50 protein-coding genes and 1 tRNA gene (1 of these 51 running past the window's edge) are annotated in these 57,671 nt (G+C 38.0%); 24 read left to right on the top strand and 27 right to left on the bottom strand.

Features of this window, described 5'->3' with window-relative positions; all coding sequences use genetic code 11:
- Positions 1 to 1,984, top strand: the 3' portion of a protein-coding gene (locus ES711_RS11270; RefSeq protein WP_146893414.1) for a glycosyltransferase. Its footprint begins 341 nt before the window's first position; the window shows 1,984 of its 2,325 coding nt (coding positions 342–2,325); its start codon lies beyond the left edge, outside the window; its stop codon occupies positions 1,982 to 1,984.
- Here the strand turns inward: ES711_RS11270 and ES711_RS11265 are convergent.
- From ES711_RS11265 to ES711_RS11255, 3 genes are all read right to left on the bottom strand, one after another.
- Positions 1,976 to 3,445, bottom strand: coding sequence for a glycoside hydrolase family 130 protein (locus ES711_RS11265; protein ID WP_146893413.1), 1,470 nt, complete (start codon positions 3,443 to 3,445; stop codon positions 1,976 to 1,978). The genes ES711_RS11270 and ES711_RS11265 overlap by 9 nt on opposite strands.
- Before the next feature lie 257 nt (positions 3,446 to 3,702).
- Positions 3,703 to 3,969, bottom strand: a complete 267-nt coding sequence (locus ES711_RS11260) for a hypothetical protein (protein ID WP_146893412.1) — start codon at positions 3,967 to 3,969, stop codon at positions 3,703 to 3,705.
- 171 nt (positions 3,970 to 4,140) lie between these two features.
- Positions 4,141 to 4,518 (bottom strand): hypothetical protein, encoded by a 378-nt coding sequence (locus tag ES711_RS11255; protein WP_146893411.1) that lies wholly within the window; start codon positions 4,516 to 4,518, stop codon positions 4,141 to 4,143.
- Positions 4,519 to 6,379: 1,861 nt separating this feature from the next.
- Between ES711_RS11255 and ES711_RS11245 the strand changes: the two genes are divergently transcribed.
- The 5 genes from ES711_RS11245 (at position 6,380) to ES711_RS11225 (ending at position 10,623) form a co-directional block, all read left to right on the top strand.
- Positions 6,380 to 7,495 carry a T9SS type A sorting domain-containing protein gene (locus ES711_RS11245; RefSeq protein WP_146893410.1) on the top strand — a complete coding sequence of 372 codons (1,116 nt, stop codon included), beginning with the start codon at positions 6,380 to 6,382 and terminating at the stop codon, positions 7,493 to 7,495.
- 333 nt (positions 7,496 to 7,828) lie between these two features.
- Positions 7,829 to 8,590: a hypothetical protein gene (locus tag ES711_RS11240; protein ID WP_146893409.1), complete on the top strand. Its 762-nt coding sequence runs from the start codon at positions 7,829 to 7,831 to the stop codon at positions 8,588 to 8,590.
- Positions 8,591 to 8,978: 388 nt separating this feature from the next.
- Positions 8,979 to 9,173, top strand: a complete 195-nt coding sequence (locus tag ES711_RS11235) for a hypothetical protein (RefSeq protein WP_146893408.1) — start codon at positions 8,979 to 8,981, stop codon at positions 9,171 to 9,173.
- A 123-nt stretch (positions 9,174 to 9,296) separates the two neighbouring features.
- Positions 9,297 to 9,650 (top strand): ISAon1 family transposase N-terminal region protein, encoded by a 354-nt coding sequence (locus tag ES711_RS16645; protein WP_146893407.1) that lies wholly within the window; start codon positions 9,297 to 9,299, stop codon positions 9,648 to 9,650.
- Positions 9,651 to 9,669: 19 nt separating this feature from the next.
- The gene (locus ES711_RS11225; protein WP_146893406.1) at positions 9,670 to 10,623 is read left to right on the top strand and encodes an ISAon1 family transposase; all 954 of its coding nucleotides are present in this window, start codon (positions 9,670 to 9,672) and stop codon (positions 10,621 to 10,623) included.
- 135 nt (positions 10,624 to 10,758) lie between these two features.
- Here ES711_RS11225 and ES711_RS11220 read toward each other — a convergent pair.
- The 7 genes from ES711_RS11220 to ES711_RS11195 all read right to left on the bottom strand — a co-directional run bounded on the left by ES711_RS11220 (position 10,759) and on the right by ES711_RS11195 (position 16,492).
- Positions 10,759 to 10,831: transfer RNA gene (locus ES711_RS11220), tRNA-Met, on the bottom strand.
- A 1,190-nt stretch (positions 10,832 to 12,021) separates the two neighbouring features.
- Complete coding sequence (locus ES711_RS11215; RefSeq protein ID WP_146893405.1) at positions 12,022 to 12,564, bottom strand: DUF4136 domain-containing protein; 543 nt, start codon at positions 12,562 to 12,564, stop codon at positions 12,022 to 12,024.
- 71 nt (positions 12,565 to 12,635) lie between these two features.
- On the bottom strand, positions 12,636 to 13,361 hold the full coding sequence (locus ES711_RS11210; RefSeq protein WP_146893404.1) for an SDR family oxidoreductase: 726 nt from the start codon (positions 13,359 to 13,361) through the stop codon (positions 12,636 to 12,638).
- A gap of 92 nt (positions 13,362 to 13,453) precedes the next feature.
- A complete protein-coding gene (locus ES711_RS16585) occupies positions 13,454 to 13,720 on the bottom strand; it encodes a potassium channel family protein (RefSeq protein WP_262713425.1) in 267 nt (88 codons plus the stop codon).
- Entirely contained in the window at positions 13,644 to 13,901 is a 258-nt protein-coding gene (locus ES711_RS16580) for a hypothetical protein (RefSeq protein ID WP_262713426.1), read from the bottom strand. The genes ES711_RS16585 and ES711_RS16580 overlap by 77 nt, the downstream gene beginning before the upstream one ends.
- Before the next feature lie 356 nt (positions 13,902 to 14,257).
- A complete protein-coding gene (gene obgE / locus ES711_RS11200; protein WP_146893403.1) occupies positions 14,258 to 15,256 on the bottom strand; it encodes a GTPase ObgE in 999 nt (332 codons plus the stop codon).
- A 126-nt stretch (positions 15,257 to 15,382) separates the two neighbouring features.
- Positions 15,383 to 16,492, bottom strand: coding sequence for an adenylate kinase (locus tag ES711_RS11195; protein WP_146893402.1), 1,110 nt, complete (start codon positions 16,490 to 16,492; stop codon positions 15,383 to 15,385).
- A gap of 156 nt (positions 16,493 to 16,648) precedes the next feature.
- Between ES711_RS11195 and ES711_RS11190 the strand changes: the two genes are divergently transcribed.
- From ES711_RS11190 to ES711_RS11175, 4 genes are all read left to right on the top strand, one after another.
- Positions 16,649 to 17,803 (top strand): 5-(carboxyamino)imidazole ribonucleotide synthase, encoded by a 1,155-nt coding sequence (locus ES711_RS11190; RefSeq protein ID WP_146893401.1) that lies wholly within the window; start codon positions 16,649 to 16,651, stop codon positions 17,801 to 17,803.
- Positions 17,804 to 17,856: 53 nt separating this feature from the next.
- Complete coding sequence (purE, locus tag ES711_RS11185; protein ID WP_146893400.1) at positions 17,857 to 18,339, top strand: 5-(carboxyamino)imidazole ribonucleotide mutase; 483 nt, start codon at positions 17,857 to 17,859, stop codon at positions 18,337 to 18,339.
- Between the two features lie 191 nt (positions 18,340 to 18,530).
- Positions 18,531 to 20,564, top strand: coding sequence for a M3 family metallopeptidase (locus tag ES711_RS11180; protein ID WP_146893399.1), 2,034 nt, complete (start codon positions 18,531 to 18,533; stop codon positions 20,562 to 20,564).
- Between the two features lie 133 nt (positions 20,565 to 20,697).
- Positions 20,698 to 21,252, top strand: coding sequence for a sigma-70 family RNA polymerase sigma factor (locus ES711_RS11175; protein ID WP_146893398.1), 555 nt, complete (start codon positions 20,698 to 20,700; stop codon positions 21,250 to 21,252).
- Positions 21,253 to 21,496: 244 nt separating this feature from the next.
- On the opposite strand, the gene ES711_RS11165 is transcribed toward ES711_RS11175, so the two are convergent.
- Positions 21,497 to 22,327 (bottom strand): UbiA prenyltransferase family protein, encoded by an 831-nt coding sequence (locus ES711_RS11165; RefSeq protein ID WP_146893396.1) that lies wholly within the window; start codon positions 22,325 to 22,327, stop codon positions 21,497 to 21,499.
- A gap of 119 nt (positions 22,328 to 22,446) precedes the next feature.
- On the opposite strand from ES711_RS11165, the gene gcvP reads away from it, so the two are divergent.
- The 3 genes from gcvP (at position 22,447) to ES711_RS11150 (ending at position 27,720) form a co-directional block, all read left to right on the top strand.
- A complete protein-coding gene (gcvP, locus tag ES711_RS11160) occupies positions 22,447 to 25,296 on the top strand; it encodes an aminomethyl-transferring glycine dehydrogenase (RefSeq protein WP_146893395.1) in 2,850 nt (949 codons plus the stop codon).
- Positions 25,297 to 25,478: 182 nt separating this feature from the next.
- Positions 25,479 to 26,537, top strand: a complete 1,059-nt coding sequence (locus ES711_RS11155; protein ID WP_146893394.1) for a 3-oxoacyl-ACP synthase III family protein — start codon at positions 25,479 to 25,481, stop codon at positions 26,535 to 26,537.
- A gap of 1 nt (position 26,538) precedes the next feature.
- Complete coding sequence (locus tag ES711_RS11150) at positions 26,539 to 27,720, top strand: glycosyltransferase family 4 protein (protein WP_146893393.1); 1,182 nt, start codon at positions 26,539 to 26,541, stop codon at positions 27,718 to 27,720.
- 4 nt (positions 27,721 to 27,724) lie between these two features.
- Here the strand turns inward: ES711_RS11150 and ES711_RS11145 are convergent, their stop codons facing one another.
- Both ES711_RS11145 and pafA read right to left on the bottom strand, forming a co-directional pair.
- Positions 27,725 to 28,525, bottom strand: a complete 801-nt coding sequence (locus ES711_RS11145) for a DNA/RNA non-specific endonuclease (RefSeq protein WP_146893392.1) — start codon at positions 28,523 to 28,525, stop codon at positions 27,725 to 27,727.
- Positions 28,526 to 28,527: 2 nt separating this feature from the next.
- Positions 28,528 to 30,195 (bottom strand): alkaline phosphatase PafA, encoded by a 1,668-nt coding sequence (pafA, locus tag ES711_RS11140; protein WP_146893391.1) that lies wholly within the window; start codon positions 30,193 to 30,195, stop codon positions 28,528 to 28,530.
- A 113-nt stretch (positions 30,196 to 30,308) separates the two neighbouring features.
- Between pafA and ES711_RS11135 the strand changes: the two genes are divergently transcribed.
- A complete protein-coding gene (locus tag ES711_RS11135) occupies positions 30,309 to 31,046 on the top strand; it encodes an MlaE family ABC transporter permease (protein WP_146893390.1) in 738 nt (245 codons plus the stop codon).
- Positions 31,046 to 31,813 carry an ABC transporter ATP-binding protein gene (locus ES711_RS11130; RefSeq protein WP_146893389.1) on the top strand — a complete coding sequence of 256 codons (768 nt, stop codon included), beginning with the start codon at positions 31,046 to 31,048 and terminating at the stop codon, positions 31,811 to 31,813. Before ES711_RS11135 ends, ES711_RS11130 begins: the two co-directional genes overlap by 1 nt.
- Positions 31,814 to 31,871: 58 nt before the next feature.
- On the opposite strand, the gene ES711_RS11125 is transcribed toward ES711_RS11130, so the two are convergent.
- From ES711_RS11125 to ES711_RS11115, 3 genes are all read right to left on the bottom strand, one after another.
- A complete protein-coding gene (locus ES711_RS11125; protein ID WP_146893388.1) occupies positions 31,872 to 33,344 on the bottom strand; it encodes a DUF389 domain-containing protein in 1,473 nt (490 codons plus the stop codon).
- A 90-nt stretch (positions 33,345 to 33,434) separates the two neighbouring features.
- Complete coding sequence (locus ES711_RS11120) at positions 33,435 to 34,514, bottom strand: mannose-1-phosphate guanylyltransferase (RefSeq protein ID WP_146893387.1); 1,080 nt, start codon at positions 34,512 to 34,514, stop codon at positions 33,435 to 33,437.
- A 106-nt stretch (positions 34,515 to 34,620) separates the two neighbouring features.
- Positions 34,621 to 35,232 (bottom strand): SprT-like domain-containing protein, encoded by a 612-nt coding sequence (locus ES711_RS11115; RefSeq protein WP_146893386.1) that lies wholly within the window; start codon positions 35,230 to 35,232, stop codon positions 34,621 to 34,623.
- 179 nt (positions 35,233 to 35,411) lie between these two features.
- Between ES711_RS11115 and ES711_RS11110 the strand changes: the two genes are divergently transcribed.
- From ES711_RS11110 to ES711_RS11090, 5 genes are all read left to right on the top strand, one after another.
- Entirely contained in the window at positions 35,412 to 36,317 is a 906-nt protein-coding gene (locus ES711_RS11110) for a DnaJ C-terminal domain-containing protein (protein ID WP_146893385.1), read from the top strand.
- The gene (locus ES711_RS11105) at positions 36,314 to 36,607 is read left to right on the top strand and encodes a chaperone modulator CbpM (RefSeq protein WP_146893384.1); all 294 of its coding nucleotides are present in this window, start codon (positions 36,314 to 36,316) and stop codon (positions 36,605 to 36,607) included. Before ES711_RS11110 ends, ES711_RS11105 begins: the two co-directional genes overlap by 4 nt.
- A 381-nt stretch (positions 36,608 to 36,988) precedes the next feature.
- Entirely contained in the window at positions 36,989 to 37,576 is a 588-nt protein-coding gene (locus ES711_RS11100) for a YceI family protein (protein WP_146893383.1), read from the top strand.
- A 30-nt stretch (positions 37,577 to 37,606) separates the two neighbouring features.
- Positions 37,607 to 38,914, top strand: coding sequence for a hypothetical protein (locus ES711_RS11095; RefSeq protein WP_146893382.1), 1,308 nt, complete (start codon positions 37,607 to 37,609; stop codon positions 38,912 to 38,914).
- A 107-nt stretch (positions 38,915 to 39,021) separates the two neighbouring features.
- Positions 39,022 to 39,606 carry a hypothetical protein gene (locus tag ES711_RS11090; protein ID WP_146893381.1) on the top strand — a complete coding sequence of 195 codons (585 nt, stop codon included), beginning with the start codon at positions 39,022 to 39,024 and terminating at the stop codon, positions 39,604 to 39,606.
- A 24-nt stretch (positions 39,607 to 39,630) separates the two neighbouring features.
- Here ES711_RS11090 and ES711_RS11085 read toward each other — a convergent pair whose 3' ends face one another.
- Complete coding sequence (locus ES711_RS11085; RefSeq protein ID WP_146893380.1) at positions 39,631 to 39,999, bottom strand: DoxX family membrane protein; 369 nt, start codon at positions 39,997 to 39,999, stop codon at positions 39,631 to 39,633.
- 111 nt (positions 40,000 to 40,110) lie between these two features.
- On the opposite strand from ES711_RS11085, the gene ES711_RS11080 reads away from it, so the two are divergent.
- Positions 40,111 to 40,788, top strand: coding sequence for an RNA polymerase sigma factor (locus ES711_RS11080; protein ID WP_146893379.1), 678 nt, complete (start codon positions 40,111 to 40,113; stop codon positions 40,786 to 40,788).
- Between the two features lie 31 nt (positions 40,789 to 40,819).
- Here the strand turns inward: ES711_RS11080 and ES711_RS11075 are convergent, their stop codons facing one another.
- The 8 genes from ES711_RS11075 to porU form a co-directional block, all read right to left on the bottom strand.
- Positions 40,820 to 41,458, bottom strand: a complete 639-nt coding sequence (locus tag ES711_RS11075) for an HAD family hydrolase (protein WP_146893378.1) — start codon at positions 41,456 to 41,458, stop codon at positions 40,820 to 40,822.
- Positions 41,459 to 41,460: 2 nt separating this feature from the next.
- Positions 41,461 to 42,144 carry an SDR family NAD(P)-dependent oxidoreductase gene (locus ES711_RS11070; RefSeq protein WP_146893377.1) on the bottom strand — a complete coding sequence of 228 codons (684 nt, stop codon included), beginning with the start codon at positions 42,142 to 42,144 and terminating at the stop codon, positions 41,461 to 41,463.
- The gene (locus ES711_RS11065) at positions 42,137 to 43,135 is read right to left on the bottom strand and encodes a M28 family metallopeptidase (protein ID WP_146893376.1); all 999 of its coding nucleotides are present in this window, start codon (positions 43,133 to 43,135) and stop codon (positions 42,137 to 42,139) included. Before ES711_RS11065 ends, ES711_RS11070 begins: the two co-directional genes overlap by 8 nt.
- Before the next feature lie 115 nt (positions 43,136 to 43,250).
- Positions 43,251 to 44,939, bottom strand: a complete 1,689-nt coding sequence (locus ES711_RS11060; RefSeq protein WP_146893375.1) for a pyruvate dehydrogenase complex dihydrolipoamide acetyltransferase — start codon at positions 44,937 to 44,939, stop codon at positions 43,251 to 43,253.
- 3 nt (positions 44,940 to 44,942) lie between these two features.
- Positions 44,943 to 45,941 carry a pyruvate dehydrogenase (acetyl-transferring) E1 component subunit alpha gene (pdhA, locus tag ES711_RS11055; protein ID WP_146893374.1) on the bottom strand — a complete coding sequence of 333 codons (999 nt, stop codon included), beginning with the start codon at positions 45,939 to 45,941 and terminating at the stop codon, positions 44,943 to 44,945.
- A gap of 198 nt (positions 45,942 to 46,139) precedes the next feature.
- The gene (cdd, locus tag ES711_RS11050; protein WP_146893373.1) at positions 46,140 to 46,622 is read right to left on the bottom strand and encodes a cytidine deaminase; all 483 of its coding nucleotides are present in this window, start codon (positions 46,620 to 46,622) and stop codon (positions 46,140 to 46,142) included.
- Positions 46,623 to 46,724: 102 nt separating this feature from the next.
- Complete coding sequence (gene porV, locus ES711_RS11045) at positions 46,725 to 47,927, bottom strand: type IX secretion system outer membrane channel protein PorV (protein ID WP_146893372.1); 1,203 nt, start codon at positions 47,925 to 47,927, stop codon at positions 46,725 to 46,727.
- Between the two features lie 62 nt (positions 47,928 to 47,989).
- The gene (porU, locus tag ES711_RS11040; RefSeq protein ID WP_146893371.1) at positions 47,990 to 51,841 is read right to left on the bottom strand and encodes a type IX secretion system sortase PorU; all 3,852 of its coding nucleotides are present in this window, start codon (positions 51,839 to 51,841) and stop codon (positions 47,990 to 47,992) included.
- A 324-nt stretch (positions 51,842 to 52,165) separates the two neighbouring features.
- On the opposite strand from porU, the gene gldJ reads away from it, so the two are divergent.
- The 3 genes from gldJ to ES711_RS11025 all read left to right on the top strand — a co-directional run bounded on the left by gldJ (position 52,166) and on the right by ES711_RS11025 (position 56,731).
- Positions 52,166 to 53,833, top strand: coding sequence for a gliding motility lipoprotein GldJ (gene gldJ, locus ES711_RS11035; RefSeq protein ID WP_211363072.1), 1,668 nt, complete (start codon positions 52,166 to 52,168; stop codon positions 53,831 to 53,833).
- A gap of 64 nt (positions 53,834 to 53,897) precedes the next feature.
- On the top strand, positions 53,898 to 55,181 hold the full coding sequence (locus ES711_RS11030; RefSeq protein WP_146893369.1) for a UDP-N-acetylmuramoyl-tripeptide--D-alanyl-D-alanine ligase: 1,284 nt from the start codon (positions 53,898 to 53,900) through the stop codon (positions 55,179 to 55,181).
- A gap of 272 nt (positions 55,182 to 55,453) precedes the next feature.
- Positions 55,454 to 56,731 carry a phenylacetate--CoA ligase family protein gene (locus ES711_RS11025; RefSeq protein WP_146893368.1) on the top strand — a complete coding sequence of 426 codons (1,278 nt, stop codon included), beginning with the start codon at positions 55,454 to 55,456 and terminating at the stop codon, positions 56,729 to 56,731.
- Between the two features lie 65 nt (positions 56,732 to 56,796).
- Here the strand turns inward: ES711_RS11025 and ES711_RS16280 are convergent, their stop codons facing one another.
- Positions 56,797 to 56,946, bottom strand: coding sequence for a hypothetical protein (locus tag ES711_RS16280; RefSeq protein ID WP_170245267.1), 150 nt, complete (start codon positions 56,944 to 56,946; stop codon positions 56,797 to 56,799).
- Positions 56,947 to 57,025: 79 nt separating this feature from the next.
- A partial coding sequence (locus ES711_RS16275; protein ID WP_170245266.1) for a hypothetical protein occupies positions 57,026 to 57,671 on the bottom strand: 646 nt, incomplete at its 5' end.

The following is a 57,671-nucleotide window of genomic DNA, read 5'->3' as shown; positions in this document are numbered from 1 at the left end:
AAAATTGGTGTATATTCAGCATGAATTCGGGCTCTATAATGGCTGTTCCGACGTCTTCATAGCGTTTTTAGAAGCTATTAAAAAACCGATACTCGTTGCGTTCCATACCGTAATTCCCAATCCTGCCCCAGAATTTAAAACACATGTTTCGGCCATTTCATCTGCCGCCACTGGTTTGACCGTGATGACCGCCACATCCAAACAGATTTTAATCGACAGTTACGGCATTCAGCCCTCAAAAATTGAGGTCATTCCCCACGGCACTCATTTGATCCGGCATAAAAACAAATCCAAACTAAAATCTAAATATGGTTTGCAGGGCAAAACAGTGCTATCCACCTTCGGGCTTTTAGGTCCCGGAAAAAGTATAGAAACCACCTTGGAAGCGCTCCCAGAGATTGTTGCTGATTTTCCAAACGTTCGATTTTTAGTATTAGGTAAAACGCATCCCACCTTAATCAAAAATGAAGGCGAAGTATACCGCGAATTTCTGCAGGATAAAATACAGCAGCTTAACTTGAGCAAACAGGTTATTTTTGTAAACGAATTCCTTCCTTTGGACACCTTATTGGAATATTTACAACTAACAGATATTTACCTCTTTACCTCTAAAGACCCCAATCAGGCGGTGAGTGGCACTTTCTCCTACGCCATGAGTTGTGGGTGTCCCATACTTTCTACCCCTATTCCTCATGCCAAAGAGTTTTTGTCAGAGAACAAAGGTTTGTTGTTCGATTTTGAAAACAGCGCCATGCTGGCCAAGCATTTACGAACGCTGTTAAACGATAAGCAGTATCGAAAAAATTTAGGGCTAAACGGTTTACATGCCTCTGCCTCTACTTCGTGGCAGAATTCAGCTTTGAGCCACGGTCAGTTATTTAAAACTTATGCTAAAGACTTGATTTTGGGCTATAAAAAACCTGATTTACAATTTGATCATCTTTTTAGAATGACCACTGATATGGGCGTCATCCAATTTGCACAATTAAATCAGCCCGATCTCGAATCTGGCTATACTTTAGATGATAATGCAAGAGCATTAATTGTGATGTGCGAACAGTATAAATTAACGCAAGATGAAGCCTTGTTGCCACCACTGATCAACTATTTGAGTTTCATTATCAATTGCCAACGCTATAATGGGCGGTTTTATAATTACGTAAATATAAATGCCGCATTTACAGCCCAAAATGATACTGTAAACCTAGAAGATTCCAATGGAAGAGGCATTTGGGCGTTGGGACACCTCTTACAGATAGCCACCTTAATCCCTCCGTCCTATGCCTATATCATTAATAGAGCAAAAGAGTGTTTGGATGAGTTTTTGCCAAACGTGCGACGCTTCAATTCGCCAAGAGCGATGGCCTTTATAATTAAAGGTTTGGCAGCATCCAATTTAGCCACCACTGATACTGTATATGCAGAAACTGTATATGAATTGGGCGTTAAACTCATCAAAATGTATAAGCACGAATCGCGAAAAGATTGGAAATGGTTTGAACCGTATCTCACCTATGGCAACAGTGTTTTACCAGAAGCCATATTTGAAATCTATAAATTGACGGAAATTGAAGAATTTAAAATCGTGGCCTACGAATCCTTCAATTTTTTGTTGGAACATTTATTCATAAACGGGGAATTTAGAGTGATCTCTAATCAAACCTGGTTTTTACGAGGCGATTCCCTGAAAAACGCTTCTTACGGAGGGCAACAACCTATTGATGTAGCCTACACCATTCTCGCCCTGAAAAACTTTCACCAAATATTTTCTAATGAAGGCTATGAGGAGAAAATGGAATTAGCGTTTAGCTGGTTTTTGGGAAATAACCATCTTAAGCGAATCATTTACAATCCGTGCACCACAGGATGTTTTGATGGGTTAGAACTTAATAACGTCAACCTCAACCAAGGCGCAGAATCGACCATAAGCTATTTAATGGCACGACAAGCTTTTGAAAAAACTACCGAAAACCAATTAATCTAGCGAAGTTTTTAGGGCTTCTAACAACTCGGACAATTTTACGGTAGCATAGGAAGATGAATAGTCAGAAACCGCATATGGAATGATTAAATGGTCATTATGGATGAGCCCGCCGCAGGAATAGACCACGTTGGGCACGTAACCTTCGCGCTCTTCTTCGCTAGGCGAAATCAAGGGCTCCCTTAACCGTCCAATTACTCGGGTAGGATCGTTCAAATCTAAAAGTGAGGCACCAATACAATACCGTCGCATTGGACCTACGCCGTGGGTTAAAATAAGCCAACCCTCGTCTGTATAAATTGGAGATCCGCAATTCCCTATCTGGGTCAAATCCCAAGCAAATTTTGGCTCCTGTAATTTTATGGGATCATTCCACAAGGTGATGCGGTCAGAAAACATGATATAATTGTTATACCCGTCTATACGCGCAAGCATGGCGTATTTCCCATTAATTTTACGTGGGAACAAGGCGAAATTTTTGTTCTGCGCGGCATTCCCATGAATTGGCATAATGCGAAAGTTTAAAAAATCGTGGGTACTGAGTAATTTGGGAATAATGGTATGGCCATTATAGGCCGTATAAGTGGCATAAATGGTTTCCTCACCAGTATCCTCTTGAAACCTTACAAATCGTGCATCTTCTATACCCCTACTCTCAGAGGGAGAGTTAGGAAATATCACGCGTTCACTAATATCACTTTGTTCGTGAAACTTTAAATCATAATAGGAGTCCACCAACCAAGTCATTTCTTGCAGGGCCAGGGTTTTGGAAGCCTCCATATGGTTATCTTTCAAAAGCTTATTCACAGCATCTTTGAGATCATAATATTCAAACCGATCGGGCAGCGGATCCATAATCTCAGCAATATAGTGCTCAGGAATATGAATTTCCTGCATCTTATTGACAAATCGTTCTTTATCATAAGACATCTTGTAGCCAATTTCCGGTAGGTCTATATGATTTCTAACCTTAATCACGTATAGATTATTGTCTTTATCTAAAATAGCTTTTCTAAATACGATGGAGGAAAGATGACCTTCTCCGGTAGCTCGAAAGGAAATGATGACCCGCTTTTCTCCCTTCTTTAAGAACGATTGGTTAAAATCTTCAATCATTGACGGATTAAAAAGCGCAGTCGATTCTACTGAATATTCCATGGTGCAGTAAGAACCGATGAGCATTTTACGGTCTTCAGAAAGTTCCTCAAAAGCAATCCCCATGTTGTTGATTAAGCCTTCAAAATGCCCGCAATGTGTCTTAAATATTTTTTTTAAGTTGCGATGTCGTCCCTTAAATTCCTTTAAGGTTTTGGCAAGCTCATCAGCAACTTTAGCGTCTGAAAACTCTTGAATCCTTAGTATTAATTGCCGTGTCCGGTCATCGCCATTGTTAAAGAACCGTGTCACCACGCGTTTAGAATCGGGAACAAATTTTAATTGTTTACGCTGAATTTTTAATTCCATGTAAGTAAGTTATAAAAAAATAATAACACAATATCTAGTTCACCTAAAAATTTGATATCCGACAATCATATTCTGTTGTTGTGCATCAACACTCGATAGCTTTAGGAATGAGAAAAATGGAACTATTCAGATGGACTGACACTATCAAAAACCTTACGGAGTATCTGCCTTATAAAGAAACCCCATCAATAGGATAGGGTTAGTTATTGAGTAATTTACGGTTTTAAGAAATCATATGCTTTCCTAAAGTTTTAGTCCTATAATGGATTATCTTTCCGCCATTGCTGATACAATTCGAATTGTGCTGGTTTGAGAAGTGATTTCATGTTTTTGGCCTCTTGGCGCAACCATTCTTGGGCATACATTTTGGCGTTGGCATTAGTGGCCTTCCAATTTTCTCGTTTCTCACGGGCAATGATTCTATATTGATCAATTTGCTCATCAGTATAATTGAGATTTGCGAACATTTTGCTCGTACGCAGGTCATTGTCTACAGCATCTACCACATTGCCAGTGTTATCCACACTGTCTTTGGCATAGGGATAGTCTTAGTAATGGGAGCGCTTGCGGGAGCTTCATCAAGGTAAGCCGAATTTGTTTTCTTTTCATTGCCACAGCTTAACAGCAGACTAATAAAAAGTTAGGTTGAAATTTTTTGGGATTTTTTCATATAATTCTCATTAATTGAGGTGAGTTTATGAGCGATTTGAGGCCTCATTAGGGTCGAAATAATCCGAATCCCACTCCCAAATTTCGTCGTTGACTTCTTGTACACTTTTATTGGTGCGCTTGGCAATGCGGGCCATAACCGTATCAAACGTCCCTTCATGGTACTCTAGGTCTTCATCCGTCAGATTCGGGTAATAGTTTCTATAGCTACTTTCTATTTCTTGCCATCGCAGTTCAACATCGCGCAGAGATGCATGGTTGAAGTTTAAGGATTGGTCGTCATTGGCCCCTTCAGTCCGCTGTCCTTTTTGAGATACATTGGCGCTGGAATCTTTTGAGTCGCGTTCAGAATTTTGCTGAGGCTGATTGCGCTTATCATTTTTATGGTCAGGTGTTGTACTCATAACTTTAATGCTTATTGATTTATGAATCTTAAAATTAATAGTCCAACAGTTCTTAACTATGCCCTATTCGTAAAATAGTTATCTCAACTCAACTTTTCTTGATATTTCTTTTTGCCTTACATATCAACAAATTATAAAATTATTAACTGATATCGCAATATTCTTTTAACTTTATCAACAGAGTTGTGCAACAGGAACTATGGATATAAGTAATGGTATCTTCTCGCACACACATTATCGCATTAGTCTAAGGAACGGATGTTCTAAAGGGAAGAATCTGGTTGCAATTGTCCGTAAAGTTCTACGCCACAGCTCTTGAATTTAAAGTTTATTGCCATTGAAGAAACCTTAGTATATAATTAAAGGCCATAAAAAATAACCAAATTATCTTCTTATGAAAACAATGCTTGTTGCAATAGTCTTGTCGGGAATTATATTATCATGTTCGAAGGAGAATGATAATACGTAAGAGTAGACCCCGAATTAATTGGCAAATGGAAGCTTGTAGAAATATTGCAAGATCCTGGGTATGTAAACGGTGTCTATGAAAGTATAATTAGTACTAAAACCATTGAGTTTTTTCATAATGGTTCTTTCACTTTAAATAGACCATTATGTGGTTTATCTACAACGACCGGACAAAATATTACGGGTACAATTAATTATTCCCCTAAAATCTTATTAAAGGACAATAGTTTAGAATCAAATGAAGAATGTGAACTCAATAACAATTCGGAATATGGCTTTCGTATTGAAAATTCTGATTTAATAATTTTCTGGTCAGCATGCATTGAAGGGTGTGCTCTAAAGTATCAAAAAATTAACAGTTGAATAAAATTGCATTCAAGAACATGTTAAAGTAATGACTTTGTTCTAGACTACTTGGAAAATCCTGCGGATTTACCTCAGGTTGGACTCATTTTCACTAAGTTAGTTAGGTAACCAGCCAACTATCCTTATATATAAACATGCATATAACTATACCGAATTGAAATACGCTGAATTTAATACTGCAAATCATAAAATTGAGTTTTTAAAATCCGTGTTTTGATTTAAAAATGTTCTATTAAATGGAAAAATTGTTTCTAAAAAGTTCTCTATCTCTGGTATGAGACACAAACTAAAACTGAATTCTGAATATATATCCTTAAATCTCAATACAAACAATTTGTTGAACGTGAAACAGAACCGAAATAATCAAAATCGGGGATACAATTGAAAAACAGAATGTTCAAGCGGACTAAAAGCAAAACACTTACTGGAGGTTAATTGGAATCAGAGCATTTGAACTCTTGAATTTTATAATTGTGAATCTAAACTAATAAATAGAACAAAAAAACACTGTGTACAACAAAATAAATAAGCGATCGCTTATGCTCGCCTACCTGGAATCGTGATAATTATTGGGAGCGGAGTGTACTTGGACAAGCAAAAAACAATCAGATGATAAAGCCGGAAAAAATGACCCTGTATCTCACGAATTGCAATGCTCTGGGTGTATAAATAGAATTAAAAGTTGATTAAAAGCACAAAAACTTGTGTGTGTGTGTGTGTTTGCAAAGTCTACTCTCCAGCAGGCAACATAAATTCTAAAAAATCGAATTTTATCTGGATCAGTTTCTATCTGTTAAGAACCTGCAAAATGACCGTCAAAAAGGACAAAAATTATACAGGTAAATTGAACGGCGTTACAGACGGGTAAATTACTTGGGAAAATATAGTTTTAACCCTAGCCACAATTCAGGATAATTAATCGGTACTATCTCAAAAAAATTGAGATAGAGATAATCCAACTCAAATAAACCTATTATATTGCTTCCAGCCTATTTACAAACCAAATCTATCTTAATTATAAACCTGAATGAAAAAGCTAATTATAATCACTGCATTTATATTATGTACATTCCATGGCGTCGCCCAAATAGTGAACGTTGAAAAAAAGTTTGATCTCCCATTAGTATTGAATGAATCATCCGGAGCTCTATTTTTTAATGACAAACTCATTATACATAATGACTCGGGTAATGAAAATAAACTTTATGAATTAGATACAATTTCCGGAACAGTCACAAGAACAGTCACGGTTACGAACGCCACCAATGTAGATTGGGAAGATATAGCACAAGATGACCAATCCATCTTTATTGGCGATATAGGCAATAACAGTGGAGCTAGAACCGATTTAAAAATCTATACAATAAAAAAGAGTGACTATTTAAACGCCACCGAGGTAACAGCAGAAATCATTAATTTTAGCTATTCCGATCAAGAAGATTTTACAGCTCATCTCAATAATACCGAATGGGATGCGGAAGCTTTAATTTCATACGACTCTGAAAATTTAATTTTATTTACTAAAAACTGGATTAATGGCATAACCAAAGCTTACACCATCCCTAAAAGCACCGGCACATATACCGTCTCCCCCTTACCACAAACTTTAAACAGCGGAGGGTTGATTACTGGGGCCACCTACAATCCTTCAACAGGAAAGATATATTCTATAGGATATACTTCGGTTTTACAACCATTTATTTGGGTTAGTGAAAATTTTACAGAAAATGATGTTTATTCAGGTACTAACACGCAAACATTACTTACCAGTTTAGGCTTTGAACAAGCGGAAGCTATAACGCATATTGATGCTAACAGGTATTTTATGACCTCTGAATCTTTTAAGATTGGACCCATCTCCGTAAAGGGAAAATTAGTGTCATTTTCAACAAATGATGAGGCCTTGTCAATTATAGAACCTGACGTTAACTTCGTTGGATTTTATCCAAATCCGGTTAAAGACGTGTTTTTTATTGATGGTATTGAATTTACCTCCATCGAAATTTTTGATACCAAATCTGCACTGATTTATCGCGGATACAACGATAGAATAAATGTTTCAGCACTTAATAAAGGGCTCTATTTTGTTAAAATTAATTTAAAAGACAACTCCTATATTATCAAGAAATTAATTAAAGGATAAATCACTTTTATGTATAATATAAATATCCACCAAGATCCATCGCATTCCTGAGGTCAAACCAGCTACAGTAGCAGATGGACTCGTATCCCCGAAAAGGAGTTAAATATTAACAATCTTGACCATCTCAAAAGGTAACGTTAAGCCTTCCAATGGAAAATTAAACGAAAAAGATGCGGTTTAAACACATGACACTCCTTGTAAACTAATATTTGATGTATTGGATACAAGAAATAAGAACGAATCACGACACATTCCATTAGTGATGCTGTAATAATAGCATATAATGTTCCTGATTTTAAGGAACCTTTTTCTGATGTGTGCTAACTTAATACTATGTTTATAGACACACCAATTCTACACAAGTTGCTGATTAAAAATATCATGAAACTTTCGCTTTTTGCAATGGTTTTAATTAACACGTCTTCTTTTTCGCAGAAACGCTATGAATTTGATTACATGTTAGAATATGAAAAGACGTGGTATAAAGACAGTATGAAAACTAAACACTGCCCATGTAGAGAAAAAGATAGTATTACAAAGAAGTACTATCTGACAAATTCTCTGAAAAACAGTTACACGGCAGTCATAACGGAAGTAGATAGTTCAACCTACAAAATGATTTTCAAGGACGAAAAGGGTTTCTATTCTAATGTTACCATGATGAAATCAGATTTTTATAAAGCGGAATCCATCAGGATTGGGTGCGAATCGGTCAGGGTATATGAAAATCGGTTTAAATATAAAACGAAGAATTACAGTTTTTTTAAATTGCCGGATACTGTTATCCATGGGGCGTCTTTAAAGACCTATAAATTAGAGTCCCTATTAAGACCAAATAGGATTAAAAAAAGGCATATAGCAACACTTTACTTAATTATCGAGAATGACACTGAGTTCCATTTACCTGTGTTCGAATTTTCGATAGCCTATGAAGAATGGAAAAAAGAAAGCCATTTGCCCAACGGAATTTTTCGAGAAAAGTATCTGATTGATCACCGGGGCCAAATGGAATACAAGGAGCGCTTATTAAACTATAAACCCTTCAGTACAACCATTGTGATAGATGGTGGTTGTGATTTTAGCGAAAAATACTAATACTCTTTTAGAGATGGATGATTGCCTTGTCAGGAACTTACAATAGAATTCCGAACCCAATTAAAATTTTATTTAAGTGTTAAGATCAGTGCCTTCATTTCAGTATGGCATCATGTGCAAGCATCTCTATAAAGAACCTAGCAAACACTAAAAACTCATGCAGTGTGTTAGCCAATGACCTTCCAAAATTCATTAAAGGATGTTTCGTATTGAAGGTGTTTTCATAATTTAAAAAATGCTAAATAAAATTAGTGCAGAGTGTCAATGTCATTTAAATTTGTTAAATTAGACACGTTTACCAACATCTTCTCATTCTATAAACAAATATAGTATAGACCTTTAGTCGATGAACAGGCACGAATAACAGTAACACTTCATATTTTTTGAAATGAAAAAGTTTCATCCATTTTACAGTATCGGAACGTTAGGGATTGTGGTCATAGCTTGCTTGCATATGTTTTTGGCTTTAGGATTGGCGCTAAGGTCAATTCACTCCACATTTTATGCGCTCTATGCCGTATTCCTTACTTTTCTAATTTTGGGTGTAATATTTACGGTTAAAAATGTAAACACATCCTTTTAAAAATTTCAATCGCTCAAAGTGATTCAAAAATACATAGGTTCAGAAACCAGAAAAACGGATCAATCTCAAAAGTTGTGTGTGAATTGAAATAGAATTCTGATTTTTGCAAAAAAAATACCGACCTTGGAAAATTATCTGGACCTACTGAAACTCATCCTTCCTGAATTTTTAATCAACCATTTCGAGTTAGTAAAAAACACCAGGAATGGCGAAGTAATGCATCTTTATTTTGAAGAGCAAAATACACCTCCAAAGGAAGAAACCACACGAATATTAATAGCCCACGGTTTTCATAAGGAAGTAACTATCCAAGATTTTCCGTTGCGAGGAAATACGGTCTATCTTCACGTAAAACGGCGCAGGTGGTTGGACAGAACTTCGAAGGAAGTTGTCCAGAGAGATTGGAACTTGGTAGCACAGGGAACACGGATGACCACCGAGTTCGCTGCTTTTTTAAAAGAGATTAGTCGATACTAAGGCTTCCGATTGCCATACCATAGGAGCTTTTTATGGTGTCAATGGCAAAAGACTACAACGCCAATATAAAGACTACCTAAGCGATTTCAAAAGCTGGGAGCAAAAGAAACATGCTAAACAATGGCTTGTTTTTCCTCAGAATATTGGATCCTATTTATCCATTGACGAAACAGCATTATCCAAGGGAGAACTCTATACTATAATAACAAACAAGAAGGCAAAAGGGAAGAAAGGAGCTCTAGTGGCCATATTTTCAGGAACCAAAGTGGAGCCTATTGTAGAACAACTACTTAAGATATCGGCCAAGAAAAGAGCTAAGGTCAGGGAAATCACTCTAGATATGGCTAATTCCATGAAAACCATTGCCAAAAAATGCTTCCCAAAAGCAATACAAGTAACTGACAGGTTCCATGTACAAAAACTTGCGTTGGAAGCTCTTCAGGACATCAGGATCAAGCACAGATGGGACGCCATAGATTTAGAGAATGAACAGATAAAACAAGCAAGATCAGGAAATAAAACATACGTTCCCCAAGAATTCAGCAACGGTGACTCAAGAAAACAACTATTGGCAAGAAGTAGATACCTGCTCTACAAGGACCCCTCGAATTGGACGGAGAATCAATACAGCAGAAGCAAAATATTATTCGATCAATATCCAGATTTAAAGATTGCATTTGATCTGACGCAAGGACTCAGAAATATATTCAACACGGCCAAAACAATAGAGGTAGCATATACCAGACTGGCACAATGGTACAAAAATGCAGAAAACACTGGTTTTAGAGCGTTCAACACCATAGCAAACACCATAACACTCAATTACAGATCGATCCTAAACTATTTTACAAACAGAAGTACTAATGCGTCAGCAGAATCATTCAATGCAAAAATAAAAGCATTTAGGGCACAGTTTAGAGGTGTCAAAAATGTAGAATTCTTCCTCTATAGATTAATCACAATTTATGCATAAACACAACAATTGTTCTTGATCCCAATTGTTCCTGATCCAAAATTACCATTTGAAAATCTAATTATTCTGTACCTATTCTGTACCCATTAGAAACAAGAAAGGCTCCACATTTCTGTGAAGCCTTGTCTTTGCTAGTAGCGGGAACTGGACTCGAACCAGTGACCTTCGGGTTATGAGCCCGACGAGCTACCTACTGCTCTATCCCGCGATGTGTAATCAAAAAATGATGCGCTTAGCTTTTAACTTTCGGTTCATAATGCCGACTGTATCATTTTAGGACTGCAAATATATGAGCTTTTTTCGAATTTAAAAACTTTTTTTCATAAAAATCATTCTAATCAAACGAATAGGAGTTCAGGAGATTATAGTTACCTGGCTAATCTTCTACTGCTCAGACTAAAAGCAGGTCCCTTAAACTCGTGTTGTCGCAATTATTAGTTACGTTATTAGGAAATGTGATAACCTACTCTGCAAAAATGGCTTTAAAATTATCGTTTTCGATCAATAATGTGATCAATTTAGAGAGATTAAACGCAATTTGAAATCAATTCATGATCAAATGCGGCTTTAGAAATAATAAACTCATTTACTTTTACCAAATTATTTATGCAACTAGCAAGGGTGCCCAGCGAAAGATGATCAACATCGCTTTGTACGTTTAGCGGTAAGCTTATAAAACCTGAATCGAATTCCAAAAGAAGTGCATTGCTGCTTAACGCAAGGACCTCAAATACCTTTAAATTTTCACCTTCCAGTATATTAAAATCCAAGTGAAGCGACCTAAGCATTTTTTATAGACGCCTCCCTAGCGAATTTATGAATAGCCCCAAGGCCCCAAAACACACCAGACCTCCCTAATTCATCAGGTAATTATTCCGCAATTTAGTTTGATGTAACTTAAACGCGACTCTTTTGTCCCCCTCTAGTATTACGCCTTACTTTAGTCTTCATCTGATCCACAGAAATCTTGATTAATGCTTCGAAATCATTGTTATCCGATAAAGAATCAAGACCGCTGCGCTGTTAGAATAAGGAATTAAGACTTGTTTGCAACTCACTGACAAACATCGATCATTTAAATTAAAATCGCACATTCCCTCTCGGTAGAAACAGTTTCTAAAATGCAAGGTCTCATTTCGGAAATCTTTTAATGTCCCTTGCTTTAAATGAGTTTGTTAATTTATTATTTATTTTTACCGGACACTAATGCTACGAAATATAATTCAACTTTTAAATTTTTAAAAAAATAATCTAATTGATGGAAATTAAAGAAACCTAAACATTTTTTCCGATACCATCTGAATTCGTAACATCTCACTAGCCAATTCTTTCTTATTTTAAGTCAGTGAATACTTTAAAATGCACTTCTATACAACCTCTAAAACCTTAATAATCACCTTAATTCATCTCCTTTTTATTTTTTGACGCCGGAGGATATTCAGATAATATTTTGGCCACGATCGCTTCAAACTTAGTGGCCCTAGCTTCTGGTTTTGCGTTAGGTTGATATTTGCTAGCACTCACCGCTTGCCAAAACAATCCTGTTTTACGATCATCTATAAATTCGACAATCAGTTCGCGATTCATGGACGCCTGACCCATTGGAATTCCTATAGAAATCCCTCCGCCTACGCTCCTGCCACTGCCGCCAACACCTACACCGACATTACTTCTTTGATGCTCTTGAAACTGATTGCTCTTAATATTGATAAGAAAATCTGGCGTATCAGATAAATGCATGCCTTTGGCTTGTAAACCGGCATCCAAAGCATCTAGAAAACGTTTGGCATCCAATTCACTTAAACCTATAGTCATGGGTTCATAATAATTGTAAGTTTTATAGGCACTAAAATCTGTGCCTCTTTCATAATCATAATTAACCTGCACACTCGCACAGGAAAAAATGAATATTGAAAGCACTATAAGGAGTCCTTTTTTCATATATTTTATTTTAAAGATACTAAAAGTGATCCAGTAAAATGTTGCTAATCGCATTATAGCCCTCCGCATTATTACTTGCTAGGTGGCATGGTCGGCCTCACTTCAATCTTACTTGGTAAGGTGCGTTCGTTCATCTTTACAAGATCTACCACCAATTCGCCAATATCTTCAATTTGAATCTTCCAAGCATCACTGCTGTCAGGTTCATTACCATTAAAATTTGTAGATACGGATCCTGGCATAATGGTACTCACTTTAATATTGTGCGCTCTTAAGTCCAACATTACCGCTTGCGTAAACCCTGTTACCCCAAATTTACTGGCATTGTAAGCAGACCCACCCGCAAAAAAGTTGGTGCCCGCCAAACTGGAAATACTGATAAAATACCCTTCCGATTTTTTTAAAGCCTCTAAACTTGATTTGATGGTGTAGAACACTCCAGATAAATTGGTATCGATAGTTTCTTGCCACTGTTCTGGCGTCAGCTCTTCAATAGAGCCAAAATGCCCCAACCCAGCATTAGCCACCACAATGTCTAATTGCCCAAATTCTGATAACACTTGCTTAACTGCAGCCTGCTGACTGTCGTACTTACGCACATCGGCCTTCACTCCTAAGGCTTTCGCAGAGGATTTGGCGGCCTTCTCAAGGTCTTTTGCCGCTTCCTTAGCACGTGCTTCATCTCTACTGGTAATTGCTACATTCACGCCCTGTTTCATCAAACTTAAGGCGACGCCATATCCAATTCCTTTACTCCCGCCTGTAATTAAGGCCACTTTATTTTTTAAATCTTTCATGATGTTTCGTTTTACCCAAAGTTACGAAACCTAAAAATGAAGGCTAGCTTTGAATTCCTAAAATTGTACTAAACTTTGTTGAAAATAAAAGATTATTCCTCCTCCTTGCTGGAATTATCAACAGAATTGGTCAAGGCAGAAGAAACGATGCCTGTAGGAATGGCCACAATCCCCAAGCCAATCATTAAAATGAAGAAGGTAAACACTTTACCACCTACCGTAATAGGATAGACATCTACATAACCCACAGTAGTCAAGGTTATTATGGCCCACCACAAGCTATCAAAAATAGAAGAAAAATGCTCGGGTTGGGCGGCATTTTCGAAGTAAAAAATGCCCACTGCAGCAAAATAAATCAAAATAAGGGTGATGAAAAAGAAACAGGAAAATTTGCTCTTTAGCACTCTTAATCGCTCTAGAAAATTGGTTCATCGCCCGATTGTAGAGCAATTTCAAAATCCGGAACAAACGTAAAAAACGCAGCGCTCTTAACGAACGTAAGTCGATCCCAATAATCAGATAAAAGGGAAGAATGGCCAAAAAGTCAATAATCCCAAAAAAGCTGAAGACCAATATTCAGCTTCCACTCGAAAATATAAATCCGGGTAAAACATTCAAGGGTAAAGATAAGCACGCTAAACAGCTCTATTTTAAGAAGAATTGCACGTGCTCTAGTTCAAGGTAAGGTTTCCATTGAAAAGGTCTCACGACGGAGACTAATATTAAGGCCTGTATCTTTAGAAAAACAATACCATCTGTTCTATTTTCCGTGTTGTCAATAACATGTTTTAAGGTTACTTTTATGGTGTGGTTTCTTATTTAAAAACTAAGCAATGACAGAAAAAAATTTTAATTACTCAAAGTGCTGATACAAATTGATCACAAGCCTGCGGCACTTAATCATTTAGCATCTTCCATAGTTTGTCTTTCAAATCTACAATGCCTTTTTGGGCTACAGACGAAATAAACATATAGTCGATTGGTAAGGTTTTATCGAGTTCTTCTTTAAGTTCAGCTTCCAATTCGGCATCGAGCATATCACTTTTAGAAATGACTACAAAACGTTCTTTGTCTAGCATTTCTGGATTGTAACGTCGCAGTTCGTCCAATAAAATCTCGTATTGTTTATGAATGTCCGGAGCATCTGCAGGCACAAGAAATAACAAAATGGAATTGCGCTCTATATGTCTTAGAAAATAATGGCCAAGACCTTTTCCTTCAGCTGCACCTTCAATAATTCCAGGAATATCCGCCATCACAAACGACTGAAAATCACGGTACTCAACAATTCCTAAATTAGGTTTGAGGGTGGTAAATTCATAATCGGCAATTTTTGGTTTTGCAGAGGTAATTACCGACAATAGCGTCGATTTTCCTGCATTAGGAAAACCTACCAAACCTACATCAGCCAAAAGTTTTAGCTCCAACAAGATGTCTCGTTCGCTTAACGGAATTCCCGGTTGCGAATAGCGCGGCGTTTGGTTTGTAGAGGTTTTAAAATGCCAGTTGCCTAGGCCACCTTTCCCACCTTCAACAATTATGCGCTCTTGTCCGTGTTCAGTGATCTCAAAAATGACTTCATTTGTTTCAAAATCGCGTACGACAGTTCCCAATGGCACATCTACATAAACATCCTCTCCGTCAGCACCAGAGCTTCTAGAAGAACTACCATGGCCACCATGCCCTGCTCTGACGTGTTTTTTGAATTTCAAATGGTATAAAGTCCATTGGTTTTCATTACCTCTGAGAATCACATGGCCACCACGACCACCATCTCCACCATCAGGACCACCTTTGGTTATAAATTTCTCTCTGTGCAAGTGCATAGAGCCTTTACCTCCGTTTCCGGATTGCACGTTCATTTTTACGTAATCAACAAAATTTCCTTCAGTCATGTTCACTTCCCACTATTGTGGCATTTTTATTTAATGTCTTGTACCGCTATTAACGACGATAGGACAAGTCACTATTCAACAAAAGATTATAATTCCAAATACAAGGGTGACCAGTTCAGGAGCTTACTATAGTTTATCAATCACCTTGATTAAACGTTCGGTAATTTCTGAGATATTACCAACGCCGTCAACCCCACAGTATTTATCTTGAGCCATATAATACTCTTTTAAAACAGCCGTCTTTTTGTAGTATTCGGTAATTCTATTTCTGATAATCCGTTCATCAGCATCATCCGGTCTGCCACTTGTTTTTCCGCGGCCCAATAATCGCTGCACCAACACCTCATCATCTACTTCAAGTGCAATCATAGCATCAATTTGTGAATCTTTTTCGTCCATCAATTGATCTAATGCTTTTGCTTGCGCATTTGTTCTTGGGAAACCATCAAAGATAAACCCATTCGCCCCTGCATTTTTTTCTACTTCAGCATTCAGCATATCAATCGTTACCTGATCCGGAACCAACTCACCTTTGTCCATAAAAGACTTAGCAAGCATTCCTAATGCGGATTTATTTTTAATATTTGATCTAAACACATCACCAGTGGAAATATGTACGAGATTATAGGTCTCCTTTAAAAAATTTGCCTGGGTACCTTTTCCAGCCCCTGGAGGTCCAAAGAGGACAAAATTAGTCATGTGTTGCGTGGTTTTTAGTTGATATACTTCAGGCAAATCCCTTCCCAGTCCGTCGTAGTCCAATCCGTAACCCACGATGAATTTATTGGGAATATCAATACCAATATAATGTAGTTTAAAGTCTTTTTTGTACGCTTCAGGCTTATGGAAGAGCGTAGCAATCAGTAATTCTTTTACATTTTCATTTTCAAAAATGCGATGGATTTCCGCCAAGGTATTTCCAGAATCAATAATGTCTTCAAGAATCACGACCGTCCTTCCTGTCAAATCTTGCGTTAAACCAATCAGCCGCTCAATATCTTCAGTAGATTTTACGCCTTCATAAGACGCCAATTTTATGAACGTCACCTCGCAAGGTTTAGGGTATTTCTTTACAAAATCGCTTACAAACATGAACGATCCATTCAGAACCCCAACAAATACGGGAATTTCGTCTTTTAATTGTGCTGCAACCTCATCAACCATTCTCTGTATTGTAGCGTCAATTTCCTTTTCGGAAATAAAGGGCTTAAAGTGTAAATCGTGAAGTTTGATCAATGGTTTAGGTTTTTAAAAGATGCAAAGATACGCTTTTTGAATTAAAATTTGCGGCCGAAATTTTGTGATTTGATTTACGGTTTTCAGAGTTTAAACGTACTTTTGCGTTATTAACGACCTAAATTTAACTGATTTTTCTCTGTAAGAACCTTAAACATGAATTATTTTTCTTCTCAATTTAAACTTGGTATTCTTGGTGGAGGCCAATTGGGCAAAATGCTGCTTACAGAAACTCGGAAATTTGATATTTACACCTGTGTTTTAGACCCAAGCGACGAAGCGCCATCAAAAATTGCCTGTAATGAATTTACCAAAGGCGATTTAATGGATTATGACACGGTATTCAAATTTGGAAAAGAAGTGGACGTCCTGACCATAGAAATTGAGAATGTAAACGTAAATGCTTTAGAGGCTTTAGAGAAAGAAGGTGTAAAGGTTTTTCCATCTTCTGATACTTTAAGAACTATTCAAAATAAAGCGACTCAAAAACTATTTTATATAGATCATAACATTCCTACGGCTGATTTTGTCCGTTTCGCCTATGTTTCAGAAATTGAAGATGCGATAGATAATGGTGGCATTCAATTACCATTTGTGTGGAAGGCTGCTCAATTTGGTTATGATGGAAACGGTGTAAAGGTGGTACGTAGCAAAGCCGACTTAAAAGATTTGCAGGATGGCGAATGTATTGCGGAAACCATGATTCCTTTTAAAAACGAACTAGCGGTTATTGTAAGCCGGAATGCTAAGGGAGAGGTAAAGACCTACCCAGTCGTAGAAATGGAATTTCATCCCGAAGCCAACCAGGTGGAATATGTGATCTGTCCGGCAAGAATCCCATTTAAAGTTGCTAATAAAGCGCGCGAAACGGCATTAAAAGTTTCAGAAGCATTTAATCATGTTGGATTGTTGGCGGTTGAAATGTTTCAAACAGAAAACGATGAGATTTTGGTGAACGAAGTGGCCCCAAGACCACACAATTCCGGTCATCATACCATTGAATCTGGATACACATCACAATTTGAACAACATTTAAGAGCCATTTTAAATTTACCACTAGGTAAAACAGATTATAAAGTTGCTGGCGTTATGGTCAATTTGGTAGGTGCTGAAGGTTATTCTGGAGACGTACACTATGAACATATTGAAGACATCATGGCCATGGAAGGCGTAACGCCACATATTTATGGTAAAAAACAAACACGACCGTTCCGTAAAATGGGTCACGTGACTATTGTTAATGAAGACTTGAATACGGCACGAAAAATCGCTGAAGACGTGAAGAATTTAATTAAGGTAATCAGTCAGTAGCGGTAACTAAAGATATTTAAACTCCGATTTCGGACTTTACATTTATACATTATATGAGCAAAATAGGAATTATTATGGGCAGCAAAAGCGACTTGCCAGTCATGCAGGACGCTATTGATATTTTAAAAGAATTCAACATTGAGGTAGAGGTCGATATTGTATCCGCCCACCGAACACCTGAAAAATTATTCGATTATGGAAAACATGCACACACCCGCGGATTTTCAGTAATTATTGCAGGTGCGGGAGGTGCCGCCCATTTACCAGGCATGATTGCTTCACTGTCACCTTTGCCTGTTATTGGCGTTCCTGTTAAAAGCAGCAACTCAATTGATGGTTGGGATTCTGTACTCTCAATTCTACAAATGCCCGGCGGTGTACCTGTAGCTACGGTAGCTTTAAACGGCGCTAAAAATGCAGGTATTTTAGCGGCACAAATCATCGGAAGTACTGATGCTCAAGTGCAAGAGAGAATTATTGCTTACAAAGAAGATTTAAAAGCCAAAGTTTTAGAATCTGCTAAAGATTTAAAATAGAAAACCCCGACACTGTCAGGGTTCTCTTGCTATTAATCAATTCTTGGAGGCTTTACTTATAAAACTTCTTTAAAACTGAACGGCAAAGATAACCGATTTTCTAGTTAAAAATCAAAAAGAAGATCTAATTATCAGATTACCAACATTTTGATACATTTAAAAATCACATACCATACAATCCATACGGCGTTATGAATATTCTTAATACTCCTTTTACCACCCCATATACGACTGCACCCTTTTCTCAGATAAAGGACGCTCATTTTTTACCAGCCTTCCAAATTGCTATTGAAGATGCCCGAGCAGAAATTGATGCCATCATCGCTACGGACGCTGACCCCACTTTTGAAAACACAGTGGAAGCTTTAGAATTTTCAGGGCAACAATTGGATCGGATTTCAAGTATTTTTTTCAATTTAAATTCAGCTGAAACGAGTGATGCTATACAGAAAATCGCTCAAGAAGTATCGCCATTATTGTCTGAGTTTAGCAACGACATCACTCTGAATGAGGCATTGTTTAAAAGAGTCAAATCAGTCTATGATACCAAAGATACTTTAGACCTCACGGTAGAACAGCAAACTTTATTAGATAAACAATACAAGAGTTTTTCACGAAATGGGGCCAATCTTCCCGAAGCTAAGAAACAACGCTTAAGAGCTATTGACAAAGAATTGAGCCAACTGCAATTAAAATTTGGCGAAAATGTATTGGCGGAGACCAATAACTTTGAGATGCTCATCACCAATGAAGAGGACCTTTCAGGATTGCCAGAAGGTGTTTTGGAAGCCGCAAAGCAATTAGCAGAAAGTAAGGAAATAGAAGGCTGGATGTTTACTTTGGACTACCCGAGTTACATTCCGTTTATGACCTATGCTGACCATAGAGAACTTCGGAAAAAGCTCGCCATTGCCTCTGGCAGAAAAGCTTTTAAAGGCGATGCATTGGACAATCAAAAAAACGTGCTACAGATTGCCAAATTACGTTTTGAACGCGCAAAGTTGTTAGGTTATAAAACCCACGCCCATTTTGTGTTGGAAGAGCGCATGGCAAAAACGCCTCAAAAGGTGGAAGCATTTTTAGAAGAATTAGCGGTTAAGGCGAAACCAGCTGCTATAGCAGAATTTAATGAACTTCAAGAATTTGCACAGGAATTAGATGGCATCGACGGATTGCAAAAATGGGATTCGGCGTATTACGCTGAGAAATTAAAGCAAAAGCGTTTTGATTTGGATGACGAAAAATTGAAACCTTATTTTAAACTGGAAAATGTCATTGACGGTGCCTTTAAAGTTGCCCAAAAACTATTCGGGTTAGAATTTGAAGAAATTCACACTATTGACAAATATCACGAAGATGTACTTACCTATAAAGTAATAGATGCCAACGGCGAATTGGTAGCGATTTATTACGCTGATTTTTTCCCAAGACCGGGCAAACGCAATGGCGCCTGGATGACGGTATATAAGTCTCAATTTGTTAAAGGCAACACTAATGAGCGCCCACACATTTCTATCGTCTGCAACTTTACTAAGCCCACCAAAACCAAACCTTCACTGTTAACATTTAATGAAGTAACCACCTTATTTCATGAATTTGGACATGCATTACACGGGATGTTGGCCAACACCACCTATCCAAGTTTATCAGGTACCAGTGTTTTTTGGGATTTTGTTGAATTGCCAAGTCAAGTATTTGAAAATTGGTGTTACGAAAAAGAAGCGTTGGAATTATTTGCGATCCACTATCAAACAGGAGAACTGATCCCGATGGATTTGGTACAAAAAATTAAAGATTCCTCAGCATTTCATGAAGGGATGCAAACCTTGCGTCAATTAAGCTTTGGACTTTTGGACATGAGTTGGCACGGGACTGACCCGACTCTAATTTCAGATGTTAAGATGCACGAATTAGAAGCTTTTGAGGGCACTCAATTATTCCCAGACGTTAAAGAGAATTGCATGAGCACGTCCTTTTCGCATATTTTTCAAGGCGGTTATTCCTCAGGGTATTACAGTTATAAATGGGCAGAAGTTTTGGATGCCGATGCGTTCGAATTCTTTAAAGAAAAAGGGATTTTTAATCAGGAAGTCGCTACCAAGTTTAAAGACCATGTCCTTTCACAAGGCGGCATTGAAGATCCAATGGTACTTTATAAACGCTTTAGAGGAAAAGAACCACAGCCAGAAGCCTTGTTAAGACGCGCTGGGCTGCTTGAAAAATAAGCCAGCAACTATGGTCAAAATATTTCGTTAAACTCACGACACTTAATTTTTTACCTCCTGAAATGCCAAGAGGGTTTTGATCAATAATTAGGAAATATTTACCTACTTTTGATACAAACTGCTATAAAAATAGATGCAAAACCATCAAATTAACCCTAATAAGTGGATTGATCTTTACTCGGATTACCTCTTTAACTACACTATAACGAGAGTTAATGATCGGGAAATTGCCAAAGATCTGATCCAGGACACCTTTTTTGCAGGCTTGAAGTCGATGAAAAATTTCAAGGGTGAAGCTAGCGAACGCACTTGGCTCATCTCTATTTTAAAGCGGAAAATTATTGATTATTATCGCAAAATAAACTCTAATAAAGGTCAGGCCGAAGTCCGGATGAGCTACAGCAACTCTGAAGACAATGAAGGCGACTGGTTGGAAGAACGTGTGGAAGATGAAGGGTATTTGAACGCTCAGGAAACTCTTGAAAACACAGAACTTGGAGACGCCATTTATGAATGCCTGGACAAATTACCAGAAAAGCAAGCTACGGTGTTTAAGATGAAGACCATCTTAAATTATGAAACCGAGGCGATCTGTAATGAATTAAAAATCACTCCGTCTAACTTATGGGTTATCATACACCGTGCGCGAACTGCAATGGCAGCCTGCATGGAAAAAAACTGGTTATAATTTGAGCATGTCTAAATCATTTTTTATTTCAAAAGAAGACGCCTTCCACATTTGTGACAAATCACAATACAAGGAATCCACCTTATGGGAAAAGGTAAAATTAATGTGTCGCTGCATCTATTGCCGTTCTACCCGTCATTATGTAAGCCGCAACACCAAATTGACTAAGGTTATAAAAACCTCTAAGCTCGACTGTTTGCAGAAACATGAGCGGCAACATTTGGAGGCCCAATTGAATAAACAACTAAAAAACAAAGTGCAATAATAGCCAAAGGATTGGCACGCTTTCCACCCAAAAAGAACTGTAATAATCAGTTCTTTTTTTGTTAGAAAACAGAATAAAAAGCACCGTAATAAGGGTTATGGCTAAGGTCAGAATAATCAGTTTAGTGGTCAATTCTTCTTTCAAAAACTCCAGCATCAAAAAAACCACTGCCAGCACGACTCCAATAATTTTAGTGTTTTTAATTCCTATTTTCTGCGGAATTGTAGCCAATCTCAAACTATCATACTGGAGGTCTCTAATTTCAAAAGGCAACATCAACAGCATCACCAATAAAAAACGTTGAAACGCCGTAAGCCACACATCCATACTAAAAGCTGCGCCATCATTCAAGACTGGCAATAATACGGTTACGCCAGCCCATACAACGCCAATAACATACACTTTGATGCCGCCAATATTTCTGAGATTCCGTTCGTGATCCATAAATAAATGTCGGGGTAAAAAGGGCACCGCATAAAGGAAAGTCACCAGCGCAAATACGCCAATCCACAGAAGGGTTTCAAACGTCAATTTAAAAGCAAACCAAAGCATCAAAAGGAAACAAAACAAAGAAAAAACCTGAATAATTTTTAGCCAGTTTGCCAAGCTGCGGTGGTGAAATCGCGCCAGTCCAAAATATTTTACAAAATTATACCCGGTAATTGTTGAGAAAAAGACAAAGTAAAGCAAGTTCCAATCCGGCCCCAAATGGAGTTCCAAAAGGGTGACATAGGTCATGGCGAGCACGGCTAAAGCCACATGCATACTGCTATGGATATAGAAATTAAGCAACAGCCTTAAATGCTTCATATTGCAAAAATAAGCATTGTGTTAATAAGAGTTTCAATTGGTTAAAAACTTTAGTTTTACTTAACTAAAAATGGTCTTTAATTGCGTAAATTTGCGCTTCAAAACACAACTATATTTTAATGAACACAAACGCTTTTGCTCTTCGACATATTGGTCCTGATGACAACGACCAAAATCAGATGCTCAAAACCATTGGAGTTGACAGTTTAGATCAACTTATCTCTGAAACCATTCCTGACGATATCCGTTTGAAAAACGGGTTAAATCTTGATGAACCAATGACGGAATATGAGTATTTAAACCACGTTCTTGAACTTTCAAAAAAGAACAAAATCTTTAAATCATATATCGGTTTAGGCTACCACCCTACGATAGTACCCGCTGTGATACAGCGTAACGTACTCGAAAATCCGGGATGGTATACGGCTTACACTCCTTACCAAGCTGAAATTGCCCAAGGCCGCTTGGAAGCCTTGTTAAATTTTCAAACCGTCATTACTGATTTGACCGGGATGGAAATTGCAAACGCGTCCTTACTTGATGAAAGTACTGCCGCTGCTGAAGCGATGAGTTTATTGTTTGCCGTTCGTGAGCGCGACCAGAAAAAAAATGAGGTTAACAAATTTTTCGTTTCTGACGCCATTTTACCACAAACATTATCCCTATTACAAACCCGTTCAGAACCTATTGGTGTTGAATTGGTTGTGGGCAGTGAAGAGGAGTTTAGTTATTCGTCAGAATTTTTTGGGGCTATCTTACAATATCCTGGAAAAGACGGCTTAGTAAGTGACATCAAATCGTTCATTGAAAAAGCAAACGACAATCAGATTAAAGTAGCTGTTGCTGCTGATATTTTAAGTTTGATAAAATTAGAAGCCCCAGGTAAATTTGGCGCTGACGTTGTTGTGGGAACCACGCAACGTTTCGGAATCCCTATGGGTTACGGTGGGCCTCATGCCGCTTATTTTGCCACAAAAGATGCTTATAAACGCGATTTACCAGGGCGTATTATTGGCGTTACAAAAGACATGAATGGTAACCGAGCGTTGCGTATGGCTTTACAAACACGCGAGCAACACATTAAACGTGACCGCGCGACCTCAAATATTTGTACGGCACAAGTGCTTTTAGCAGTAATGGCAAGTATGTACGCCGTATACCACGGACCAAAAGGTTTGACGTTTATCGCTAACAAAATTCACAATACTGCTACAAGTGTCGCTAAAGCGCTTACCCAATTAGGCTACAAGCAAAAGAATGCTGCATTTTTTGACACCATCAAAATTGAAGCTAATGCGGAAGCTATCAAAACGATTGCAGAACGCAATGAAGTGAATTTCTTCTATCCAAATGCGGACACTGTAACCATTTCAATCAATGAGACCACATCGTTAAAAGATGCCAATCAGATCATTGCTATTTTTGCAGAAAACCGCCAGAAAGACACCATCACTTTAAACGCCATTGAAGAGGCTAACAGCATCACTGAAGATTTACAACGTCAGTCTGAATTCATGACTTTGGATGTGTTTAACAAGCACCATTCAGAAACTGAATTGATGCGTTATATCAAAATGTTGGAGCGTAAAGATTTATCTTTAAACCACTCGATGATTGCTTTGGGTTCTTGTACAATGAAACTAAACGCTGCCGCAGAAATGTTACCGTTAAGCTGGCCAAACTGGGGGAGTATTCACCCATTTTGCCCAATTGAACAAGCTGAAGGCTATCAAATAGTATTAAAGGCGTTAGAAAAGCAATTGACAGAAATCACAGGATTTGCTGGTACATCCTTACAACCAAATTCTGGTGCGCAAGGTGAGTTTGCCGGATTGATGGTGATTAAAGCATATCACGAATCGCGCAACGAAGGCCATCGTAACATTTGTTTAATTCCGTCGTCTGCCCACGGTACCAACCCTGCAACTGCAGTAATGGCTGGCATGAAAGTAGTGGTGACAAAATCTACGGAAGAAGGAAATATTGACGTTGATGATTTGCGCGAAAAAGCACTTAAACATAAAGATAACTTATCCTGTTTGATGGTGACCTACCCATCAACGCATGGTGTTTACGAATCTGCCATTAAAGAAATTACCCAAATTATTCATGACAATGGTGGCCAAGTCTATATGGACGGCGCTAACATGAACGCTCAGGTTGGTTTAACCAATCCAGGTAATATTGGGGCAGATGTATGCCATCTTAATTTACATAAAACCTTTGCCATACCTCATGGTGGAGGCGGACCAGGAGTTGGCCCAATCTGTGTAGCAGAACAATTGGTTCCATTTTTACCGGGTAATCCAATTATTAAAACAGGTGGAGAAAAAGCTATTACGGCTATTTCTGGGGCGCCATTTGGATCTTCTTTAGTTTGTTTAATCTCTTACGGATATATCAAAATGTTAGGTGCTGAAGGCTTGACCAAAGCGACCACAACAGCCATTTTAAATGCAAATTATATCAAGCAGCGTTTACAAGGTCAGTTTGATACGTTATATTCTGGGGAACGCGGCCGTGCGGCGCACGAGATGATTGTAGACTGTCGTCCGTTTAAAGAGAATGGTATTGAAGTAACGGATATTGCAAAACGTTTGATGGATTACGGCTTCCACGCCCCAACGGTGTCATTTCCAGTTGCTGGAACCTTGATGATTGAACCTACGGAGAGTGAAAGCAAAGAAGAAATGGATCGTTTTTGCGATGCCATGATTTCCATTAAAAAAGAAATTGATAACGCGTCTAAAGACGATGAGCAGAATGTGCTTAAAAATGCACCGCACACATTGGCTATGCTTACCGCTGATCAATGGGATTTTCCATACTCAAGAGAAACGGCGGCATACCCGTTAGACTACATTCAAGACAACAAGTTTTGGCCAACCGTTAGACGGGTTGACGATGCTTATGGTGATAGGAACTTAATTTGTACCTGTGCGCCTATAGAAGATTATATGGAGGCTTAACCCTGTATTTCACACAACGGTAGAGCGCTCTTTAATTTATTAAATGAGCGCTTTGTTGTTGATTTATATTTGAAAAATGAAATTTTTTTATAATTTGGCAAAAATCACCAAAAAATCTAACGATTACCGACTTCCAAAACGATTATTAAGTACATTAGTAAATTGAACAAATTTATAAAACAATGGCAATAAAGATCACGGGCACAGGGAGCTATATCCCTGAGAGTATTGAAAAAAACGAAGATTTTCATCACCATCAATTTTTAAATGTTGACGGCTCAACCTTAACCCATCCCAATTCTGTAATCATTGAGAAGTTTAAGGCCATTACAGGAATTAATGAGCGCCGTTATGCTTTTGACCATTTAACATCTTCCGATTTAGCGTTTTTTGCAGCAGAAAAAGCCATCGCAAGTGCCAATATCGATCCTGAAGAATTGGATTATATCATCATGGCCCATAATTTTGGAGATGTGAAACACAACACCATCCAAAGTGATGTGTTGCCGTGTTTAGCCTCGAGAGTAAAACACAGTTTACGCATTAAAAACCCTAAATGTGTGGCCTACGATATTCTATTTGGATGTCCTGGTTGGATAGAAGGCGTCATTCAAGCCAATGCTTTTATTAAGGCTGGAATAGCTAAAAAATGTTTGGTTATTGGCTCTGAAACCTTATCCCGTGTGGTGGATAAGCATGATCGTGATTCTATGATTTATAGTGATGGTGCAGGCGCTACAGTTATTGAAGCTACTGACGATGAAGGTGGCATTTTAGCCCATGAAACCGGAAGTTACACTTATGACGAGGCTTATTACTTATTTTTTGGAAACTCTAACAATAAAGAACTCTGTGCTGATACGCGCTATCTAAAAATGGATGGCCGTAAAATTTATGAATTTGCCCTGAAGCACGTGCCTTTAGCCATGAAAACCTGTTTGGAGAAAGCCAATTTAGATATTACGGATGTTAAAAAAATATTTATACATCAGGCCAACGAGAAGATGGACGAAGCCATTTTAAAGCGTTTTTATAAACTTTATAATGCTGAAATTCCAGAGAGTATTATGCCTATGACCATCCAAGAATTAGGCAACAGTTCCGTTGCAACTATTCCTACGCTTTTCGACTTGGTCAGAAATAACAAATTGGAAAACCAAAAGCTTAATAAAGGCGACATTATCATGTTTGCCAGTGTTGGCGGTGGTATGCACATCAATACCATAGTTTATCAATATTAAAATGAAAATTGGCGTTGTTGTAGATAATGAATTTGATCATGATCATCGTGTTCAAAAGGAAATACGGTTATTACAACAGGAAGGCCACACGGTTTTTGTACTCTGTTTTGACTTTCATAACACTTACAAGTCCTACGCTGATTTAACGGTTGATAGGGTAAAGATTCCTAAAAAATTCCGCGATTTGTTGGTGCTTTTAAGTACAAATTTCAGTTTTTATGAGTTCTTGTGGCAACAGGCCATCACTAAATTCATCAGGAAGTATAATGTTGATGCGCTACACGTACACGACTTGTATATGGCCAAGGCGGGTAAAACAGGCATTAAAAAGTCAAAACACAACATTCCTCTTATTTTAGATCTACATGAAAACTACCCCGCCGCCATTAACTCTTACGAATGGGCCATTAAGGGCTGGCGCAAACATGTGGTACAACCTCAAAAATGGTTTCAAAAGGAGGCTGCGTACTTAAAACTTGCGGATCAAATAATTGTGTTGAGCGATTCTTTTAAACAGGATCTTACAAAACGCTTCCCGTTTTTGAATCCGGATCTTATCTATGTCCATCCAAACATGCCAGATTCTGAAAGTTATCAAGCTTTTGAGAATACCGATTATTCTGTAGACTTTTCATCAGATTTGCCAACGCTTTTTTATTTTGGAGTGGTTGCCAAACGACGCGGAATCATCGATGTTTTACCTTGGCTTATTGAACTTTTAGAAGAAGGTCATTCTTTTCATACCCTCATTATCGGGCCCACTGACAAAGCGGATAAGACCACGTTTCAAAACTTTATAGAACATCCTCTTCTGAAAAACTACATCACTTATATTCCTTGGGCTGATGTCAAATACCTTCCTACTTACTTAAAGAAAATCACGATTGGTTTGGCGCCTTTTCAAGTAAATGCGCAACACGATTCAGGCGTAGCCAATAAACTCTTTCAGTACATGTACGGCGAAATTCCCATCTTGGCCACCAAATGTAAAGCACAGCAGCAACTCATTGAAGATTCTAATTCAGGGTTGTTATATGATACTAAAGCGGAGTTTAAGGAAGCTGTCAAACAACTGATAGAGAATGAAGCCTTACGCAAAGAATTGGGTGCTAATGGGAAGAAAAAACTACTTGACCTTTATCAGCAAAACGCTGACCAGCGATTTTTGGACATCTATAAATAGACCTTTAAAAATGCCAACCCGTTGGGCTGTTGGACGCTTCCAATCTGTCCTCGAGTGCATCTTCCAATTCAGGAAAGAAATCAATACCCGTCAAAACCTCAATAGCATCTATAGGTACTACAAAATTAGCTAACGGCGCATTGGAATTTTTGTGGGGCATTAAAAATCCGATCATTTTTTCATGCTTGGCATCGTATATTACTTTATAGAATTGGTTGGGTACGGCGACTCTTTCGTTTCCAATTGTTTTCATATTTCCCTTTAAAACACCACCAGTCACTACAAATACACCGTCGTATTTACGCGCCCAAGAACGCGTCTTCTGTTCTAAAGTGTTCCAAATTCCTGAATTAAAGTCGTGATTTTGAGGCGTAATGTTGCTGGTTAGAAAGGTTTCATCGTGAGCCTCCTTACTGTAATTTTTGTCGCCAGCAGGACACAAATGGCCACGGTCATACCCAGAGTTTTTGTAATTCCTCCAGCTTGCCGCTCCTGTTTTTACCGCTTGATCTACTTCAAAATACGGACGTTCGAATGTTGAGCGAGATAAATGCGATTTCTTAAGCTCATAAGCCACCCATTCCGCTTGTTCGTGCGGCTCACTATAGGATAAGGAATACCCATTGTGATGGATGACTTGACCCGTTGTGCTAGTGGGCAAATAAAATATTCTGCCTTCCGACTTTACCCGAGCACCTTCCTGAACGTTTTCAGCAAGGTCTTGTTCATTTATGTAATACTCATAGCCATACACTCCAAATACGAGAAGGATAGCGAAAATTCCATAAAATTTTCTTTTTTTCAAAACTATTCCAAGACAAAATCTAGAGGTTGACCTGAAGAGGCATTAGGAAAACTGATTCCTAAAATCGCCGACATGGTAGGTGCGATATCTGTAATGTTAGTTCGTTTATAAGTGCTCCCCTGACTAATACCATTACCGAAAAACAGCAGTGGCACATGGGTATCATAATTAAAGGATGAGCCGTGGGTTGAGCCAGTCAGGCTATAAGAAATTACCGCAGGATCTAAAATATAGATCACATCTCCCGAACGTTTTTGATTGTAGCCGTTCTGTATCAATTGTTCAATTCCCGTGGTAAATGAGGTTTGAGACATGCTCATACCTGCGTATGCTTTATCAATATGCTCATACGCTATAATTTCATTTACGATAGCCTTTTGCACAGCATCCAAGTCTAGATCCATTTCTGAAAGCTTGGTACGGTTTAAAAATATTTGATTGTTACTCACGTTTTCAATCAAATCCTCAGCATCATACTTCGTTTTCATAAATGCATTTAACTGATCCTTAAAAGTTCTTCCATTAAAATAGCCAGCAGGAATATTTACACTTTGCAAATATGCGGGCACCTCAATCGCTGCGTGATCTGCCGTCAGGAATACGGTATAATTACCTTTCCCAACTTTCGCATCTAAGCCATTAAATAAGCGTTCCAAATCTTTATCAAGTCGTAAATACGTATCTTGGACTTCTTTAGAATTGACTCCAAAATTGTGGCCTACATAATCTGGGCTCGAATAACTAATGGCCAAAACATCGGTAAACTCATCTGTTCCTAAAGCTTCGCCATCAATTGCGGCTAATGCAAAATCAGTGGTGATACTGTTTCCGTAAGGCGTCGCTTTTATAATATCGAAACCTCCATTTTTATCCTTTATCGCTTTTAAATCATAAGGAAACGTAGCGCCATCCTTCCCATTAAATCCGCCTTCAAAGACATTGGCATCAGGACCACTTTCGGTATAGGTAGCGATATCGTATAAGGTGTTCCATTCTTTTATATAAGATTGTGCTTGATTGGATACGTTGAACTTTTGCACCCACTGCGGCATTTCTGTCATATAATAAGTACTGGTAATCCAACGGCCCTCATTAGCACCATGGAACCAATACGCAGCGTTAGCCGTGTGTCCGGCAGGCAAAATTGCACCTCTATCTTTAAGTGCAATACCTATAGTTTTACCTTGCATTTGGGTAAACAATCTATTTTCATCACCAAATGTGGTAGTTTTCATTCTGCGTGGCGACATTTTACCTGCGGCGTCAGTTGTGCCAATAGAAGCGACTGTATCATCTCCTGCACAATACACTGTTTTTTTGAGGTCTTTATCATACCAATTATTCCCAATAATGCCATGGTATTTTGGAGTTGTTCCTGTGTACACGGAGGCATGTCCTGGGCCTGTGTAAGTTGGCACATAATTAAAGTGATTGTTTTTACAGTTAAAACCTTCATTCATCATGCGTTTAAAGCCACCATCGCCATATTTAGTGTAGAAACGGGTCAGGTAATCGTAGCGCATTTGGTCTACAACAATGCCCACAATTAATTTTGGTTGCGCGTTATAAGTATTACCTTTGTTGGGCTTATTTTTAGAAATATCTTGTTGGGCGTGAAACGTTGACACCAAGAATAAAGTGAGGATAATGCTGGAAAAAATAGTTTTCATTGTAATTAGGTTGCGTTAGAATATCAAAAATACAGCTTTTTAAAACATCAAAAATCTAATTTAAGGTTAAATACAACACAGTTTTTTTTACTTTAGCAGTAATAAAATTTAATATGAGCTACCTACATAGTATTGGTCAATATTTTTTAATGATAAAGGAGATATTTCGCAAACCGACCAAATGGTCTGTTATGCGACGACTTGTTTTTAAGGATATTGATGATTTGATCATCAATTCGATAGGTATTGTTTCGTTTATCGCCTTCTTTGTTGGAGGGGTGGTGACCATTCAAACCGCTCTGAACATGACCAATCCACTTATTCCAAAAACCTTGGTGGGTTTCGCCACGCGACAGTCCGTAATTTTAGAGTTTGCACCTACTTTTATTTCTATCATTATGGCAGGAAAGGTGGGCTCTTTTATCACCTCTAGTATAGGAACAATGCGGGTTACGGAACAGATTGATGCTTTGGAAGTGATGGGAATCAATGCCATCAATTATTTGGTGTTTCCAAAATTTGTGGCGTTGATGTTGTATCCGTTCTTAATCTCTATTGCTATGTTTTTAGGAATATTAGGTGGGATGGCTGCGTGTGTGTTTGGAGGGTTCGCTTCTTTGGATGATTACATCGCGGGGATTCAAATGGATTTCATTCCGTTTCATATGCTATACGCTTTCATTAAAACTTTTGTATTTGCATTCTTATTGGCAACTATTCCTTCCTACCATGGTTTTTACATGACCGGAGGCGCTCTTGAAGTTGGTAAAGCCAGCACCACCTCTTTTGTGTGGACCAGTGTGGCAATTATCCTTCTCAACTATATTTTAACCCAAATGATGTTAAGCTAATGATTGAAGTCAACGATATCCACAAATCTTTTGGTGATTCAGAAATATTGAAAGGAATTAGCACCACCTTTGAGAAAGGTAAAACCAATCTTGTCATTGGGCAAAGTGGTTCAGGTAAAACAGTCTTTTTGAAAACCTTACTCGGTTTATTCATACCTGAACAAGGCTCAATTTCCTACGATGGTAGAAAGTATTCTGATTTATCAACTGATGAAAAGAGCGAATTACGTGCAGAAATGGGCATGGTTTTTCAGGGCAGTGCGCTTTTTGACTCGATGACCATTGCGGAAAACGTAAAGTTTCCGCTACGCATGTTTACAAAACAGAGCAAAAGCGAGATGGAAGATCGCGTCAACTTGGTTTTAAAAAGGGTCAATCTGGATGATGACCATAAAAAACTGCCTAGTGAAGCTTCCGGAGGGATGCAAAAGCGTGTGGCCATTGCCAGAGCAATTGTGAACAAGCCCAAATATTTATTTTGTGATGAACCCAATTCCGGATTGGATCCGAGAACAGCGACGGTCATTGATAACCTGATCCAGGAAATTACTCAAGAATATGATATTACGACCATCATCAATACACATGATATGAATTCTGTCATGGAAATTGGAGAGAAAATTGTGTTTTTAAAAGATGGTCTTAAAGAATGGGAAGGCTCCAATAAAAACATTTTTAAAACAGATAACGAGGCCGTAACTGGCTTTGTATATTCATCTGATTTATTCAAAAGAGTTCAAAAAATGTATTTAGAGGAAGATTTATAAACACGAACAACACCGGTCTTTATCAACCTGATCACCTTCATTTACCATAGTAACGCCGCTAACTCTGGCGTCTCACTACCAAAGAATCCATTTTATACTTTTGCTTTAACCAACGCTTCAATTTCTCCTGCTCCTTCGCAATAACCTCTTCCTTAACATTCTTACCCCATCTTACAGTAAACTCTGAAATGGTATCCAATTTTTTGAAATTGGAAGAAATCACACTAGAATAGGAAAGCTGATCAATATTTTCGTAATTGATTTTCACCTCTTTGGTCAATTCTTCAAAAGGAATTTGAAGCGCTTCATACTTCGATAATTTACGAACTTTGTCTTCCAAAAATATAATCTTTTCCTTTTGTGACAATAAATCCAATGAATCACGGAAACGCAATTGGGACATGTATCTTAAGTTGTCTACATTTTTGGATCGGTTTTGATTAAACTCGAGCTTTGTATTGACAAGTGACGGATATTCTTTTAAACGACTTCTAAGTAAAGAGATCGTACTTTCAGGGATTTGGTCCAATCCGAAACTGTTAAACTCCAATTCAGATTGTTTTCCTTTAACACCCAAATATTTGTAAACCGCGTTCGATTTTATAAAATCGGCATGCGGCAATCCTTCTAATTCTTTATGGATAAACGCGCGCGCCTCATTTTCAAATTTGCTTTGACGCCACACATCAATAAAAGTTATCATGGCTGGAATCATCACGATAATAGCAACAATAGTGGCAATTCTAGAAGTTCGTTTTCGCTTAGCAGAGTTGGCGTATTTCAGCATGGGGAACCCTAAAATTTTAACCACAATAAAGGTGGCTAGGGCTATAAAAATAGTATTTATGGTAAAAAGGTACATTGCACCAAAAAAGTAAGGGAAATTCCCTTTGGCCAAGCCGTAACCCGCCGTACATAGGGGCGGCATTAAAGCTGTAGCAATAGCCACACCAAAAATAACCGAGGCAATAGTCCCTTTCTTGGTTCGGGCAATAATCAAGGCCAAACCACCGAAAAAGGCAATCATCACATCTCGAATATCAGGTTTTACACGCCCTAATAATTCGGAGGTATCTTCACTTAGAGGAAAAAATTTGAAGAACAGAAATGCCGTGGTCAAACTCAGCACAATCATGATGACCAAATTGACTAAAGACCGCTTTAAAGTATCAATATCATTGATGGCGATGGAGAGTCCCACTCCTAAAATTGGGCCCATTAAAGGAGAAATTAACATGGCACCAATTACAACCGCTGATGAATTGGCATTCAACCCAATGGAAGCCACAAAAATAGAACAGATTAAAATCCATGCGGTAGCGCCTTTAAAAGGGATATCCCCTTTAATGGCCGCCAAGGTCGCATCTCGATCTGTATCCTCACGAAAATCTAGCAGTTCACTAAAAAACTTTTTGAGGCTGACCCACAGGCCTTGAGCGTCCTTTTTCACAGCTTCTTTAGTTGTTTCAACTGCGTTATCCTGTTCTTTAGATTTTTCTTCCTCGGAAAAGTTGAACTTATTTTCTTCCATTAATCCAATTATTGGGTTCTTTTCGCACCTATCAAGAATACACCATAGTTTTAGGTTACGCTTAATAAATCTCGACTTGTTGAATGCCTATTATCCGTAATTTTCGCCGTAGGCATCCTTTACTTTTTGAAGCACCTGTTTGATATCCTGTTCTTTCGATTTAGGAAATATAAGCAAAACTTCATCTTTGTCAACAATGATATAATCTTTTAACCCATCAACAACAACAATCTTATCGGCTTTCGTTCTGATCATATTTCCTGAAGCATCTTCAGTTAAGGTTCTGGCATTAACCACCGCATTCTTATTGGTGTCTTTATCGAGCTTGTCGTATAAACTGCCCCAAGTCCCTAAATCATTCCAATCAAACTCCGCAGGTAAGACATAGACGTTTACGGACGATTCCATAATAGCGTAATCCACCGAAATGTTTTCAGATTTATCATAGTTTTCCGCGATAAACAATGCTTCGTCTTCCGTATTATATATATTGATTCCTTTTTCAAACAACTGAAATAATTCCGGTTGATGAAATTGGAAAGCTTTGATCACACTAGTAGCGCTCCACATGAAAATCCCTGCATTCCATAAGAAATTCCCTTGACTGATAAAGCTTTTAGCTGTATCATAATCTGGTTTCTCCCTGAATTGACGCACCTGTTTGATATCGTTTGTAGCCGATTTATCGTATTCAATATAACCGTAACCAGTATTTGGGAAGGTTGGTTGAATCCCCAAGGTCATTAACGCATCATTTTTTTCGCAGAACTCAAACGCCTGCTGCACATTCTCGGTAAACTTAGATTCATCTTCAATCCAATGGTCGCTAGGGGCCACAATCATCACCGCATCCGGATTTTCCTTTTGGATCTTCAATGAAGCATATAAAATACATGGTGCGGTATTACGCATTGCAGGTTCCAACAACACCTGACGTTCTGTAACACCTGGCAATTGCTGAAACACCAAATCTCTGTATTGCGCATTGGTGAGGATAAAAATATTTTCTTTAGGAATTAACTTGGAAAGTCGCTGAAAGGTTTTTTGTATCAGGGTATCTCCCGTGCCCAACATATCGTGGAACTGTTTTGGAAAATCCTGTGTGCTCATCGGCCAAAATCGTGATCCTACTCCGCCTGCCATCAAAATGGCGTAATAATTACTATTCATTCTATATGATTTTTATTCCTTTCGGAACTTTATGTTATTCTTATATTTTGATTCCCCAATAGATTGAAATGTGATGTCAACCAAATTCAATCATCTAGTCCACTGCTTAGTCCTCTTGTAAAACTTTCAGCAATTCTACCTCCGCATTCGGGTTGAAAAGATACAACTTTCCTGACGTTACTTCAACGCCTTCATATCGCGTTCTTCTTTTTACGCCTTTTTTAAATACCCTTCCGTTATACAATCTAAATTCATGGCCTAAAGGAACCTCAAAAATATAGGTTTTATCGTTAGGTGGATCAAATTGTTTCAAAGCCAAGGCCAATTTAACATCGCTATCACTGCTGGCCTTCGGGTTTTTAAAATGCCGTGCCAATAGCGGCAGCAATTCCGTTGGAAACACATTCGGATTTAAAAACGGCAACATTAATTTTTGAAAGGTATGCTTCCATTCTTTCCCATGTGGTTTTATATAACGCCCGTAAGAATTAAATGCTTCAAAATGAGCAATTTCATGAATGAGTGTAATCAAAAACCGATAGTGATTCAAATTTGAATTGATGGTAATTACATGCTTATTATTGGGTAATTTTCTATAATCGCCGTGTCTGGTTTTACGTTCACTTTTAATTTTTACCACCAAATTATCATGCCTTAAAAGCTCTATAACAGCAGGAATCGCCTGATGCGGAATATATTCTTGAAGCGTATTATGCATAGTGGCAAAAATAAGGGATTTAGGCTGAATGTGTAAAGATTTTTGTAATTTTAGATGGCAAAAGTCTGACCTGCAATAAAAGCTGTGGTCTTCATCTCTAAATTGCTTAAATACGGTCGAAGAAGATGCACTACATTTGGTTTGCATAATTCATATCATATAATAACAACTGATTTTACATGGCATTTATAGATTATTACAAAATACTCGGTATTGACAAGTCGGCCACCACAGCCGAGATTAAGAAGGCCTACCGAAAATTGGCCCGTAAACACCATCCGGATGTCAATCCGAATGACAAAGCTGCCGAAAAGAAGTTTAAGGAAATCAATGAGGCGAATGAAGTATTAAGTGATAAGGAGAAACGCGAAAAATACGATAAATACGGTAAAGATTGGCAACATGGTGAGGCCCAAGAGCAAGCCCAGCGTCAATACCAGTCGCAGCGCCAGTACCAACAACAAGGTTCAGGCAACTTTGGTGGTGGCGATTTTGGTGGCGGAGATTTCTCTGATTTCTTTGAGTCGATGTTTGGCGGCGCTGCTGGCCGAGCTAGCGGAAGATCTGCCGGTTTTAGAGGACAGGATTTTAATGCCGAATTGCAGCTCGATTTAAAAGATGTGTATGAAACCCATAAAAGAGTGCTTACCGTAAATGGAAAAAATATCCGGTTGACCATTCCGGCCGGGGTTGAAAATGGGCAGGTCATAAAAATCAGCGGTAAAGGCGGGCCAGGAAGTAATGGTGGGCCTCACGGCGATTTACTTATTCAGTTTAACATTGTTAACAATACAAAATTCAAGAGAGACGGCTCGCATTTATATGCTACGGAAACCATTGATCTCTACACCGCTATCTTAGGAGGCGAGGTAACCGTAGATACGTTTGATGGCAAGGTGAAATTAAAAGTAAAACCAGAAACGCAAAGTGGCACCAAAGTAAAACTAAAAGGAAAAGGCTTCCCTGTTTATAAAAAGGCCGATCAATTTGGTGATCTCTTTATCACCTACGAGATTGCCATGCCTACAGCTCTCTCTGTCAAAGAAAAAGAACTGTTTACAGAACTTAAAAATTTGAAATCATGAGAACAGCACCCTATATTCCATTACATACTTTATGCACGCTTTATAAAGTAGAAAGGTCGTTTTTTAAAGGATTGAATGATAATGGTCTTATTGAAATCATTACCATTGAACAAGCACCCTGCATCCATCATGATCAAATTAAAAACCTTGATGCTATCGTACGATTGCACCAAGACTTACACATTAACTTTGAGGGCATCGATACAGTGTTGAATCTACTGGATAAAATCACCCAATTGCAGGAAGAACTTAGGATAACTAAAAATAGATTACGGATTTTTGAAGACTAATTAATACCACATACTTTACTAGTTTTCTGTACTACTAAATATACAAGCTTCTATCCATTTAGTAGCTCAATAGTTTATACAATTAGGTGATATGGTGGACAAATAAATCGTCCTCATATTCTTCTTAACCAATTCCTCTGCATCAATTTTTTAAATACTTCTACTCTATTTCATAGGTTAAAAATTTCCACATTACTGATTTCCACCTCTCCGCTCCTACCCAACTCGCAGTCTATCAATTGAATTAAATTTCTATTAAAGTTATTTGCATTTTATCATTTCAAATTAATGAATGAAAGGAAATTATAGGATATGATATTTATCATTATTTAACCTTTAGTTATTGCTGAACTTTGCAGTATAATATTAAAACATACTGTTATGACTACTACAAAATCTATCCTAAAACCATTATGGAGCCTATTCATTTTACTCCTTTTGGCAATCCCTCAAATTAATGCTCAAACATATAATCTTGATAACGGAGCATCAAAATTAACCGTTTCTGGAACTTCTAGTTTACATGATTGGGATCTTGATGCCGAACAACAAAAAGGCCAAATTATACTCAACAGTACTGACGAAATGACCATTGAAAAACTGACATTACAAGTGACGGCAGAAAGCCTTACAAGTGGCAAAGGCGCAATGGATAAAAACACCTATAAAGCTTTAGATACTAAAAAACATAAATCTATCAATTTCCAGCTTACTGAAGTTAAAAAAATGACGGCTTCAGGATCTGACAACTATAAAGTGGATGTGGTGGGCAACCTTACCATTGCTGGCGTAACAAAAAAACAAACCATTAGTATGGATGTGCAAGTAGCCGGTAATAAAGTAACCTTAAAAGGTAAAAAAGCCTTCAAAATGAGTGATTTTGGAATCGATCCTCCCAAAGCACTTTTAGGAACGATTACTACCGGAGATGAAGTAACCATTACTTTCCATAGCATTTTAAACAAATAAACAACCAAAACACTTAATAGACCATTTAATATGAGAACACTACTTAAAAACTCAGCAATTGCATTAGTACTTCTTGCAGGAGTTACTACATATGCTCAAAAAGACAATAGAAGTATCGACAATTTTAGAGAGCCAGACAAAAGAGGCATCAATGTATTTGAAGCGCCTAAAGACACCTTAACTACTTTTGAAAATGTCAGAGTAAGAATTGGAGGTTCGTCAACCATACAGTTTCAAGCTTTGGATCACAGCAATTTAAACCCGTCCATTACTGTAGATGGTGTAACGTCAAACCCTTATCAACTGAAGGAAATTGGTTCTAACTTTAACCTAGCAACCGCCAATTTAGATTTAGACGTCGCGTTATACGATGGTGTTAGAATGCACTTGCGTACCTATTTATCATCTCGTCACCATCCAGAGCCTTATGTTAAAGGTGGCTATTTTCAAATTGACAAATTAGAATTCATCAAACCAGGATTCTTAGAAGATGTCATGAAATATACTACAATTAAAATTGGGCATATGGAAAACAACTATGGTGATGCCCACTTCAGAAGAAGTGATAATGCGCAAGCAATCTACAACCCATTCGTAGGAAACCTTATCATGGATGCTTTCACTACAGAAGTTGGAGCTGAATTATTGGTCAGAAAAAATGGATTTATCGGAATGGTCGGAATGGCCAATGGTAAACTGAATCAATCGATCAACAAAACAGGTGATGGTAGTACAGGTGGCGCTTCATTATTAGCAAAACTTGGATATGACAAACAGATTAATTCTGATTTAAGATTCCGTTTAACTGGATCTCTTTACAACACTGGATATGTGCAAAATTCATACCTCTATTCTGCTGACAGAGCTGGTTCACGCTATTATGGTGTCATGATTCCTGCAACAGCAGCAGCTGACAACTTTAGATCAGGACGCTATGACCCAGGATTTAAAAACCAAATTACTGCTTTCATGATCAATCCATTTGTAAAATATAAAGGATTGGAGTTCTTCGGAACAATTGAAACAACTAGCGGTAAAAGCAATGTTGAGTTGGAAGACAGAAAGGCAAACCAATTTTCTGGAGAGCTTGTTTACAGATTTGGTAATGACGAAAACTTTTACATCGGAAGTCGCTATAACAAAGTAGATTCTGAAGACTTAAGTGGAAGTGATGTAGAGATTTCAAGATTCCAAATTGCTGGAGGATGGTTTATGACAAAAAACATTCTAATGAAAGTTGAATATGTTAACCAAAAGTATGATGGTTACAAAGCTAACAGCAACTTTGCCGATGGCAAATTCAACGGACTAATGGCTGAGGCTGTAATTAGTTTCTAATTTCACGAGCATAATTACAATTGACAAACCTCAATTTTTTAGTAGTCCACTAAATCATTGAGGTTTGTTTTTTTATAAATATATTGCCAACGCAAAATTCGAGAACCATGAAAAGATTACTTTATTTGTTACCCCTACTGCTATTGGCTTCCTTTACTAAGTTAGATACAGTAAAGAAAAGCACCAATGTACGCATCACACCTCAAAGTACATTGCACATAAAAGGCACGAGCAATGTAACTGACTTTACCTGTCTTTACAATATTAAAAACCTCAACGAACCCATTCGGATCCATTATGAAAGCGGTGCGGATGTGATCAAATTTGAAAAATCAGTACTTGTTTTAGAAAATAGTGGTTTTGACTGCGGTGGAAAAGGCATCAATAGAGATTTTCACGGGCTCCTAAAATCAGATACGTATCCAGAAATTAAACTCAGTTTAAAACAGGTTAAACTCAATCCTCATAAGTCAAATACTGCTGATGCCTCTATAGAGATTGAAATAGCGGGACAAAAACACCTTTATCACATGGAAACAAAATACCATCAGGATAATGGGTGGCATATTTCTGGCTTACTAAAACTGAACATCAAAGACTTTAGTCTGGTTGCCCCTAAAAAAATGCTGGGTCTTATCGTAGTTTCAGAAGAGATCGAAATTAACTTCAAGTTAGTGGTAAAAGAAGCATAGTCAAAACATTTTACAAGATGATATCTAGGACTTTTTCTCGGTGAGTTTAGCTAGAGAGAAGGCACCTATAGCCATCACAATATCCCTTACTGCAACATCCAAATAATCGCCACTTAGCACTAAGGTTATCGCGATTAGCACTAACCACACAGACACGAGATAGGCACCAAAATGTGTTTTAGTAAACACTAAGATTCCTGCTACAACTTCAATAGCACCCACAATCATCATAAAGACAGACGGCTCAAACGGCAGCATTGCTGTAAGGTTTTCTGAAAGATATTGCGACCAATTAGTCAATATATTGGTGAATTTATCCATTCCTGCCACTATAGGCACGAGTCCAAAAGTGTATTTTAAAAGATTTTTGACGAACTGTACATTTGATTCCATGATAGTGTTGTTTTAAGATTTCTATAATCTTTTGATGCCAATTCGTTAAAAAGGATACAAAAATTTGTAACTTTTAAATGATTTAGCAATCTAAAACAAAATGACGACTCTATGGAAGCGCTACACAACGCCACTAACACCCGTATTCAACTCACTGAAGTTGAGATTATCAAGCGAATTCTTGCCGGTGAAAAAGAACTTTACGAAATCTTGGTGAGACGGAATAATCAAAAGTTGTTTAGGGTGATTAGGAGCTATCTAAAAGATGAAGCGGAAATTGCCGATCTTATGCAGAACAGCTACCTTAAAGCGTTCACAAAATTGTATCAATTTAAATTGGAAGCGACCTTCTCTACCTGGCTGATTCGCATCGGCATAAATGAAGCATTAGCACGGTTAAAGGAAAAAGGGAAAGTGTATCATATAAATGACATTAATGAGTCATTGCATAAGAACAGCATTTTAGAACTGCCAGATTACAAACAATTGAATCCACTGCAAAAAATGATACATTATGAAGCTAAACAACTGTTGGAAAATGCGATTGACCAGTTAGAGACCAAATACAAAGTGGTCTATATCATGCGCGAAATAGAGGGGCTAAGTCTGCAAGAGATTGCAACGGTTTTAGATTTGACCTTGGCGAATGTAAAAGTGCGTTTACACCGTTCTAAAAACATGTTAAAGGACAAACTGTTTGAATTATCCAATGCTACCGAAATCTTTGAATTTGGAAATAGCAAATGTGACCGCATCACTGAATTTGTGATGAAAACAATTTCACTATAGCTTTTATTCAAAAAGGGCATTAAAGTAAGTACTAGTTAATCATATTTAAAAGTTGGGACATGTCATTAAAAGTGGCTGTCGCTCGGCCTTCCAATTCATTATGAACATCAAGCGCCGTATATCCAAAGACATCAAAACCGCCATTAATCGCAGCAGTCACACCGATTAAGCTATCTTCAATGATTAAACAGTCTTCCGGTTGAAATCCCATAGTGTCAGCGGCCCAAAGAAATACTCCCGGATCTGGTTTCCATCGTTTAATGGTAAAGCAACTAAAGATGTTATTATCAAAATGCGGTAGCAAACCTGTCAATTCTAAGTTGAGCCGGATTTTATTCTCAGGGCCACTGGAGGCTACGCAAAAAGGAAGCTGTAACTGTTCTAAAACCTTAGTAATGCCATCTACCGGTTTGATGTTGTTTTTAAACGCTTCAAAACTGCGCACTCTAAAATTAGGTATAAAATTGTCCGGCAGGCGCTCTGCAACCAATTCGGCGATTTGTTCTTGACAGCGTTGTATTGAGGCGCCCTTGAAATTTTTGAGCGCATAGTCTAAGTCAATTTTTGCACCTAACATATTGGCCATCTCGACCATCACCTGGTTGGCAATGGCCTCACTATCCACCAATACCCCATCACAATCAAAAATAACACATTTGTATTTAGACATGCTTACGGCGTAGAATTGGACACTTGTAACAATTTTCCGTTAAAGAACTTTTGCCCTTTTAAGGAGAAATCCACAATGTAATCGGCAATTTCTTCCGGTGTAATCGGTGCTTGATAACCTGGAAAAGCTTCTTCCAACATTTCAGTTTGAACCGCTCCTAAAGCTAGGACGTTAAATGAGATGTCTGACTCCTTATATTCTTCTGCAAGTAGTTCAGTTAAGGTAATTACAGCAGCTTTACTAGAGCTATACGCAGATAGTCCAGGGAACTTCATACTGCCTTGCACGCCACCCATAGAACTCATGGTCACGACATGACTATTTTTAATCATGTAGGGGATTAAAAGTCGCGTCAATTCCGCCATTCCGAACACATTAGTACGGTAGACTTCTTCAAAATCGCTTACCGTCGTTTTTGCAAAAGGCTTATTTAGCACTAATCCGGCATTATTGATGAGCACATCCACATGTTTCCAGTGTTCAGTAATATGTTCTTCCACTCTTAGATAGGCTTCAGCATCGCCCAAATCAAAGCAAAACGCAGTGACGTTTTTTAATTTTAATGCTTTTACCGGACCATCATTTCTGGACAATGCCAAAACTTGGTGGCCTTGCTTGGCAAAAAGTTTGACCAACTCATAACCTATACCTCTACTTGTACCTGTAATAACGATATGCTTACTCATTCATTTTAATTTCTGGGGTTGTTGTATTACTCATGGTTTCTAAGGCAGGAATCAACCTGTTTACCAACTTGGCCATAAACTCATAATCCATTTTATCAGCTTCATCGCCTACTTTATGGTAATGGTCAAAATTAGTGAAATCGAAGGTAGAAATGGCATGCGCAGGCTTGTTAAACGCTTTAAAAAATGAATAATTGTCCGAGCGGTAGAATAATTGAAACTCTTTAGCTTTAGGTAATAATCCTAATAATTTATAACCGACATATGCATTCAGTTTTGGGGCCATGTTAGAAAGATCATATCCAGTAAAATAGGCCAGATAATCTTTATCAACTATGGGGATGCCAATCATTTCAAAATTAATCATGCTATATAAATTAACATCTGCTTCTTTTAAACGTGCGGCCAAATGCTGCGATCCCAACAAACCCATTTCCTCACCAGAATACAGAGTAAAGAGAATGCTACGCTTGTTATTCTTTTTAGTGGCAAAATAACGTGCCATGGCCAAAACTGCGGCTACTCCAGTAGCATCGTCATTGGCACCATTGGCAATCGAATCGCCGTCCACCACTTTCCCTATACCAATATGGTCATAATGGGCACCAAGAATGATCAACTCATCTTTTAAAACAGGGTCACTCCCTTCAATATAGCCTACTACATTGTAAGCGTCCAAGCCTTTGGCTTTGTAAGCATCTCGATAGGACTCAAAATAAGGTTTCACATTATAGGATTTAAAAGCATTTTCAATGTACACCGCCGCTTTCTCAATGCCTTCAGAACCCGTGGCACGCCCTTGTAAGTCATCAGAGGCCAAGTAATAGACCGTTTCCTTGAGTTCTGCGCTGGTAACGAAACTTAAAGTTTCTGAAGTAGAGGATTGCTCCACCACGGCTAAATCTTTCTCTCCCGATTCAGAAGGTTCTTGAAGTTTGCTTTTACAGGAAACACTGATTAAAAGAAGGGTAATTAGGAGACTGTTTTTCATGGGTGTATTTTTATTTTGAATTGAAAGATAAAAAAAATCCTGCTTCTTAAACAGAAACAGGATTTTACTTTTATTATTGTAACGCCCATGGTTACCCTTGGGAGTTTATTTATAATTATACCAACATAGTCACTGGATTTTCAATAAACCCTTTTAAGGTTTGAAGAAACTCAGCTCCAGTCGCACCATCCACTGTTCTATGGTCACATGCCAAAGAAAGTTTCATGGTATGTCCGGCAACCACTTGTCCGTTCTTTACGACCGGTTTTTCAAGTATTGCGCCTACAGATAATATGGCTGAATTAGGTTGGTTGATGATGGAAGTAAAACTTTCAATACCAAACATTCCTAAGTTAGACACGGTAAACGTGCTACCTTCCATTTCTTGGGGCGTCAATTTTTTATTTCTTGAGCGTTTTGCAAAATCTCTGACTGCTGCGCCAATTTGAGGTAAGCTTTGCTCATTAGCAAATTTAACCACTGGCACTACCAATCCGTCTTCAACAGCCACTGCAACACCAATGTGTACATGATTATTTAAACGCATTTTATCCGCAAACCACTGCGAATTCACTTGTGGATGCAATTTGAGTGCTAAGGCACATGCCTTAACAATCATATCATTATAAGATATTTTAGTGTCAGGAATTGTGTTGAATTGCTCTCTAAAGGCTATGGCATTAGCCATATCAAACTCTACATTTAAATAGTAATGAGGCGCTGTAAATTTAGACTCAGCCAGACGCTTCGCAATAATTTTACGCATTTGCGAATTTGGTTTTTCCTCAAAATCTTCCTGACCCGCTGGCACAAACTTGGCAGCACTTGCAGGTGAGCTAGCTCCAGGTGAATAATTTTCGATATCGCGCTTAACCACACGACCATTCTCTCCCGAACCTTTAACTTCCGATAAATTGATGCCTTTCTCTTCCGCCATTCTTCTTGCTAGAGGAGACACAAAAACACGGCTCGAATCTGATGTTGTCGTAGACGCTGCAACAGGTGCGTCTTTCTTTTCTTCCTTTACTGGTGCTTTTGGAGCTTCTTTTTTCTCAGCTTCCGAAGATTCTTTTTTAGGAGCCTCTTCTTTCTTCTCTGATCCTGTCGCACTGTAATTTTTAGCAATGGCTTTACCATCTGTTCCTTCTGGGCCAATGATCGCTAATAAAGAATCCACTTTGGCAGTTTCGCCTTCTTGTAAGCCTATATAAAGTAGAGTTCCAGATTGGAACGATTCAAACTCCATAGTAGCTTTGTCTGTTTCAATCTCAGCAAGAATATCACCTTCTTCAACAGTATCACCTTCTTTTTTAAGCCAAGTTGCTACTGTACCTTCTTCCATGGTATCACTCAAACGAGGCATGGTTACGACTGTAACACCTTCAGGTAATTCACCTGAAGCCGCTTTGGTTTCGGAAGCATCAGCATCTTCTTTTTTAGAGTCATCGTTAGAATCCTCTTCTGTCTCTGAATCCCTCGTTTCGGCGTCGTCAGTTGTTTTATCTTCCGTAGCTGATTCTTTTGCATCAGAAGCGCCTCCATCAATTAAGGCTGAAATATCTTCGCCGTCTTCGCCAATAATAGCTAGCAGCTCATCAACTTTTGTGGTTTCACCTTCCTTAATGCCAATATATAATAATGTCCCTTCGTGAAAAGATTCAAACTCCATGGTGGCCTTATCGGTTTCTATTTCAGCCAATATATCACCTTCTTCAATCTTGTCTCCCACTTTCTTTAACCACGTTGCCACAGTTCCTTCTTCCATGGTATCACTCAAACGGGGCATATTTATTACTGTTGCCATAGCTTATATTTTGTGTTGTATAAATGGATAATCTTCTTGCTCGTAAACCGCATCGTACATAACGCTCTTTTCAGGATAAGGAGATTCGTCAGCAAACTTTTCACATTCTGCAACGCGTTCTTTGACACGTTTGTCAATTTTTTTAAGGTCTTCTGTCGTAGCGTACTCTTCTTCAAGAATAATTTCCTTTACTTGGGTAATTGGATCTATTTTTTGGTATTCCGCCACCTCATCTTTGGTTCTGTAATGTTGGGCATCACTCATAGAGTGTCCTCTGTAGCGGTACGTTTTTAGTTCTAAAAATGTAGGACCGTCGCCACGTCTTGCGCGTTGAATAGCCTCATCAAAAGCTTCTGCAACTTTTACAGGATTCATACCGTCTACTGGTCCACAGGGCATTTCATATCCTAAACCAAGTTTCCAAATATCAGTGTGGTTGGCGGAACGGGCTACCGAAGTTCCCATGGCGTAACCATTGTTTTCACAAACGAAGACCACTGGTAATTTCCATAACATAGCTAAGTTAAAAGCTTCATGTAAGGAACCTTGACGCGCTGCACCATCACCAAAACAGCAAAGGGTAACCGCATCAATCCCGTGATATTTATCGCCAAAAGCTATCCCAGCACCTAAAGGAATTTGACCTCCTACAATCCCATGACCCCCGTAAAAACGGTGTTCTTTAGAAAAAATATGCATTGAACCACCCAAACCTTGAGATGTTCCCGTAGCCTTACCGAATAACTCGGCCATTACCCGCTTAGGATCTACGCCCATACCAATTGGTTGCACGTGGTTGCGGTAGGCCGTAATCATTTTATCTTTGGTCAGGTCCATTGCGTGTAAAGCGCCCGCTAAAATAGCTTCCTGTCCGTTGTACAAGTGAAGAAAACCTCTTACTTTTTGTTGAATATACACTGCAGCAAGTTTGTCTTCAAACTTTCTCCAGAACAACATGTCTTCATACCATTTAAGGTAAACTTCTTTTGTTATTTTTTGCATTCGAAATAATTTCTAAAAAATTAAATACATTCTTAAGTTTAGATATCTGAAAGTCCCACGATATGCGAGATTCATTCAATGCACAGTTTTCAGATCGTTCTTAAACGTCTAAATTTTGTTCATCACTAAACGATTAACAAAAGTAACACTTTAAGCAGTAATGAAAAAACTGAAAATCGTAAAATTTATACGAAAACGTTATAGAAAGGATTTATCAAACACTAAAGGTAAAAGATTTGCTAAGGAATGTGATTTTACAACCTTGCCGGTCTCTCCCATAAAATATAATTCGATGGGCGTTTCTTGTTTTACCTCGTATTCGGCAATCGATTGACGACAGGCGCCACACGGTGGAATTGGTACATCGGTAACTTTAGTTTTTGACCCAGCAATAATGGCCATTTTGAGCATTTTTGCCTTTGGATATTTGGCACCCGCATAAAAGATTGCGGTGCGTTCAGCACACAATCCTGATGGATAGGAGGCGTTCTCCTGATTACTTCCCGGTACAATTTCATTATTGTCGAGTAAAATGGCTGCTCCCACGCTAAAATTGGAGTAGGGTGAATAGGAATTATCACGCGCATCCATGGCGTGTTTCATCAGTGATTTAATTTCTGCTGGAAGCTCATCTAAACTATCGTAAACATGGAGTAGGGATTCAATCTTAATTTCCTTCATAGGGCATATATCTATTCTTAAAAATACGTCACTTTTTTAGACAAAAAAACTATTGCTTTCAATAACAATAGTTTTTATATAATCGCAAGGCAATGGTCGGTCTTAATATTCTTTATAGGCACCGTCTCCAAAGTTGAAGGTCAACGAAAAACGCAAGGTGTTTTCCAAAGGACTTTGAACCTTGGAAGTGGAGAATAAATAAGACATATCAATATTAATTGTAGTGTATTTAAAACCAGCGCCCAAAGCAAAAAACTTACGCGCCCCTTTATCATCACTTTCATTAAAATAACCAGTTCTAAAAGCAAAAGAGTCCTGATATTTATATTCAGCACCTAAAGCCCAAGTAAATTCTTTCATTTCTTCACTAAAGCCGTTTGGAGCATCTCCAAAGGACTGGAATACGCCCGATAAGAAACCGACATCTTGGGATTTTCCTTTTACAATATAGGTTGGCTCCTGGTCAACTTGCTGACCTGGTTCTCCATTGGTCTCATCATAGCCATAAAGTGGTGGCGTAGGCACCAATAATTTAGTAACCTCAGCAGTCAAGGCCAGTGTGTTGTATTGATCAAATATAAAATCGAAACCTCCACCAAGTCTTAAGTTAGTTGGCAGGAAATTATCACGACCACCGTCATCATATTTAATTTTAGGACCTAAGTTTTGAATGGAAAACCCTAAGCGGGTTCTCCCGTTAAAATCGCCATACGCCTCTTCTTCCCCTTGATAGTATCCTGAAATATCCACAGCGACTGAACTGCCGGGATTTGCAGAATTATCTAAAGCCTGAATTTTTAAATCAGATCGCAAATAGCGTAAGCCTACAGCCATGGAGTATTTATTGGATAATCTTAAGGCATAGGATGCATCAATGGTCATTTCATTTGGTTTCGCAATCAGAGCTTCAGAAAATTCGTCTTGAACCAGTTCAATTTCACCTAAGCTAAAATATTTAAAACTCACGGCAAAGGCACTTCGTTCATTAATACGATTAAAATAGGTCACATTCCCCAAGAAAATATCGTTTACCAATTTGCTTAAGTAAGGTGTATAACTCACACCAATTCCTGATTTTGATTCAGAAAACGCATATTTGGATTGGTTCCACTGCTGAGAAAATGCATCTACTGAGGTAGCCACTCCAATATCTCCCATACCGGCAGCTCTTGCATCTGCAGCAATCAATAAAAAGGGGACCGCCGTGGTAATTACTGACGATTGATTTTCAAATATGACCGTTTCTTGAGCGGAAGCAAAATTAAAAACAGACAAAGTAATGAGGGAAAGTACGATTTTTTTCATATGATCTTGAGTCTCAAAACAAGCACTCGCGTACCTGCGTATTTAACAAATATAAATTATTATTATAATATCACAAGTTTTTCAATTTTCTCTACTTGCTTATTCAATTGACTAGAGCGCACTTTAAGTTTATAAATATAAACGCCTTTACCTATTTTGTCTCCAAAATCATCGCGCCCATCCCAAACTATATCTCGAGATAAAGAGGAAACCCCTTCATTACAACATCCATCGGAATTTGTTTGACTGTTCAGGGTTTTAACCAACTTACCTGAAACAGTGAATATTTGTATAGAAACGTCTAAAGGTTGTGAACTATTGTGGTTAAACCAAAATTCTGTGTAATTAATGAACGGATTAGGATAATTTAATACGTTTTCAATCTTTAACTCTTGATCTTTATCATGAACAACGAACTGAATTTCAGAACTACTCGAATTGTTATAGACATCCCAGGCTTTAAGGGTTAAGGTATGCAAACCGGGTTTCAGATCGCGGAAGCCATAAGACACTTCTCCTGTGGTATAATCATCAACATTGGCTTTATAATAATCATTAAGCACAAATGGATTAGTCTCATCACCATCAATAATTGCGATGATATCATGCCCAATACCACTTGCTGTATTGATGCCATTGCTGTCCTCCAATTTGGCCAAAAGTGTTGGTGCTTCATTGGTGATACCTCCAGAAACGAAATTTTCATCATTCATGTAGAGTTTTACCATTGGCCCAGTATTATCTAGGGTGGCATTTCTGTTGATACCTCCTACCAGGATATCAAAATTTGCGCCAGCCTGGTCTTTTAAGGGGGTTTCAGTTTGGGCGTAAAAACTTACCTTCCCTTTTCCCACAGGCACCCCAATGTCACGCGGCACCACAAATTCAAAATTAAATATACCATTGGTAACGGTGGCCTGACCAATGAACAACTTTTCGCCTAAAGTGGTAAAGTCCATTTTGATTGGCTTTCCGTTTTGAATCACATTATTATTGCCTAGTGTTTGACGTTGAATTTCTTTATCAAAAACAGTAGCAGTCAATACCCCATTGTAACCAGACATCAGAGTCCCTGAAGGATCTGTAATTTGTCCTGACAATTTTACTTTGCTCAAAGCCTTTAAAGTATCATTTGTTTGCCCCAGAAGTTTATCATTAATTTTAGTCAGTTGGATATTAGGTTGGGCAAAAGCGAGTTTCATTGCCGGATCGCCAATAAAAAACACTAAGCGCCTTTGCTGAATTCCAGACAGTGCTGGGTCATTTTTAGTGAGCCGTAAAGCTTCTGCCATTGATGTTTGATTGGTCGTATTAAAGAGATAGTCCTCTAATTTTACATTAAATGCGACGCCAACATTTACAAAAATTTGTCGTGTTGTTGTGATCAGACCAATGGCGCCTCCTTTAGTATTCCAATAGGTATACTCTCCGGCTGTAGGACGAAACGGGTTGTCAAATCGCGTGTATTCACAGGTTACCGTTACAAAACAATGGAACTTGCAGGTATTGTTAATTTCTTGCGAATCGTTTTTATCAAAAATGCGTTCTGAAGCTAAGCCATCTTCACCGCCATGCCCAAAATAGTTCACCACCAAAGCGCCTACTTCAAGCGCATCTTTTAGAGATTTGTTTACCTCGGGATAACGTTCTCCGCTAGCGGACGCTTCCTGCTGGTAAGCGTCAGAGTGAATCTTAACCACATTTAAAAACGGCTTTTCGACCGCAATGCTATTAGCAATTGCATCTGTAGTTTCCTGAAGTATGCTTTCCCAGGCCACATCGACATCATCAGACAGGACGACGACGTTATTTCTCCAGGGCCCATATGAAATCTCTTTGTAATATAAGTCTATCTTATCCACCATTTCCTTGGCGCGTTGGGGTGTTTCTGCCAAAATGCGCCCAACAGCAACATCCAATTTATTGGAAGTACTCATATCGCCTTCATTCTCATCCATCATTCCGAAAAAATCATCAGACACATAGGCATTGGTAAGACTAAAACTATTTAAAGAATGCCACGAGGGTACAATGTTCGTATTGTTGGGGATGCGATCTTTATAATCAAAAGAAGCATCCCCAAAAAGACAGACATATTTTAGACGTTTTTCTAACCCACTTGCATTGTGATACACGTAACGGACCAAGTTTCGAATAGCACCTACATCTTGATTTCCCGAACTGAACTCCGTATAAATCTCATTTAAGGTGACCACCTTTACATTCAGATTATTTTGATCTCTATTAATCTGGGCAAGACGCTCAGCCTGGGATCTAAGATTGTCCGGACTAATAATTAGATAATCTACATCTTTAAACTGACCCTGATCATCCTTTAAGATACGCCCTTTTAAATTTTGGTTATCTACCGTAGTTTTACTGTCACGCAATGGCTCGTAATAATCAGCAGGCGATACGGCGAGATAAGTTTTGGCCAAACCAGATTCAGATTTAAAATTAAAAACCGAAGCTCCATCTGTGTTTAAAGCGCTAGCTACGTTATACTTATCCGTAATTTCCCACACTTCCGATACGGCGGAAGCATTGGATAAATTATAAGCTACAATCCCTGGAGTGTTTGACACCACTTTATTTTTAAACATAAACTGCTTGCCTGTAAAGGTTAAAGCCCGCGTCGCCTCAATGGCGATATAATCTAAATACCCATGAGCTGTGGGGTTTCCGGAGTTATTGTAGGTTAGCGTGACGTTAACCTCAGGAGAATTTAAAGTCACATTCGCATTAAAAGACTTGCCGTCCGCCAGAACAGGCATCCCAATGGAGGCAAAATTAAGATTGGAAACGACTTCATCATTAATCTTTATTTCCATGGAGGTGGGCACATCTGAGGTTGATGCTGCGTGTACTTTAACATAAGCCGCTTCAGAAAGAATAAGATTTGGAAAACTAAATTTAAATTGCTTTTGGTGTTCCACATCAAACCGGTCACCAAACCAACGTCGTCCAACCCTGACAATGTTGTAGGCATCGACTTCGTGAAATTGGTAATCCTGAAATGTATCTATAATATAGGTCGCCGCTGCCTCGGGTTGGGCGATGGATGCCTTCCGTTTTCCCAAACCTCCACCAAAAGTGATATAGTAATAACTCTTATCCGTAAAGACGTTATGATGAGTATTACTATCTGCATTAAAACCCGTCGGTCCTTCCGCGTAAAACAGGATATAATCCTTGTTGTGAAATTCGCCGTCCTCTTCGCCCACAATTTTTATAGCATTTTCTGTCAAATCAAACGGATAGGGTTCAGAATTGGGTAGTGGCAACATGGCGCCACCGTTGCCATAAATTTTTATGGTTCGCGGATCTAGACCATTGGTTTGTATGCCCAAATTATTTAAAAAACTTTTGGAGAGTTTAAACACGCCAGATTTATCCACATAGAATCGGAACCAACTGCCCGAACTTAACACCGAATTTTTAAGTGTGTAGTCATTACCTAGAGGCTCTTTACCTCTATTAGAACCGGTGGTGAAATTTATGGTAAACGAGATGATTTTTTTATAAGTTTCCTTATCCTTAATAATAGGAGACAGTTCGAGATATGCGAAAGTCTCTCCACGGGCTGTGATATTTTTAAATTCCAGACTTGGAGTCGTAGGAATTGACTCCAATGGAACAGCGTTTAATTCGTCCCTAGTAATATTCGCATAGGTTACGTTTGTCAGAGTAACAGTATTAGGGTTGATGGTACCTTCTGACGCCCATTGTGCAAAGTAGGTGAGACCTGAATTCAGTTCAAAACTGAAATGTTCCTGATTAAATGACGGCACTGAAATTTTAGAATAGGCAGTTTCTAAGACCTGCTCACCCTGCCATTGGATATTAAATTGCTTCTCTTGCGCATAACCCAAACCTACAATTAAAACAAAAATAAAGCGAAAGGTCAATTTCATTATGAGGTGAATTCGTTCTCAAAAACTAAGCATAATTTGTCGCTTTTCCTATCAAATGCTATGGTACAAAAGCAATCCTTAAAAACATTTGGCACTTATTGTTACCATACCGTCTTAATTTTTATTCAAAATTACAACAATATTTGTTTTAGGATGACGTTAATGAACTACGAAATATATCGATAAAATGATCAAAAATCCGATGTTGTGTACAAAAAAAGGGATGAAATGCAGCTTTCTTTTTTGTATTTCATAAAAACAGTTGATAATTTCTCTTAAATTACTATATTGCGTCACAAAATTTAATTAGCTTACTTAAAAAGTATGGAAATGAAAAACATCATTAATATAAGGATAGTGTTTGCCCTAGTGCTTTCTTTAACAATGGTCGGGTGTAAAAAATCTTCATCAAACGAGTCCAGAGCAACGGGCTGGAAAATAAATGATAAGAATGGAGGCTTCCAGTATAACACCAATTTCAAAGAACAAGCCACATCCCCAGGCCTCGTTTTTGTTGAAGGTGGAACTTTTACGATGGGTAAAGTGCAAGATGATCCTATGCACGATTGGAACAACTCCCCTAGCCAACTTCACGTGCAATCGTTTTACATGGATGAAACTGAAGTTACCAACAAAATGTATTTGGAGTACTTAGATTATCTAAAACGTGTCTACCCTCCAGAGGACCCGAACTATCGCTTAATCTATAACAGTGCTTTACCAGATACTTTAGTATGGAGAAATCGTCTTGGCTATAGCGAGATGATGACAGAAAACTATTTACGTCACCCGGGTTATGGAGAATATCCTGTAGTTGGTGTAAGTTGGATTCAAGCTGTTGAATTTGCAAAATGGAGAACAGACAGAGTGAACGAACTTTATTTGGAAGAAGCTGGTTATTTAAAGAAAGACGCGCGTTTAAATGATGTGAGTGCAGATGCTAATTTCAATACAGATACTTACATTAATAGCCCTAGTGCTACTTATGGTGGCAACGCCGAAGTCCTTGAAGGAGGAAAAAAGAAACAACAAACAGATGCTGAAGGTAATCCTATCAATATTTATGCTAAAAGAGAATCAGGGGTTGTCTCTCCAGAGTATCGCTTACCTTCTGAAGCTGAATGGGAATATGCGGCACTTGGCTTGAGTGAATTAAGAAACTACAATACCATTCGTGGTAGAAAGAAATACCCATGGAGTGGTCAATACACACGTTCTGGCAAAAGAAAATCTAGAGGAGATCAATTAGCCAACTTTAAACAAGGAAAAGGTGATTACGGCGGAATTGCAGGCTGGTCAGATGATGGGGCAGACATTACCAATGCTGTAAAATCTTATGCTCCTAACGATTTTGGAATATATGATATGGCAGGTAACGTTGCAGAATGGGTGGCTGATGTCTACAGACCAATTGTTGACGATGAATTTAACGACTTTAACTATTACCGTGGTAATGTTTATACTAAAAATGCCATTAATGAAGATGGTACTGTAAAAGTACTTACAACTCAAGATATTGTTTATGACACCTTGAGTAGTGGGCAAATAGTTCCTAGAAACTTACCAGGTGAAATTTTACAAGTCCCTATTACTTCAGACGATTCTTACTTAAGAACAAATTTTGATGTTAGTGATAACAGAAACTTTAGAGATGGCGACAAGAGGTCATCGCGTTACTATAACGACAATTTTGATGAAGGTGAAGCCGGCATTGGAACTAAACAAATGTACAACTCTCCTACCCACAATGTAGCAGCAGATTCAAGCGGACAATTGATCAGATCTTACGACAAATCTAATGACAGAACGTCTTTGGTAAATGATAATGTAAGAGTTTATAAAGGTGGATCTTGGAAAGATAGAGCTTACTGGCTCGATCCTGCACAACGTCGTTATTTCCCACAGGACATGGCAACGGACTACATCGGTTTTAGATGTGCAATGTCTAGAGTTGGATCTAAATCTCAAAGAAACAACAAATCAAGAAACTAATATTTAGTGATTAACTATTAAAAGTCCTGACCTTGTGTTAGGACTTTTTTGTTACTTTTATTTTATGATAATAGAAACTCTTTATGCCCATTTTTTAGAATGCACTTCCGCATGTACAGACACCCGAAAGCTTGAAAAAGACTGCCTTTTTTTTGCACTCAAGGGAGACCATTATAATGGCAATAAATTCGCCTCCCAAGCATTAGATTCGGGCGCTAAATACTGTGTAGTTGATGAAGCGGAAGTCGCTATAGACGAGCGCTACATTGTGGTAGACAATGTTTTAGAAACCTTACAACAACTCGCAACCCATCATAGAAAGACATTAAATGTGCCTATTCTTGCCCTTACCGGTAGCAACGGTAAAACGACCACCAAAGAACTGATTAAAGCGGTCCTTTCCAAAACCAATGTGACTACCGCAACACAAGGAAACTTAAACAACCACATAGGTGTCCCGCTTACCTTATTACAGATAAATGAACATACAGACATAGGCATTGTTGAAATGGGCGCAAATCACCCCAAAGAGATTGCCTTGCTCTGTCAGATTGCCCAACCTGATTATGGATTGATCACCAATTTTGGAAAAGCTCATTTAGAAGGTTTTGGCAGTTTGGAAGGCGTTATTAAAGCAAAATCTGAATTATACGATTACCTAAAGGCCCATCATAAGGTTATTTTTGTTAACGAGAATGACCCGATTCAAGTACAACAAACTTCAGGATATGAGCAGGTGCATAAATTCGGGTTGCCCACATCGTCGGACACTCGTCTAAAACTCGTAAAATCACAACCGTGTGTAAGCCTAACGTACAATAACAGAACGGTTAACAGTCAACTTGCTGGCACTTATAATTTCAATAACATGGCTGTGGCTATTGCGGTAGGCTCTTATTTTAAAGTAAATCGTGAGGCCATAATCAACGCAATTGAAAAATATACGCCAACCAATAATCGGTCACAAATTTTAAAGCAGGGCAACAATACCATTATTATGGATGCCTACAATGCTAATCCTACAAGCATGCTGGCTGCCTTGGAAAATTTTAAACAATTGCAACAAGGTAAAAAGCATCTTTTTTTGGGAGACATGTTCGAGTTGGGACAAACTGCGGCCAATGAACATCAGTTTATCGTGGACTATCTGGAGCAACACGATTTAGGTCAGGTCTATTTGGTAGGAGAAAATTTTTATAATACCACTGTTACTTCAAAATGGATTCAAAAATTTCAAACAGTTGAGGCATTAAAATTCTATCTGAACACCACTCGTGTGGAACATTCATTTCTATTGATTAAAGGTTCGAGAGGTATGGCCTTAGAGCGGATTTTAGATATGTTATAGCCCCTGTTTAATGCTTGTCGAGCACCCTACCCAGTGTGTTGTGTCAAAATAACATATAATATAAAATACTGTGATTTAAAGGTGAAAAATTTTGTTTATTTTAATTAAGAAATAAAAAAATAATTTTACATTTAAGGATATGGTTTAACCTGGAAATTCAGAGCAACTTTTTTGAATAGGATCTCTACAAATGATTTGTTTGTTTACTGATTATTGAAAAAAAAAAAGATGCGGTATGCCGCATATTGTGGGTTAATCGTCAACTAAGAGCAATGAATAATACAGGTGTTTTATTTCATATCAAGGATTTTTTAGGGGGATTAAAAATCAGTAAACATCATAAAGACATAAAAACTCATTATGACTTAAAGACAGAAGCACATTTATCTGCTTTAAGCAAGTTACTTCGTCACGCCAGTACGAATGTCCCCTACTATCAACATATGGATAGTACGTCTCTAGATCATTTTCCGGTAATAAATAAGTTGACAATTAAATCAAACTTTAAGGCATTTACTGCAACGAATTTTGAAGTTAAAGATCTACTGAAAATGACAACTTCTGGATCCACAGGCACTCCTTTTTCTGTGTATCAGGATAAAAACAAAAAAGCTAGAAACTATGCAGACACTCTCTATTTTGGAAAATTAGGCGGCTATAATTTAGGAAATAGACTGCTGTATTTCAGAATATGGATAAAGGAAAAGATGCAAGCCCCCTGGCTTTATCAGTTACAGCATATTTCCACCATTGATGTTCAAAATCTAAAAGATCTCGAAATCAAAAAGTTAATAGAAGATTGTAAAAAATACGCGCAACAAACACATACTGTTTTGGGCTATGTCTCCGCCTTAGAAAACATTGTGAGATATTGTAAAAAAAATAAGATTGATAATTTTCCATGTCACTTTTCTGGGGTGATTACGATGTCTGAAGGCTTATCTAGGGAAACTCGGCTTAAACTGAAAGAATTATTCAAGTGCCCAGTGGTGTCGAGATATAGTAATATTGAAAATGGGATTATCGCTCAGCAGGAAAAAGATTCTGATTATTTTTTAGTCAATACAGCGAGTTATAAAATTGAAATATTCCATCCTGAAAGAGATGAACTCTTAGAAGACGGTCTTCTCGGTCGTATTGTATTGACCGATCTTTATAATTATGCGATGCCGTTTATAAGATACGATACTGGGGACATGGGAGTTAAAGAAATTACAAATGGAATTACTTACTTAAAAACAGTAGAAGGCCGAAAATTAGATTTACTCTTTGATACTTCTGGGGACTTGATCACCTCATATCTTATTGGTAGAAACATGTGGAATTATTTAGAAATAGAACAATATCAATTGATTCAAGTAGATGAGAAATCTTATGAATTTAAAATAAATTGCCCAACTGGATTTAAAAGAGAAGCCCAGTTAGTGGATGAATTCAAATCCTATTTGGGACAGGATGCTGATTTTAAAGTTATATACGTTGAAGGTATACCATTATTGAGTTCCGGAAAGCATAGAAAAACGGTTAATTTATACCGACATAGTATTTAATAAACTAGGAATAAATTTTCAATAGTATTACCGCAATTTATATCATATCTGAGCGGGATATGAGCTCACTTATCAGCCTTTGCTTTTTTTATAATTGCCTTTAATTTTTCCTTACGAACCGCCTGTGCTTCTTTCTTCTTGTTCATTTTTCTATCCAGCAATTTAGTGTGCTTTGCTTTATTATTCCCGTTTTTCTGACCCTTTGGCTTTGGCATATATGTGTTTTTTAGAAATTTTCTAATGTAAAGGTTAATTTAATACTACAAAAGTGATGCATTCCTCATTTCTGGTATATCAGCTGTTGATACAAACAAATTTCACTTCTGTAAATGTAAACAAATAGTGTGAATAGCTTATTTTATCTTTTTTGTTTACAGAAATGCTCAAGCTGAAAAGCTTGGCATTTTTTATTTTAAGCGAAAATGGATTAACCTTGTTGATCCAGATCAGTACCACTATTGCAAATGAAATCCCAAAGTGCAAAAATGCACTCTTGTATTTTTTGTTCCCAGAAATGATCAAGCTGAAAAAGCTTGGCATTTTTAGTTTTAAGTGATATGGATTAACCTTGTTGATCCAGATCAGTACCACTACTGCAAATGAAATCCCAAAGTGCAAAAATGCACTTTTGTATTTTTTGTTCCCAGAAATGCGCAAGCTTAAAAAGCTTGGCATTTTTAGTTTTAAGTGATATGGATTAACTTTGTTGATCCAGATCAGTACCGCTACTGCAAATGAAATCCCAAAGTGCAAAAATGCACTTTTGTATTTTTTGTTCCCAGAAATGCGCAAGCTGAAAAAGCTTGGCATTTTTAGTTTTAAGTGATATGGATTAACTTTGTTGATCCAGATCAGTACCGCTACTGCAAATGAAATCCCAAAGTGCAAAAATGCACTTTTGTATTTTTTGTTCCCAGAAATGCGCAAGCTGAAAAAGCTT

The organism is Gelidibacter salicanalis (assembly GCF_007997285.1).
In the GTDB taxonomy this organism is placed as follows: Bacteria; Bacteroidota; Bacteroidia; order Flavobacteriales; family Flavobacteriaceae; genus Gelidibacter; species Gelidibacter salicanalis.
The sequence above is the reverse complement of the archived record's forward strand: the minus strand, read 5'-3'. Positions and strand labels throughout refer to the sequence as shown.

Coding starts and splice junctions, on each gene's coding strand:
- ES711_RS11105 (WP_146893384.1), top strand. CDS start 36,314: ATGAGAACAGCACCCTATATTCCATTACATACTTTATGCACGCTTTAT.
- cdd (WP_146893373.1), bottom strand. CDS start 46,622: ATGAAGGAAATTAAGATTGAATCCCTACTCCATGTTTACGATAGTTTA.
- ES711_RS11125 (WP_146893388.1), bottom strand. CDS start 33,344: ATGGAAGAAAATAAGTTCAACTTTTCCGAGGAAGAAAAATCTAAAGAA.
- pdhA (WP_146893374.1), bottom strand. CDS start 45,941: ATGCAAAAAATAACAAAAGAAGTTTACCTTAAATGGTATGAAGACATG.
- ES711_RS11065 (WP_146893376.1), bottom strand. CDS start 43,135: ATGAAAAACAGTCTCCTAATTACCCTTCTTTTAATCAGTGTTTCCTGT.
- porU (WP_146893371.1), bottom strand. CDS start 51,841: ATGAAATTGACCTTTCGCTTTATTTTTGTTTTAATTGTAGGTTTGGGT.
- ES711_RS11130 (WP_146893389.1), top strand. CDS start 31,046: ATGATTGAAGTCAACGATATCCACAAATCTTTTGGTGATTCAGAAATA.
- ES711_RS11175 (WP_146893398.1), top strand. CDS start 20,698: ATGCAAAACCATCAAATTAACCCTAATAAGTGGATTGATCTTTACTCG.
- ES711_RS11060 (WP_146893375.1), bottom strand. CDS start 44,939: ATGGCAACAGTAATAAATATGCCCCGTTTGAGTGATACCATGGAAGAA.
- ES711_RS11080 (WP_146893379.1), top strand. CDS start 40,111: ATGGAAGCGCTACACAACGCCACTAACACCCGTATTCAACTCACTGAA.
- ES711_RS11215 (WP_146893405.1), bottom strand. CDS start 12,564: ATGAAAAAAGGACTCCTTATAGTGCTTTCAATATTCATTTTTTCCTGT.
- ES711_RS11255 (WP_146893411.1), bottom strand. CDS start 4,518: ATGAGTACAACACCTGACCATAAAAATGATAAGCGCAATCAGCCTCAG.
- purE (WP_146893400.1), top strand. CDS start 17,857: ATGAGCAAAATAGGAATTATTATGGGCAGCAAAAGCGACTTGCCAGTC.
- ES711_RS11120 (WP_146893387.1), bottom strand. CDS start 34,514: ATGAATAGTAATTATTACGCCATTTTGATGGCAGGCGGAGTAGGATCA.
- porV (WP_146893372.1), bottom strand. CDS start 47,927: ATGAAAAAAATCGTACTTTCCCTCATTACTTTGTCTGTTTTTAATTTT.
- gldJ (WP_211363072.1), top strand. CDS start 52,166: ATGGAAATGAAAAACATCATTAATATAAGGATAGTGTTTGCCCTAGTG.
- ES711_RS11090 (WP_146893381.1), top strand. CDS start 39,022: ATGAAAAGATTACTTTATTTGTTACCCCTACTGCTATTGGCTTCCTTT.
- ES711_RS11245 (WP_146893410.1), top strand. CDS start 6,380: ATGAAAAAGCTAATTATAATCACTGCATTTATATTATGTACATTCCAT.
- ES711_RS11100 (WP_146893383.1), top strand. CDS start 36,989: ATGACTACTACAAAATCTATCCTAAAACCATTATGGAGCCTATTCATT.
- ES711_RS11110 (WP_146893385.1), top strand. CDS start 35,412: ATGGCATTTATAGATTATTACAAAATACTCGGTATTGACAAGTCGGCC.
- ES711_RS11190 (WP_146893401.1), top strand. CDS start 16,649: ATGAATTATTTTTCTTCTCAATTTAAACTTGGTATTCTTGGTGGAGGC.
- ES711_RS11070 (WP_146893377.1), bottom strand. CDS start 42,144: ATGAGTAAGCATATCGTTATTACAGGTACAAGTAGAGGTATAGGTTAT.
- ES711_RS11155 (WP_146893394.1), top strand. CDS start 25,479: ATGGCAATAAAGATCACGGGCACAGGGAGCTATATCCCTGAGAGTATT.
- ES711_RS11115 (WP_146893386.1), bottom strand. CDS start 35,232: ATGCATAATACGCTTCAAGAATATATTCCGCATCAGGCGATTCCTGCT.
- ES711_RS11085 (WP_146893380.1), bottom strand. CDS start 39,999: ATGGAATCAAATGTACAGTTCGTCAAAAATCTTTTAAAATACACTTTT.
- pafA (WP_146893391.1), bottom strand. CDS start 30,195: ATGAAAACTATTTTTTCCAGCATTATCCTCACTTTATTCTTGGTGTCA.
- ES711_RS11165 (WP_146893396.1), bottom strand. CDS start 22,327: ATGAAGCATTTAAGGCTGTTGCTTAATTTCTATATCCATAGCAGTATG.
- ES711_RS11135 (WP_146893390.1), top strand. CDS start 30,309: ATGAGCTACCTACATAGTATTGGTCAATATTTTTTAATGATAAAGGAG.
- ES711_RS11095 (WP_146893382.1), top strand. CDS start 37,607: ATGAGAACACTACTTAAAAACTCAGCAATTGCATTAGTACTTCTTGCA.
- ES711_RS11025 (WP_146893368.1), top strand. CDS start 55,454: ATGAATAATACAGGTGTTTTATTTCATATCAAGGATTTTTTAGGGGGA.
- ES711_RS11075 (WP_146893378.1), bottom strand. CDS start 41,458: ATGTCTAAATACAAATGTGTTATTTTTGATTGTGATGGGGTATTGGTG.
- ES711_RS16280 (WP_170245267.1), bottom strand. CDS start 56,946: ATGCCAAAGCCAAAGGGTCAGAAAAACGGGAATAATAAAGCAAAGCAC.
- ES711_RS11235 (WP_146893408.1), top strand. CDS start 8,979: ATGAAAAAGTTTCATCCATTTTACAGTATCGGAACGTTAGGGATTGTG.
- ES711_RS11030 (WP_146893369.1), top strand. CDS start 53,898: ATGATAATAGAAACTCTTTATGCCCATTTTTTAGAATGCACTTCCGCA.
- obgE (WP_146893403.1), bottom strand. CDS start 15,256: ATGACTGAAGGAAATTTTGTTGATTACGTAAAAATGAACGTGCAATCC.
- ES711_RS11240 (WP_146893409.1), top strand. CDS start 7,829: ATGTTTATAGACACACCAATTCTACACAAGTTGCTGATTAAAAATATC.
- gcvP (WP_146893395.1), top strand. CDS start 22,447: ATGAACACAAACGCTTTTGCTCTTCGACATATTGGTCCTGATGACAAC.
- ES711_RS11265 (WP_146893413.1), bottom strand. CDS start 3,445: ATGGAATTAAAAATTCAGCGTAAACAATTAAAATTTGTTCCCGATTCT.
- ES711_RS11210 (WP_146893404.1), bottom strand. CDS start 13,361: ATGAAAGATTTAAAAAATAAAGTGGCCTTAATTACAGGCGGGAGTAAA.
- ES711_RS11180 (WP_146893399.1), top strand. CDS start 18,531: ATGAATATTCTTAATACTCCTTTTACCACCCCATATACGACTGCACCC.
- ES711_RS11150 (WP_146893393.1), top strand. CDS start 26,539: ATGAAAATTGGCGTTGTTGTAGATAATGAATTTGATCATGATCATCGT.